Source organism: Streptomyces sp. NPDC046831 (assembly GCF_040645305.1).
In the GTDB taxonomy this organism is placed as follows: domain Bacteria; phylum Actinomycetota; class Actinomycetes; order Streptomycetales; family Streptomycetaceae; genus Streptomyces.
On record NZ_JBEYXZ010000005.1, the window covers coordinates 261,995 to 309,511 of the forward strand.

Sequence of the window (47,517 nt, forward strand, 5' to 3'; positions counted from 1 at the left end):
GACGGCGGCGCGCCTGCGGGAAGCGGGCCTGCCGTTCGCCCGGCAGGCGGCCATGGCCAAGCTGTTCTGCACCGACACGGCCATGAAGGTGACCACGGACGCCGTCCAGGTGCTCGGCGGATACGGCTACACGGCGGACTTCCCGGCCGAGCGCTACTTCCGGGAGGCCAAGGTCCTGCAGATCGTCGAGGGCACCAACCAGATCCAGCGGATGGTCATCGCCCGTCACGTCGCGGGTCCCGAGACCCGCTGACCTGCCCGAGGCCGGCCGGAGGCGCCGCCAGCCGGACCCACTCCGGATCGTGGCGCCCCGGCAGGGTGCGGCCCCGGTCGGCCCACGTGCGCAGCAGGTCGCGGTAGATCGGCGGGTCCTGGCGCTGCGGCGGCCCCGGGGCAGCCGGTTCCGCGGGCGCCGTCACCAGGGTGCGGCGCCGGTGTCCCGTGGCCGTGGGTCGGGAGCTCATGTCCGGGCAACGGCGCGTGGGGCGGACAGGTCACCGCCGCGGGCAGTCGCGCGTGCGTTCACGGTCGTCCATGCCGCCCGGCGGAACGCACGTCACGCGTCAACCGCCTTGTCCCTTTTGTCATGTGACGACTCGTCACGAGGTGGCTCGTTTCCGTCGCTCCTGCCGCGAGGTGAACTCCGGGCCGGCGACGCGACGGCCGGACGTGGCGGGTCGGGCACACCGGTGCTGCACCACGGCACCCGGGCGCCATGGTGCAGGGAATCACGGGAGGCGGGCGGAAACCGCTCAGGCGGCGTGGCGGCGCATCGCCGGCACCCGCATCGGGCGCGAGCCCGGTCCGCCGACGTGCGAGAAGGGCTGCATCCGCCAGTCGAGCCCCTGGGGGAGCGTCAGCAGCAGGGCGGTGTCCCGCTCCTGGGGCCGGTGGGACTCGTCCGCGGGACGGGCGTCGGACGCCCGGCGGCCGGTGCCGGCACAGACCGTGAGGCCGAACGGGTTCCACGGCGAGGCGCACAGCGCGTGCTCCGGCAGGACCTCCTCGTCCGCCAGCAGTGCGATGGGCTGCGCGCACTCCGGGCAGATCACCCGGAACATCTCGAAGGTGTCGTAGGCGTCGGCCTCGTCGAACGCGTCGGTGGCGTCGGGTTCGACGCCCTCCGGCTCGGGCTCGACGACGACCGGCTGCTGCCGCTTGGACGCGGAACGACCTGGGCGCTTAAGACTCTGCATGGGATTCTCCCCCTCGGGCTGGGCCGTGAAGGCGCTGCGGCCTCGACCACAGCAAGCACTTCCCTCCAGGCCCGGGGCGTAATCGCGAGGACATCACGGAGTCGTGCGGCGAGGTCTGTGGCGTTCGTCACACGGCATCCCCGGCCCGTCCGCTGCGCCGTGCCGCGGCCCGCGAACGGCTCCCGCGCCGCCGCCCGGCACATCACGAACCGGGCATGGCCTGCGCCGCCGAGTACCCGACGGGATCGGGCGCCCTGTAGGTTCTAGCGCCATGGAGGAGCTGGACCGACAGATCGTGCAGCTGCTCGTCAAGGACGGGCGGATGAGCTACACCGACCTGGGCAAGGCGACGGGACTGTCCACGTCGGCCGTGCACCAGCGGGTGCGGCGGCTGGAGCAGCGCGGCGTCATCCGCGGCTACGCGGCGGTCGTCGACCCCGAGGCCGTGGGGCTCCCGATGACCGCTTTCATCTCGGTGAAGCCGTTCGACCCCAGCGCCCCCGACGACATCGCGGAGCGCCTCGCCGGGGTGCCCGAGATCGAGGCCTGCCACAGCGTCGCGGGCGACGAGAACTACATCCTGAAGGTGCGGGTGTCCACCCCGCACGAACTGGAGGAACTGCTCGCCCGGGTGCGCTCGCTGGCGGGCGTGTCGACGCGCACCACGGTGGTGCTGTCGACGCCGTACGAGGCCCGGCCTCCGCGCGTCTGACCCTCCGGAGCACCGGCCTCCGCGCACCTGATCCGCCCGTCCACCGGCCTGCGCGCACCTGATCCGCCCGTCCACCGGCCTGCGCGCACTCGGCCGGCCCGCGCAGCGGACTCCGCGCAGGTGACCCGCCTCCGCACGGGGCGGCGCGCGTGACCCGCGTACGCACCGGGCGGCGTGCGTGACGCGCCCGCGGGCCGGCGGCGGGGATCCTTCGGCGTCCGTAGGGGGCGGAGGGGATCCGTTCGGCGTTCGTGTCGGGCGGCGAGTACGGCCCACGCGCGTTCACCGACCCGACCGGGAGGCGCGGATCCGGTCGGCGTCCTTCACCGGGAGGCGCCGTCCCGGCCCACGTGCGAGCCCGGCGGCGGGGACCCGGCCCGCCCGCGACCGGGCGGCGCGCGCCTGTGGGCGACCTGCCCGCCCGGCGGCGCGCGGCAGGGGAGAGACTGTCCCCATGAGTGAGCGCACCACCTCGACGAAGACCGTCCTGCTCCGCCGCGGAGAGGTCCACAGTCCCGCCGACCCGTTCGCCACGGCGATGGTCGTGGAGGCCGGGCAGATCGCCTGGGTCGGTTCCGAGGGCGCGGCCGACGCCTTCGCGGACGGCGTCGACGAGGTGGTCGACCTCGACGGCGCCCTGGTCACCCCGGCGTTCACCGACGCCCACGTGCACACCACCGCCACCGGGCTTGCGCTCACCGGTCTGGACCTGTCCTCGGCCCCGTCCCTGGAGGCCGCCCTCGCGCTGGTGCGGGACTTCGCCGCCGCCCGCCCCGACGACCTCGTTCTGCTCGGCCACGGCTGGGACGCGGCCCGCTGGCCCGGCGGCCGGCCCCCGACGCGCGCCGAGCTCGACGAGGCGACCGGCGGGCGCCCGCTCTACCTGAGCCGGATCGACGTGCACTCGGCCGTCGTCACCACGGCGCTGCTCGACCTCGTCCCCGCACTCGGCGCCGTCGCCGACGGCCCGCTCACCGCCGACGCCCACCACGCCGTGCGCACGGCCGCGTTCGGCGCCGTCACGCCCGTCCAGCGCGCCGCGGCCCAGCGTGCCGCCCTCGCCCACGCCGCCTCCGTCGGCATCGGCTCCGTCCACGAGTGCGCCGGCCCGCAGATCTCCTCCGATGACGACCTGAAGGACCTGCTGCGGATCGCCGCCGAGGAGCCGGGCCCGCGCGTCGTCGGCTACTGGGCCGAAGCGGGCGACGAGGGCGTCGCCCGGGCGCGCGAGCTGGGCGCGGCGGGAGCGGCCGGCGACCTCTTCGTCGACGGCGCCCTCGGCTCGCACACCGCCTGCCTGCACCAGCCGTACGCCGACGCCGGGCACGCCGGCACCGCCTACCTCGACGCGGCGGCCGTCGCCGCCCATGTCGCCGCCTGCACCGAGGCGGGGCTCCAGGCGGGCTTCCACGCCATCGGGGACGCCGCCGTCACCGCCGTGGTCGAGGGCACGCGCGCCGCCGCCGACAAGGTGGGCCTGGCCCGGGTCCGTGCCGCCCGGCACCGCGTGGAGCACGCCGAGATGCTCACGCCGGAGACCGTCGCGGCCTTCGCCGAACTGGGCCTGACCGCGTCCGTGCAGCCCGCCTTCGACGCGCTGTGGGGCGGCGAGGAGGGCATGTACGCGCAGCGGCTCGGCGTCGAGCGGGCCAGGACGCTGAACCCCTTCGCCGCCCTCCTGCGCGTCGGCGTCCCGCTCGCGTTCGGCTCCGACAGCCCCGTGACGCCGCTGGACCCCTGGGGGACCGTCCGGGCGGCGGCCTTCCACCACACGCCCGAGCACCGCGTCTCCGTACGCGCGGCCTTCACCGCGCACACGCGCGGCGGCTGGCGGGCGATCGGACGGGACGACGCGGGCGTCCTGGTGCCGGGCGCACCCGCCGACTACGCCGTGTGGCGCACCGGTGAGCTCGTGGTCCAGGCGCCCGACGACCGGGTGGCCCGCTGGTCGACCGACCCGCGGTCCGGCACGCCGGGGCTGCCCGACCTGACCCCGGGCCGCGACCTGCCCGTCTGCCTGCGCACCGTCGTGGGCGGACGGACGGTGTTCGTACGGCCGGGCGAGTGATCTGCCGGGGCGGTGGAGCGGCCCCGAACGCCCGCCGCTCCGTCACGCGACCTGCGCATCCTCCGCCCTGTCCGCGCTCCGGCGGGTGTCCGCGCAGCTCAAGCGTCTGTTGACAGGCCGCCGCGGAGGGCCGGTAGGTTCTGCCGGGTCCACCACCGGACGCCCGACCGGGGGACTTCCGCGCAGGCGTCGCAGCGCCGCTGGGTCAGGGACGGTGTGCCGCACCAGGTCACCGTCACTGGGAGCCAGGCCCAGCGCCCGCGCCGACGGGGAGCGTTCCGGACGGTCGGCAGGGTGGGTGACCCGGGTGGGGCCCGGGCGCTCAGTAGACAACGGCTCTCGGTCGATCCGCAGCCAGCGGGTCCCAGGTCGGCCCGAAGGGCGCCGGGCCCCCTCCGCAGGGCACACGGAGGCAAAAGGGAAGTTCCTGCCCCGCTCCGGCCGGACCGACGCCGCCCGACGCCCGTGCCGTCGCGTCCTCGCAGGCCGCGGCCACTATGGTGGTGCCCTGCGTACGTACATGAAGGGGCAGCAGTGAACGACGGCGACGGGAACCTCGTGGCACCGGCCCAGCAGAGGCAGTTCGGCCCGCTCGGCACGGCCTTGGTGATCATCCCGACCTACAACGAGGCGGAGAACATCAAGGCCGTCGTGGGCCGGGTGCGCAAGGCGGTTCCCGAGGCGCACGTGCTCGTGGCCGACGACAACAGCCCCGACGGCACCGGCAAGCTCGCCGACGAACTGGCCGTCGGTGACGACCAGGTCCACGTGCTGCACCGCAAGGGCAAGGAGGGCCTGGGCGCCGCCTACCTCGCGGGCTTCCGCTGGGGCCTCGAGCACGACTACGGCGTGCTGGTCGAGATGGACGCCGACGGATCCCACCAGCCGGAGGAACTGCCCCGGCTGCTGACCGCCCTGAAGGGAGCGGACCTGGTGCTCGGCTCCCGGTGGGTGCCGGGCGGCCGGGTGGTGAACTGGCCCAAGAGCCGCGAGTTCATCTCCCGCGGCGGCAGCCTCTACTCCCGTATGGCCCTGGACCTGCCGCTGCGCGACGTCACCGGCGGCTACCGCGCCTTCCGGCGCGAGACCCTCGAAGGTCTCGGCCTGGAGGAGGTCGCGTCGCAGGGCTACTGCTTCCAGGTGGACCTGGCCCGCCGCGCGGTGAAGGCCGGCTACCACGTGGTGGAGGTGCCCATCACGTTCGTCGAGCGGGAGCTGGGCGACTCCAAGATGAGCCGCGACATCCTCATCGAGGCGCTGTGGCGGGTCACGTCGTGGGGCGTGGGGGAGCGGGTGGCCAGGATCGCGGGCCGCGACACCCGCGCCCAGGGCTAGCTAGGGCCTGTCGTTCGGCTCAGCCCGGCGTCGCGGGCCCGGCCTGGACAGCCGCCGCGTGGCCGCCGGTTGCCGGCGCTGGGTGTCGGCGTCCTCCTCCGCCTCGCCGCTGTCGACGGGACCTGGCGGCACCGCTTGACCGGCGGGCCGGCCGCCGCTCGGTCCCCCTCGTCCCGGGCCGAGCCGGGGCCAGGCACACTTGACGCATGACGACTGGCCTTCCGACCTCCTCCTCCGCCGCCCGGCCCCGCCGCTCCCGGCTCCGCTCGTGGCTGCCGGTGGGTGTCGCCGTGTGGCTGGTGCTGGAGATCTGGCTGCTGACGCTGGTCGCGGACGCGGCGGGCGGATTCACGGTGTTCCTGCTGCTGGCCGCCGGTTTCCTGCTCGGCGCGGTGGTGATCAAGCGCGCGGGCCGGCGTGCCTTCCGGAACCTGAGCGAGGCGCTGCGGGCCGACGGCGCCCCGGCGCGCGGCGGCGGCAACGGCTGGATGATGCTCGGCGGTCTGCTGCTGATGATCCCCGGCCTGATCTCGGACGTGCTGGGCCTGCTGCTGCTCGTCCCGCAGGTCCAGAAGGCCGTCGGCCGCCGCACCGAGCGCACGCTCGGCCGCCGGCTGCGTGCGTCCGCCCCCGGCGGTTTCGGCGACGCCTTCCAGCAGGCCCGCATCCACCGCCCCGACGGCAAGGTCGTCCAGGGCGAGGTGATCCGCGAGGAGCCCGGCGACACCCCGCGTGAGCAGTACCCACCGCTGGACCGCTGACGGTGGCGGCGGGGAGCGCTCTCCGGCCTGACCGCTGGGCCCGGTGCCGGTCTCGTCGGCAACCGCCGGGCTCGGGTCTCGTCGCAACCGCCGGGCTCGGGCCCGCCCGACCAGCCGGATCCCCGGTCCGGCCTCCCTCGGGCGCGGTCCCGTCGTCCCTAAGGCGCGGCCGGGTCGTCGTTCGGGTGCAGTCCCGGTCGTCTCCCGGGTGCGGCCCGGTCGTCGTTCGGGTGCAGTCCCGGTCGTCTCCCGGGTCCCGGTAGTCCCCCGGGTGCGGCCCGTTTGCGCCTCGGGCGGCGGCCCGGTTGTCCCTTGGATGCGGCCCGTCGCCACTCGCGCGCTGTCCTGGTCGTAATCCGGGCGCCGACCGGCGGGCGGCCGCGCCGACCCCGGCGTGGGCGCGGCCCCGCGGCTGCGCCCCCGGCGCCGAAGCCGCCCGCCGCAGGCGCCCACCGCCAAGGCACCGCAGCCGCCCCCCGCGAAGACGCCGCAGCGTGCCGACAGCAAAGACCGCGGGCGCCGTACATGAGGTACGGCGCCCGCGGTCATGGCGTGCGCTGCGTCAGGCCGAGCGCTTCCGGGACCTCAAGCCGACTTGCGGCTGTCCCGGGGATGAACAGCGATGTTCATCGCACCGGAACGCAGGACGGCGAGACGCTCCTCGAGGACCTCTTCGAGCTCCTCACGGGTGCGCCGCTCCATCAGCATGTCCCAGTGCGTACGCGCCGGCTTGGCCTTCTTCTCCTCAGGGCCGTCGCCGTCCACCAGGAGTGCCGGGGCCCCGCAGACCTTGCACTCCCACTCCGGCGGAATCTCCGCCTCGACCGAGAAGGGCATCTCGAAGCGGTGCCCCTTCTCGCATGCGTACTCCACGGCCTGGCGCGGAGCCAGGTCGATGCCGCGGTCCGTCTCGTAGCTGGTCACCACGAGGCGCGTGCCGCGAAGAGCTCGCTCACTCATGAATCGTGCCTCCCGGGCTTGTCGCCCACAGGACAGGTGTCGCTGTCGTCGTCATCCGGTCAACGTCCGGTCGGCGGTAAAGATTCCCGTCCCGAGTCCCGTTTCGGGCCATGCGTCGCCGTCGTAGCCGCAGCCTTTGTCAACCAGTGCAGTACCCACCGGCGCCCGGTTTGTCACCTCTGCAAGGAGATGTCACCCAGCGTTTCGGGAACTTCGACGCGCAGTAACGGTACGCCTGGCAGGCCAAACGCGTACACTACAGCCCTTTCACGCCGAGCGCTAAATCCGCTCGGGGACCGGATTCCCCGCATCGCTGATCGCCCGCCGCACCGGAACCCGGACGAGCAGGGCGAAGCCGATCACGAAGAACGCCACCAGCGACACGATCGCGTCCCGGTAGCTCCCGGTCAGCTGGTAGGTGATCCCGAACAGCAGCGGCCCCAGCCAGCTCATGCCGCGGTCGCTCATCTCGTACGCCGAGAAGTACTCGGCCTCCTTGCCCGGCGGCACGAGGTGCGAGAACAGCGACCGGGACAGTGCCTGGCTGCCGCCGAGGACCAGCCCGATGCCGGCGGCCAGCACGAAGAACCACACGGGGGCGCCGACGGGCAGGAAGTACCCCGCGCCCAGAGTGGCCGTCCAGGCGACGAGGGAGCCGAGGATCGTCCGCTTCGTCCCGTAGGCGCGGGCCAGCCGCCCCATGCCCAGCGCCCCCGCCACCGCGAGCACCTGGACCATCAGCACCGCGGTGATGAGCGTCGACTGGCTCAGGCCCAGCTCTTTCGAGCCGTACACCGACGCCTGCGAGATCACCGTCTGGATGCCGTCGTTGTAGATCAGGTAGGCGATCAGGAAGGCCAGGGTGAAGGGTTTGCCCTTCATGTCCCGGACCGTGGCCGCCAGTTGGCGCCAGCCGTGCACCGGCGCGGCCGCGGGCCCGGCCCGGCGGTCGCGCAGCCGCTTCAGCGGGACCAGGGTGAAGGCGCCCCACCACACCCCCGCCGAGGCCAGGCAGATCCGCACCGCCATGGACTCGGAGACGCCGAAGGAGTCGTGTGCGGTGAACAGCACCAGGTTCGCGAGCAGCACCAGGGAGCCGGCCGCGTAGCCGAGGGCCCACCCCCGGGACGAGACCGCGTCGCGTTCCTCGGGCTCCGCGATCTGCGGCAGGTAGGAGTTGTACAGGACCATCGAGACGGCCAGCGACGCGTTCGCGAGGACGAGCAGGACGCCGCCCAGCAGGTACCGGTCGCCGTCCAGGAGGAACAGCCCCGCGGTGGCCGCGGCGCCCGTGTAGGCGGCCGCCGCGAGCAGCGGCTTCTTGCGCCCCGTGCGGTCGGCCGCCGCGCCCGCGAACGGCATGACCACGATGGCGAGCACCACGGAGGCCGACACGCAGTAGGCGAAGAACGACCCCGCCCGGACCGGAACGCCCAGGGGGTGCACGAACCCTTCCGGGTCCGCCGCCGACTCGGCGACCGCCGTCAGGTAGGGGCCGAGGAACACGGTGAGCACGCTCGTCGAATAGACGGAGCACGCCCAGTCGTAGACGTACCAGCCCCGCTGCTCACGGCGCCGTCCGGCGACCGCGCCGGCCGCCGGTTCCCGCACGGTGTCGGTGCCCACCCGTGCCCTCGCTTCCCCGCTGCTGGTGCCGCGCCGGCCCCCGGGGACCAGGTTGCCGCGGGCCCTCAGGCCCAGACGCCCCGCTCCTCCATGACCTGGCGCAACGTGTCGATGTGGTCGGTCATGATGCCATCGACGCCGAGGTCCAGCAGCCGGTGCATCAGCGCGGGCTCGTTCACCGTCCAGACGTGCACCTGCAGCCCGCGCGCGTGCGCGGCGCGCAGGAACCGTGCGTCCACCACCGGCACGCCCGACCGGGAGACCGGGACCTGCGCGGCGACCGCGGACCGGCGGAGCGCGGCCGGCAGCCCCCAGGACCGCAGGCGAAGCCCCAGCACCCCGCGCGTGCCGTACGAGGTCGCCAGGCGGGGCCCGGCCAGCCGCTGGGCCCGGACCACGCGCCCCTCGGAGAACGAGCCGACGCACACCCGGTCCCAGGCGCCGGCCCGCTCGATCAGCTCCAGCAGCGGAAGCAGCGCGGCCTCCGCCTTCACGTCGACGTTCCAGCGCACCCCGGGGAAGGTCTCCAGCAGTTCCTCGAACAGCGGCACCGGCTCGCGGCCCGCCACCCGCGCCTGCCGTACCTCCGCCCACGGCAGGTCCGCGATGCGCCCCGCGCCGTCGGTCACCCGGTCCAGCGTGGCGTCGTGCAGGGCGGCCAGTCTGCCGTCCGCCGTGGCGTGGACGTCCGTCTCCAGGTAGCGGTAGCCGAGCTCCACCGCCCGCCGGAACTGCGCCACGGTGTTCTCCAGGCCGTCGGCGGCCCCGCCGCGGTGCGCGAAGGGGAGGGGGCCCGGGTGGTCGAGATACGGGTGGCGTACGAGGGGGCTCACGGACGCAGTATCGCCCGTTCGGGTGCCACCGGGGCAACGGCCGTGCTGCCGCCGGACGGCGCGGGGACGGCGGGCGCGGGGACGGCGAACACGCGCAGGAAGAGCTGGGCCAGCGGGCCGATGGCCACGGCGTACAGGAGCGTCCCCACGCCGATCGTGCCGCCGAGGACGAAGCCGGTGACGACGACCGCGACCTCGACGCCCGTCCGCATCAGGCGGATCGAGCGGCCCGTGCGCCGGTGCAGTCCGGTCATCAGCCCGTCGCGGGGACCGGGCCCGAGGCGGGCGGCGATGTAGAGACCGGTGGCCACGCCGTTGAGCAGGACGCCCGCCAGCAGCAGGGGAACCCGCAGGGCCAGGGCGTGCGCGTCCGGCACCAGGGCGAGCGTGCCGTCCATGGCGAGACCGACGACGAAGACGTTGGGGACCGTGCCGAGGCCCGGGCGCTGGCGCAGCGGGATCCACAGCAGCAGCACCGCCGCGCCGACGGCGATCGACACCACGCCGATCGTCAGGCCGGTCAGCTCGGCCAGTCCCTGGTGCAGCACGTTCCACGGCTCCAGGCCGAGGCCCGCCTCGACGAGCAGCGCGGAACTCGCGCCGTACAGCACGAGCCCGGCGTAGAGCTGGACCAGACGTCTTGCGAAGCGTTCCCGTGCGGACATGACATCCCCCTGGGTGGTGTGAGTGGCCTGACGCATGACACTCTGTGGCGTGGAAAGACACGCCATCCATGGCCAATTCCGGGAAGGTGGACTGGTAGTCATGGCCCAGTGGACCTCGGCGGTGGGCGCCGCGCAGCTCGCCCGGCTGCTGAACTCCCAGCAGGACCGGCCGGCGGGTCCCCGCACGCGCCGCCCGCCCGCCTACCGCGCGCTCGCCGACGGCATCCGGCTGCTGGTCCTGGAGGGCCGCGTGCCGGTGGCCGCCCGGCTGCCCGCCGAGCGGGAACTGGCCCTGGCCCTGTCCGTCAGCCGGACCACGGTCGCCGCCGCCTACGAGGCGCTGCGCACCGAGGGCTTCCTGGAGTCACGCCGCGGTGCGGGCAGCTGGACCGCCGTGCCGGCGGGCAACCCGATCCCGACGCGCGGTCTGGAGCCGCTGCCGCCCGAGTCGCTCGGCTCGATGATCGACCTGGGCTGCGCCGCGCTGCCGGCGCCCGAGCCCTGGCTCACCCGGGCGGTGCAGGGCGCGCTGGAGGAACTGCCGCCCTACGCCCACACGCACGGCGACTACCCGGCCGGGCTGCCGGCGCTGCGCTCGATGATCGCCGAGCGGTACACCGCGCGCGGCATCCCGACGATGCCCGAGCAGATCATGGTGACGACGGGCGCCATGGGCGCCATGGACGCCATCTGCCACCTGTTCGGGGGCCGTGGCGAACGCATCGCCGTCGAGTCGCCGAGCTACGCGAACATCCTGCAGCTGATGCGGGAGGCGGGTGCCCGCCTGGTCCCCGTCGCGATGGCCGAGGGACTCGCCGGCTGGGACCTGGACCGCTGGCGCCAGGTGCTGCGGGAGGCCGCGCCGCGCATCGCCTACGTCGTCGCCGACTTCCACAACCCGACCGGTGCCCTCGCCGACGAGGACCAGCGGCGGCGGCTGGTGGAGGCGGCCCGCTCGGCGGGGACGGTGCTCGTCGTCGACGAGACGATGAGCGCGCTGCACCTCGATCCCGGTCTGGAGATGCCCCGGCCGGTGTGCGGCTTCGATCCGGCCGGGTCGACGGTGATCACGGTGGGCTCGGCCAGCAAGGCCTTCTGGGCCGGGATGCGCATCGGCTGGGTCCGGGCGGCTCCCGACGTGATCCGCAGCCTGGTCGCCGCGCGCGCCTACGCCGACCTGGGCACGCCGGTGCTGGAACAGCTGGCGGTGAACTGGCTCTTCAGCACCGGTGGTTGGGAACAGGCCGTGGAGGTGCGGCGCGGGCAGGCCCGGGAGAACCGGGACGCGCTGGTCGCGGCGGTGCGGCGGAAGCTGCCCGGCTGGGAGTTCGAGGTGCCGCAGGGCGGGCTCACGCTGTGGGTGCGCACCGGGGGGCTGTCGGGGTCCCGGCTCGCCGAGGCGGGGGAGCGGGTGGGCGTACGCGTCCCGTCGGGTCCGCGCTTCGGGGTCGACGGCGCGTTCGAGGGGTACGTGCGGCTGCCGTTCACCGTCGGGGGAGCGGTGGCCGAGGAGGCCGCGGCGCGGCTGGCGGCGGCGGCGCGGCTGGTGGAGTCGGGCGGGAGCACGGGAGGCGAGGCACCGCGGACGTTCGTGGCGTGACGCCCGTACCCGTGGGCGCCGGCGGCGGCCACGGGCGCGCACAGAGGTAGCTGCCGTGCGGGCCGGGCAGCGGTGGACGGCTGCCGTGCGGTGCGGTGCGGACGCGGTCCCGGGCGTTCCGGCCCGGCCCGGCACGGCTCCCGGGCCTTTGCCAGGACCTGTGACCAGCCCGCTCAGGACGGTTCGGACACGGCCGCCTCCGGTGCCGCCGCCTTGGTCAGCCCGGGCTCCGGCACGGGATCCGGGACCGTCTCCCCGTCCGCCGGTGTGGTCTTCGGCGGCAGCAGGTCGAGCACCGCCTGACGGTGCGCGTCGCGCGCGTCGTCGTCGTACGGGTCGGGCGTCGCCGGGACCTGGAGCCGGTGGACGGCGCCCGTGCCCAGCCGCGCGTACCCGCGCCCGGCCGGCACCGCCGGGAGCGGCGTGGTGTGCGGCGGCGCCCCGAGGACCGCCTTGAGCTGCTCGGCCGTCGCGGGGCCGAGGACGGCCCGGGCGCGCGTGTACTGCCGCACGGCGTCGCTGAGGGCGTCGGCGCTGTCGAACTGGTCGGCCACGACGACGGTCACGTTCACCGCGCGGCCGTGCCGCAGCGGCACCTGGAGCAGGGCCTGCGGGTCCTTGCGGCCGTCCGCGGCGGCCAGGTGCGTGAACGCGGTCGGCCGGTCGAGCAGGAGCCACAGGGGCCGCTTGGTGTCGTCCGGCGGCGGATGGCCCGCCTGCCGGGCGCGGTTGACGGCGATCAGCCGGCGTTCGGTCTCGGTGGCCGCCCACTCCAGGCTCGCCAGCACCCCGGTCAGCCCGCACTCGACCGCCAGGACGCCGTCCCGGCCCGTCAGGCACGCGTACTCGCCGGTGCCGCCGCCGTCGACGATCACCACGTCGCCGTGCTGGAGGACCTGGAGCGCGATGGAGCGCAGGAGGGTGGAGGTGCCGCTGCCCGGCTGGCCCACGGCCAGCAGGTGCGGCTCGGTCGACCGCGGGCCGGTGCGCCAGACCACCGGCGGCGCGTCCCGGTGCTCCTCGCCGTGGGTGAGCGGGAGCGTCCGCTGGACCTCCGAGGGGTCGGTGAAGCCGAGGACCGTCTCGCCCGGAGCGGTGACGAAGCGCTGGGCGGCGATGTCGGTGGGCAGCGGGGCCAGCGCGGTGACGGTGAGCTGATTGCCCTCCTCGTCCCAGTCGAAGAGGTACTCGCGCCCCCGGCCGGCCTTGGCGGCGAGCAGGTGCTCGATGCGGGCGCGGGCCTCGGGCTCGCCGTCGGTGAAGTAGGCCGGGTAGCGGATCAGCAGATGGCGGACGCGCCCCGAGTCGTCGAACTCGTAGGACGTCAGGGCCTGCGCCCAGTCGCCGCCGTGCGCGTACAGCGGGGCGGGGTCGCCGGCGGCCGAGAAGTACGGGACCAGGGCGTCGTACAGCGACTGCAGGCGCTGGACGCGCGCCTCGTCGGCCGCCCCGGGCGCCGACGGGGAGCGGTCCCGGCCCTGCCAGGCCGCCACCGCCATCAGCGCGACGGCGGCCAGCAGGGGGCCGTAGGGCACCAGTGCCACCAGCAGCACCAGCGAGGCCACCAGGAACAGCAGCGGCCCGCGCCGGTCCTTCGGGGTGTCCACCCACCTGCGCCGCCCGGCCGAGGCCAGGCGGCGCAGCCCGCGGGTGATCGTGATCAGCGGATGGAGAACGTCCGTGGCGTTGTCGGCCGCCGTCCGGGCCAGCTCCCGGCTCCGCGTGAGCTGCGCGGAGCCTGTGCTCAGGATGCGGGGGAGGGGGCGCCGGGCCACTGCTGCCTCCTGGAGGTCCGTACGGGATGGGGTGCCCCCGGGGACGGCGTGCCGGGGTCCTCGAGGGAGGGCGGCGTCAGAACTTCATGCCGCCGAGGAGACTCGCCAGGCTCTCGCCGCCGGCCTTGATGCTCGGGGCGAGCGCCGTGCTCGCGAGATAGAAGCCGAACAGGGCCGAGATACAGGCGTGCGATGCCTTCAGTCCGTCCTTCCGGAAGAACACGAAGACGATGATGCCGAGCAGGACGACGCCTGAGATGGAGAGGATCATTGCGATCTCCTGGTGTCGAGGGGGACCAGTCACCCTGAGTCCTTCCAGGTTCACAGCTTGTATCCATATGACAAAAGGTGCAACTGAGTGAATTGAGATCGATTTCGGTCCACTGGTGCAGCCCGCTGGGCCGACAGGGCGGCGCGGGTGCGTGCGGCCGCGTCCGTGGCGATCCTGGACCGCCGGCACGGCGGGCCGTGCGCCGCCCCGGCCAGTACGCTGGCGATTCACCCGTACGGCCGCACCGCTCGCCGCCGTACCCTTGCCCCCCGCAGTCCCCTTCGTTCGCAGTGAGAGGTGGTCCGGCCGATGAGTGAAGCCCCCGACCCCGAGGTCGTGGAGCTGGCGACCAAGATCTTCGACCTGGCCCGGCGGGGCCGGACCGAGGAGCTCGTGGCATACGTCGACGCCGGCGTTCCGGCCAACCTCACCAACGACCGCGGCGACTCCCTGGTGATGCTCGCCGCCTACCACGGGCACGCCGACGCGGTGCGCGCGCTGCTCGCCCGCGGCGCCGACGCCGACCGCGTCAACGACCGGGGCCAGACCCCCCTCGCGGGGGCGGTCTTCAAGGGCGAGCGGGAGGTGATCGAAGCCCTGCTGGCGGGCGGCGCGAACCCGGAGGCGGGGACGCCCTCGGCCGTCGACACGGCCCGGATGTTCGCCCGGGCCGAACTGCTGGAGCTGTTCGGCGAGGCCTGATCCCGGGGCCGACGGACGCGCCGGCCGGGCGGCGGGCGGCCGACGGGCGGCCGGGGCGGGGCCGCCGGAAATTTCGGTCGCGGCGCCGCAGACGCCGGGTCATCATGACGTCGTGCTTCACGGACGCGACGGCTGGGCAGGTGTTGCCGCACCGCGCGGGCCGTGACCGGTCCGCACGGGCCACCGACGAGAGGCAGAGGAAGATGGTTCACAACAGGCGGAAGACGGCGGGTGCCCCGACGTGTCGTTACGCGGCCAGGTAGTGCGAGTCCCGGTTGCGTCGACGCTTGATGTGAGGCTGTATCCCATGTTCGATCCGGTCATAGCGCCCAGCGGCACGCTGCTCGGCCTGCTCCAGCGGGGCCGCGGCGACGGTACGCTCCACGCGCTCACCGCTCCGCGTGCCGAGGCGCTCGCGGCACTGGACCACTGCGTCCTGCGCGATCCCCGCCACGACTGGCAGGTGGAGAACCGCTCCCTGTACTACGCCCGGCTCTTCCTCGACCTCGGCGGCGGCCTGGAGGCGATCGAGGCCCACCTCTTCGATCCCGAGGACTTCCTCGACCCCGACGAGTCACGCACCGGCCTCGCCCTCGCGGTCCTCGGGCACCTCGCCTCCTACGGCAGGCGGGACGCGCTCGCACTGCTGCGCCGGTACGCCGCCTCCGGCACCAACTGGGCCTGGGCCCTCGACGAACTGGCGCTCCGGGACGACGACGCGGGCCTGCGCTCCCTCGCCGTGCCCGTCCTGGCCCGCTTCCCCGCCGACGCGGAGGGGGAGGCGGAACTGGCCGCCGCCGTCCGCGACGCCTTCGAGCCCCGGCCCTGGCGGCTGTGGGCCGAGGACCCGCGCCCGGCGGTCGCCGCACGCGTCCGCACCGCTCAGGAGGCCGGCTGCTTCGACCGCTGGCAGCGGCAGATGCGGCCCTCCGGACCCCGGCCGGGCTGGAGCGTGCAGGCCGTGTTCGAGTGGGCCCAGCAGGGCTTCGAGCGCGGCGCCGCCCTCCACGTCCCGGCCGCCCGCTGTCTCACCGCCGTCGCGGGCCCCGAGGACCGGCCGGAGATCCTCCAAGCCGCCCGGGAGGGCACCGACGGAGCCCGCTGCACCGCCCTGCGCTACCTCGCCGACGGCAACGACACCGACGCCCTCGACCTGATCGAGGCAGCGGCCGGGGACGGCTCGGCCGTGGTCGCGGAGGCCGCCGTCGACGCCTTCGAACGCATGCGCAGCTTCGCCGCGGTCGACCGGGCGCGCCGCTGGGCCCGCCGGCCCGACGCGCTCGGCACCGCCGCCGGACGGGTGCTCGCCTGCCGCGGCGGGACGAAGGACCGGGACCTGGTCCTCGCCGCGCTCCGCGAGGCCGTACGCGGCGAGGGCCCCGACGCGGAGACCCTGTGGACCCTCGTCGACGGCGCCGGACGCCTCGGCATCACCTGCGCCGCCCCCGTCCTGAGGCACGTCTACCGGGAGACCGCCTCCTCCCATCTGCGCGGCCGCGCCGCCCGCGCCCTGGCCGCCACCGACCCCTCCTTCGCCACCGGGTTCGCCGTCGAATGCCTGTGGGACTGCGAGGAGACCACCCGGGAACTGGCCGCCCGGCACGCCGAGACGGGCGACACCCGCGTCGTCGAGCGGCTGCGCCGGCTCGCCGCCGACCCGGCCGAGGAGGCCGAGGTCCAGACCGCCGTCCGCAGCCGCATCGGTCCCGACCTGCCGGCCGTGTGACGTCCGGTCGGCCGGCGCCCCGAGCGCCGGCGCCCCGAGCGCCGGCGCCCCGAGCGCCGGCGCCCCGAGCGCCGGCGGCCGGGAGTCGCCGGTGCGGCGGAGGCCGCCCGTGTGCCCGGCCGCAGCATGGTCCCGCCGGGGTCTGCGGCCGGACGCCCGGGCCAGGCCGCCCGTGTCGCCGTGCCCGCACAGGGAACAGGCCCGTACCGGGACGCGCGCCCCGGTACGGGAGGTGACCGTGCCGGACGGGCCAGTCAGGCCACGCGGTACTGCTCGTCGCGGGCGTCGGTCAGGAACATGTGGCCGGGCGCGTGGGTGATCGCGAACGGCGGCCGGGAGGCCATGACCGCCGCCTGCGGGGTCACCCCGCAGGCCCAGAACACCGGGATGTCGTCGGGCTCGGCGTCCACCGCGTCGCCGAAGTCCGGCCGGCCGAGGTCCGCGATGCCCAGCCCCGAGGGGTCGCCGCAGTGGACGGGGCTGCCGTGCACGGCCGGGAGCAGACCGCTCTCCCGGATCGCGGCCGCCAGATGCCGCGGCGGCACCGGGCGCATGGACACCACCAGGGGACCGCGCAGCCGCCCGGCCGGCCGGCACGGGCGGTTGGTGACGTACATGGGCACGTTGCGGCCCTGCTCGATGTGGCGCACCGGCACGCCCGCCCCGGTCAGCGCCCACTCGAAGGTGAAGCTGCAGCCGATCAGGAACGCCACCAGGTCCTCGCGCCAGTGGGCGCGCACGTCGGTCGGCTCCTCCACCAGCTCGCCGTCCCGCCACACCCGGTAGCGCGGCAGGTCGGTGCGCAGGTCCGCGCCGTCGGCGAGGACGGTGGTCCACGATCCGGCGTCCGTCACGTCGAGGACCGGGCAGGGCTTGGGGTTGCGCTGGCAGAACAGCAGCATGTCGTACGCCCAGTCCGCCGGGACCGCGATCAGGTTGGCCTGGGTGTGGCCGGCGGCGACCCCGGCCGTCGGCCCGGCCAGCCCGTCCCGGAAGCGGGCCCGGGCCCCGCGCGGGCTCCACGCCCGCGCGTGCTCGTCGGCGAGGACCACGGGGCGGTCCTCCGCCGCGGCCGTGAGGCGCTCGTCCGCCGGTGCCGCGCTCCCCTTCCCGGCCGCGGCCGGGGTGCGTTCGTCGGTGCGGTTCACACCAGCTCCCTTCCGCGCGTCTCCGGCAGCCCCAGCAGCGCGAGCGCCGCCAGACCGTAGCCGACCGCGCCGAACACCAGGGCGCCGCCGACGCCCCAGCCGTCCGCCAGGAAGCCGACCAGGGTCGGGAAGACGGCGCCCACCGCGCGTCCGGTGTTGTACGTGAAGCCCTGGCCGGTGCCGCGGACCGCGGTCGGGTACAGCTCGCTCAGGTAGGACCCGAAACCGCTGAAGATCGCCGACATGCAGAACCCGAGCGGGAAACCGAGCACCAGGAGCAGGGTGTCGGCGCCGTCCGGGATGTCGGCGTACGCCAGGATGCAGATCGCCGACAGCAGCGCGAAGAGCCAGATGTTGCGCCGCCGGCCCAGCCGGTCGGTGAGGTGGCCGCCCGTCAGGTAGCCGATGAACGCCCCGGAGATCAGGAACGCCAGGTACGAGCCGGTCCCGACCACCGACAGGCCCCGCTCCGTCTTCAGGTACGTGGGCACCCAGGTCGCCAGCGTGTAGTAGCCGCCCTGCACGCCCGTGGACAGCAGCCCCGCGAAGACCGTGGTGCGCAGCAGCCCCGGCTCCCCGCCGGTGCCCGGCTTGAAGATGGCGGCGAACGAGCCCCTGCCCGCGCTCCGTTCACGGGCCGCGGCCGCCTCCGGCGCGTCGTGCACCCGGCGCCGCATCCAGACCATCAGCAGCGCGGGCAGCGCGCCGGTCCAGAACATCACCCGCCAGGCCAGGTCGTCGCCGACGAAGGAGAAGACCAGCGTGTACACGATCGCGGCCAGCGCCCAGCCGACCGCCCACGAGCTCTGGACGGCCCCGAGCGTGCGGCCCCGGTGCCGGGCGCCCGCGTACTCCGCGACGAGGATCGCGCCGACCGCCCACTCGCCGCCGAACCCGAGGCCCTGCAGGGCGCGGAAGACGAGCAGCGTCTCGTAGGTGGGGGCGAAGCCGCAGGCCACCGTGAACACCGCGTAGGTGAGGACGGTGATCATCAGGGCCCTGACGCGGCCGACGCGGTCCGCGACCACCCCGGCCACGGCCCCGCCGACGGCGGAGACGGCCAGGGTGACGGTGGTGAACAGGCCCGTCTGGCCGCTGTCCAGGCCGAAGTACGCCGCCAGCGCGACCATGCTCAGCGGCAGGGTGAAGTAGTCGTAGGAGTCCAGGGCGTAGCCGCCGAAGGCGCCCGCGAAGGCGCGCCGGCCGCGCGGGTCCAGGGCCCGCAGCCAGCCCAACGGGCCGTCGTGGCCGGGGCGCCGGTCCGCGGCGGACGGGGGGTCGGAGGTCGGGGCGTGGGACGGAGGGGGCGTGCTCATGGGCACCTCGCAGATGAGGGACGGAGCGTGCTCGAGGACTGGTCCGTGCCGTGCGGAGCCACGGCGCCGCGGTGCGCGGAGCGGATGGCGCCGTGCGTTGCAAGGTAGGGGATCGTTGAACGATCCTTCAATACCCCCGTTGTCTCGTCCTCGTGTCTGCGATTGAATTCCGGGCATGGCAGAGCAGCTGACAGGACTGGCCGGCGACCGGGCCCTGCTGGGCCGCACCAGCACCGCCGAGCGCGTGTCGGACATCCTCAGGAGCCGCATCGCCGAGGGCTACTTCCCGCCCGGCACACGGCTGTCCGAGGACAGCATCGGCGGGGCGCTCGGCGTCTCCCGCAACACGCTGCGCGAGGCGTTCCGGCTGCTCACACACGAGAGGCTGCTCGTCCACGAGTTGAACCGCGGCGTGTTCGTGCGGGTCCTGACCGTGGAGGACGTCGAGGACATCTACCGCACCCGCCGCCTCGTCGAGTGCGCCGTCGTCCGGGGGCTGGGCGAACCGCCGTACCGGCTGGGCCCACTCGCCGAAGCCGTCGCCGAGGGCCGGCGGGCGGCGGGCGAAGGTGACTGGAAAACGCTGGGCACGGCCAATATCCACTTCCACCGCGAGCTCGTGGCGCTCGCGGGCAGCGACCGCACCGACGAACTGATGCGCAGCGTCTTCGCCGAACTGCGCCTGGCCTTCCACGTCGTGGACGACCCGCGGCGGCTGCACGAGCCGTACCTCGCCCGCAACCGCCGGATCCTTCAGGCCCTCCAGGCCGGCGACCGGCGCCAGGCCGAGGACCTGCTCTCCGTCTACCTCGACGACTCGCTCGAAGGGATCGTGGAGGTCTACCGGCGGCGGGTGGGGGAGGACGGGTGACGCCGTAGGGCGGCGGCACGGTGAGGGCGGGCGCGGTCCGGTCCACCGCACCGGCAGGCCGGAATGCGGAGGGGCGGGTGCCGTCCGTCTCCTGACGGCGGGACGGGGAGCCGCACCGCGTCCCCGGGCGCCGGACCGAGGGCGGTTCCTCACGCCGCGCCGGTGGCCCGGCGCGGCCGGTACTCACCCGCCGGCAATGGACCGGGTCGGCCCTCGGGAAGGGCCCGCACCGCCTCCCGGCGGCCGTCGTGACAACGGCGGCGCCAGGGGGCGTCTGTGCCGTTTGGGCCGATGTCACACCGAGGACCTAGTCTGTGCACCGTGACTTCGCCTGCACCGACGGAGAGTGTTCCGTCCCAGCTCAGCGCGGGGCCGCGCCCTGCCCCGGGCCCGGCCGCCGACGAGGGACTGGCGCGGCGCCTGCGCGCGCTGGCGTGCACCGCGCCGCTGCACGACCTCGACGTCCGCAAGGCCAACCTGGCGGGCGAGTACTCGGTGTACGGCATGGCGGAGGTCGCGCTGGCCGCCATCGACCTCGTCACGCTCACCATGGACTTCGACACCGGCGCCGACCACGACCAGGTGGTGGCCCGGCTGGTCCCGCGCGTCGCCGCCCAGGCGCCGCACCGGCCCGCCGCCGAGCACGAGCGCGTGGCCCGCTGGGTGCTGGAGAACCTGATCAACGTCGGCAGCGTCGACCGGGGCTTCCGCGCCGTGTACGGCACGTTCGCCCCCGACGGCACGTACGTCCGCCGCGACTACGACTTCAAGCTGATCGAGGAGGTCCCCGGCCCCGGCGGCGGCGTCTACCTGCGCACCACCGACGAGGCCGTCAACGTCCTCGTGGGCGCCCTGGACACCGACGTCACCAGCGCGCAGATCGCGGCCGAGGTCAAGCTCGAGATCCTCATCAGCCGCGGCCGCCTCGCCGACGCGCAGCTCGCCGCCGAACAGGCCCGCTACCGCACCGTGCAGTACGCCGAGACCCTGCGCAGGGCCCTGGAGGCGACCCGGCGCAACGTCCGGGCGGTGGACTGGCTCAACGCCGTGCCGGACATGATCGCTGAGGCGCTGGACCACGTCGCCGACCGCTACCGCCACGAGAACGCGATCCTCACCAACATCCGCAAGGCGCGCGACGAGTCCGAGGACCCCGGGCACAAGCGCCGGGCCGCCGAACTGGTCGACATCGTCAAGGACTGCATCCGGCGCCACACCCAGCTGCAGTCCCGGCTGCTGGAGGCGGGCCCCCTCTTCCGCGCCGAGCAGGACCGGCAGGCCTTCGCCACGCCCACGGGCACGTCGGGCACGGACCTGTACGGCCACCTCCTCGCCCCGGCCCTGCCGCTGCCCCTGGAGCAGGCGATCGGGGTCACCGACGCGTTCTTCGCGCACGGGACGGGGCTGCGCACACCGGTGTCCGTCCGGGTCGGCGACCTCGTGGACATCCTGCTGACGCCGCCCGTGGAACGGGAGCACCTCGGCGCGGAGATGCCCGAGCCGGACCTGATCGCCACCCCGGACGACAGCCGTTTCAGCGAGGAACAACTGGCGGCCGCGACGGAGCTGCTCGACCTGCCGGCGGACGCGCCCCGGCGGCTGTCGGGACTGCTCGCCGAGGCCCGGCGCAAGGACCCCGACCTGCCATACCTCGTGGCCCTGCTGGCCGTCCACGCGGCCAGCCCGCCGGTGGGCACCGCCTACCGTCAGGGCGAGGAGAAGCTCCTGTTCGCCGTGGACGACGGCACCGAGCTGGACGACCCCGAGTTCGGCGGGGCCGACCTGATCGTGGGCACGGCACTGCTGGACGCGGCGGGCATGGCCGCCGACAGAACGGAAGCGGCGTGACGGTCCGCTCCCCGCGGTCCGCCGGATGCGGGCCCGAGGCGGCCCGCCCCGCCCCCGTGGCTCCACCGCCGCCGCCCCACGCCCCCCACCGAACCGCCCCGACCCCCCACCGCACGACCCCCGAGGAGCCCCGACCGTGACCGAGCACGTCGACTGGAGCGAGTCCGAGCCCGCCGCCGCGCCGGCGAGCTCCGCCGTCACGCCCGCCGACGCCGCCGACGCCGCGCGGCTCGTCGCCTTCGGCCTGCAGCCGAGGCTGCAGCCCGCGCGCGACCAGGAGTACGCCGAGCTGCTGCGCCGCCACCGCGAGGACCCGGCGTTCGCGCGGCTCGCCGACGCCGTGGCGGCCGGGCTCGGACTCGTCGTGCTGGAGGTCTCCCCGCGCGCCGGCATGGCGGTCACCGCGGCCGAGGACTCGGTGTTCGCCGTGCGCATGGGCGACTACGCCCGCCGTACGTCCGCGGACGCGGGCGACCGGTTCCTGCACGGTCTCGCCCATCTCGCGGTGGCCGCCATGGCCTTCCCGCGCCCCGAGGACCTCGCCGACGACGGCTACATCGGCCGCGTCACGGTCAACGGCGTGGACTCCTTCGTCCGCCAGGCCTGCCGCCGCCTGGAGGAGCGGGCGGAGGAACAGGGCGAGAACACCGACCCGGCCACCGATGCCCCCGGACTCGAGGCCGCGTGGCGCATCTGGGCCCGGCGCAGCGCGACCGGGGCCACCAAGGACGCGCGCCGGCCGGCCGCCTCCACCACCGGCATCGTGGCCAAGGCCATGGCGTTCCTCACCGACTCCGGCTTCCTGCAGCGCACCGGCGACGAGCACGGCGGCACCTACCGCACGACCGCCCGCTACCAGCTCCAGGTGCGCGACATGGCCGCCGGCGCCGCCATGGCCGAGCTGCTGGAGCTGGGCGTCGTGCCCGTCACCGACGGCACACCCACCCTGCTGCCCGCCGAGGACACCGACGACCTGGAGCTGGTGGCCGAGGCCGGGCTGCCGTTCCACTCCTGAGCCCCGAACCGACCGAACTGCCGAAGACTGACGAGAGTCCGCCATGTACGAGCTGTCCCGGGTCCGCCTCTACTCCATCGGGCCGGCCGGTGCGCGCTACGCCGACACCGTGCTCGACCTGCGGGGCGTGGGCCAACCCGTACCCGACCCCGCGCCCAGCCAGGCGGAGTTCTTCGAGGACGAGCCGGTGGGCCCGCCGCGCCGGCCGGCGCCCGCCGGCGTGCTCTTCCTGGAGAACGGCGGCGGCAAGTCCGTCCTGCTCAAGCTGATCTTCTCCGTGATGCTGCCCGGTCACCGCAACACCCTCGGCGGCGCCAGCTCCGGCGTGCTGCGCAAGTTCCTGCTCGCCGACGACTGCGGGCACGTGGCACTGGAGTGGCAGCACGTGCAGACCGGCGAGTGCGTGGTCGTCGGCAAGGTGAGCGAGTGGCGCGGACGCCAGGTCTCCAACGACCCGCGCAAGTTCGCCGAGGCCTGGTACTCCTTCCGGCCCGGCCCCGGACTGGCCCTGGACAACCTGCCCGTCGCCGAGTCCACCGCCGTACGGCCGTCCGCCGAGGGCCAGTCCGGGGCGCGGGGCCGGCGCCGCACCATGAAGGGCTTCAGGGACGCGCTCACCGAGGCCGGCAAGGTGTACCCGCACCTCGAGGTGCACTGGGAGGAGACCCACGAACGCTGGACCGAGCACCTCGGCGACCTCGGGCTCGACCCCGAACTCTTCCGCTACCAGCGGGAGATGAACGCGGACGAGGGCGAGGCGGCCGGCCTCTTCGCCGTGAAGAAGGACTCCGACTTCACCGACCTGCTGCTGCGCGCCGTGACGGACACCCGGGACACCGACGGCCTCGCCGACCTGGTCAGCGGTTTCGGCAACAAGCTGGGCCGGCGCGCGGAACTCATCGCCGAACGCGACTTCACCGCCGGGTCGGTGGATCTGCTCGGCCGGATCGTCGAGGCCTCCGGCGCACGCACGCGCGCCCGGGAGATCCACGCGGGCGCCGAGCGGCGGACGCGGTCGCTGGCGCGGCGGCTGTCCGCGCGCGCCGTGCGGGAGCGCGTGCGGGCCGCCGACCTCGCCCAGCAGGTCACGGCCGCCGCCCACGCCGTCACCCGCTGCGAGGGCGCGCGGCAGCGCAGCGCCCTGATCGCCGCCGAACTCGCCTACCGGCACGCCTCCCTGGCGCTCACCGCCGCGGAGAAGGCCGCCGCGGCACAGAAGCGCGAGCTCGCCGACGCCCGGACCCTGCACTCCGCCTGGCAGGCCGCCGAGGCCGTGCTGCGCCACCGGGCCGCCGCCGACCGGGCCGCCCGGGTGTCCGCGGCGATCCAGGAGGCCGAACGGGACGCCGCACCGGCCCTCGCGGCACGCGCCAGGGCCGCCGTGGACCTCGTCCGGGCGCTGCACGCGGCTGCGGAGAGCGCCGAGACCCTCGCCAACGAGGAGGAGGAGCGGTCCGCCCGGCTCCAGGACGCCGGCGACTCGGCGTACCGCGACTCGACGACCGCGGCCACCGAGGCGCAGCGCGCCCGCAGCGAGGCCGGTCACCTGCGGCAGCGGCTGGTCGAAGTCGAGCAGGAGACCGCCGAGGCGGTGCGCGCGGGCTGGCTCGACGACAGCGCGCCGGACGCCGACCCGGCCCGGGCGGCGCTCGCGGCGAGCGACGCCGAGAAGACCGCGGTCGCCGCCTGGGACGCGGCCCGTGAGGCCTCCCGCAGGGCGGCGGAGCAGGCGCGCGAGGCGGCCACGGCCGAGTCCCGCGCCGAGCTCACGGCCGCCCGCGCGGCGGACGCGGCGACGGCGGCGGAGCGCGCCTACGACGCGGAGCGCCGCACCGCCGCCTCGCTGGCGGCGGAGGAGCGGCTCGCGGAGCTGCTGAGCCTGCCGGGAGCGGCGGGGACGGCGCGGCCCGGCGTGCCCGGGCAGAGGTCGGAGTCCGGCGGCACGTCCGCCGCACGAAGCGGTGCGGCGGCGGGCCAGGACACCGCGGCGGGCGGGACCGGCGGCGGGACCGCGGGGGACGGCCGCCCGTCCGGCGGCGCCGACCCGCACGGGCGGACCGCGCACCGTGCCGCCACCGCCACGCTGCGGCAGAGCGGTGCGCGGACCGACGGCCCCCTCACCACCGAGGAACTCGACCGCTTCGCCGACGAGTTGCGGACCCTGCTGGACGACGCCGTCTCCTCCGCCGAGCGGCACCTGTTCGAGCTGCGCACCGCCGCCGCCGACGACGCCCGCATCCTCGGCGCGCTCGGTGACGGCGGGCTGCTGCCGCCCGGACCCGACGTGCTGGCCACGGTGGAGTTCCTCGGCGAGCACGGCATCCCCGCCCTGCCCGGCTGGCGCTACCTCGCCCAGGCCGTCGACCCCGCCGACCACGCGCGGGTGCTGGCCGCCCGGCCGGAGCTGGTCGACGGCGTGATCATCACCGACCCGGACACGCACGCGCGGGCCCGCGAGGCGCTCTCCGACGCCGCGCTGCTGCCCCGCTCCGCGGTGGCCGTGGGCACCGCGGCCGCCCTGCTCGCCCCCACCCCGGCGGCCGGCGCGGCCACCGGCGCCGCCGCCGACGTGTTCCTGGTGCCGCCGAACCCGGCCATGCACGACGAGCACGCCGCCGACGAGGAACGCCAGGCGCTGCGCGCCCGGGCCACCGAGCGCGACGAGGAGATCCGCGCGCTCGCCGCCCGGCTCGGGAAGGACCGCGAACTCGCGGCGCGGCTCGCCTCCTGGCGCGCCGGCTGCCCGGCGGGCCGGCTCACCGAGCTGGCGCAGGCGGCCCGGGAAGCGCGCGTGTTCGCCGAGGAGGCGGAGGCGGAACTGGCGGAGGCACGTGCCGTCCGGGCCGAGGCCGAGGAGGCCGCTGCCGAGGCCGCGCAGGTGCGCGACGAGAAGCAGGAGGCCGCACAGCGGGCCCGGCGCGCCGCCGACGCCCTGGCCGGACTCGCCTTCCGGCTGCGGGAGCGCGCCGGCTGGCAGGCCAAGCTACGGGAACTGGCCGACGAGGCCGCCGAGTCGGAGGCCCGCGCCCAGGCCTGCCTGGAGCGGGCCCGCGCCGCCGACGAGGACCGGCGCGCCGCCCAGCGCGCCGCCGACGACGCCCGCCGCACCGCCCGGGCGCTGCGCGCCGAACGCTCCGAGGTCGCCGGCGCCCCGGACGAGGTGCCGGACACCGGCGCCGGCACCCCGAAGGCGTCGCTGCCCGCCCTCCGCGAGGCCTACCGCGCCGCCTCCCAGGTCTACGAGCAGGTCGGCGTGGGCGCCGACCTGCGCGCCGAGCAGGCCCGCGCGGAGAGCGACGAGAGCGCGGCCCGCGCCGAACTGGACCGGCTGAGCAACAAGGTCCGCACCCGCGCGGAGCAGCTGCTGGAGTCGCCCGACGGCTCCGACGGCCCGTCCCGGCAGGCCGCCGCCGCCCGCGCCGAGGAACTGGTGCAGCTCCTGGAGACCCGGATGTCGAGCGCGAGCGAGCAGCTCGGGCGCCTGCGCGGCGAGGCCGAGCGCCTCGCCCCCGAGGACGGCGAGGCCCACACCGAGCTGCCCGGGGAGCTCGACCCGCGCGACGCCGAGCACGCCCAGGCCCTGCTGCGCACCGCGACGGCGGAACTCGCCTCACGCACCGAGGCGCTGGCGCAGGCCCGCGACGCGCACGCCGAACTGCTCGACGCCCACCGCGCGGCCGAGGACGCGGCCGGCGGCTTCGACGAGATCGCCGCCATGCTCCGCGACCTGCTGCGCGAGCAGCCGGGCGAGGAGGAACAGGAGGAGCCCGAGCCGTACCCGGGCAGCCCGGACGGCGCCCGGCAGGCGGCCGCCGAGGCCCGCCGCTCGCTGCGCGGCTGCGCCGCCGACCTGTCCGCGGCGGAGGCCGCCGTACGCGAGGCGAGCGACGTCCTCGTCCGGCACGCCAACTCCACCCGCTACGAGCAGGTCCGCACGCCGGCCCGGCAGCAGATCCGGGAACTGCCCGCCTCCGCGCTGCCCGAGCACGCCGAGCGGTGGGCCGAGGCCTTCGCCCCCCGGCTGCGCGTCCTGACGGACGAGCTGGAGCAGCTGGAGCGCAACCGGGACTCGATCGTGGACCGGCTGCGCGGGCTCGTGGAGTCGTCGCTGGCCACCCTGCGCTCCGCCCAGCGGCTGTCCCGTCTCCCCGAGGGACTCGGCGAGTGGTCGGGCCAGGAGTTCCTGCGCATCCGCTTCGAGGAGCCCGACCAGGCCACGCTCAGCGAGCGGCTGGGCGAGGTCATCGACGAGGCCACCCGGGCCGCCGTCAGGAAGAACTCCGACCTGCGCCGCGACGGCATGTCCCTGCTGCTGCGCGGCGTCGCCGCCGCGCTCCAGCCCAAGGGCGTCGCCGTGGAGATCCTCAAGCCGGACGCCGTACTGCGCGCCGAGCGTGTCCCCGTCGGGCAGATGGGCGACGTGTTCTCCGGCGGTCAGCTGCTCACCGCCGCGATCGCTCTGTACTGCACGATGGCCGCCCTGCGGTCGAACGACCGCGGCCACGACAGGCACCGGCACGCGGGCACGCTCTTCCTGGACAACCCGATCGGCCGCGCCAACGCCACCTATCTGCTGGAGCTGCAGCGGGCCGTCTCCGACGCGCTCGGTGTCCAGCTCCTGTACACCACCGGCCTGTTCGACACCACGGCGCTGGCGGAGTTCCCACTGGTCATCCGGCTGCGCAACGACGCCGACCTCAGGGCGGGGCTGAAGTACATCAGCGTGGAGGAGCACTTGCGGCCCGGTCTGCCGCAACCGGCCTCCGAGGGGGAGGCGGTGCGCAGCGAGATCACGGCGACCCGGATGTTCAAGCGGCCCGCCCCGGCGGCCGGTTGACCCGGCGGCCTTCCCGGCCCGCCGCCCACCGGGCGGGCCGGGAAGGGCCGGGCGCATCACGGCCTTGCGACCGGGAAGGGCGCCGCCACCGCAGCCTGACCGGCCACCGGCCAGTCCCGTAGCGGCCGTTCGCCGGGACTCAGGAGTGAGACAGCTGCCTCGCGCCGCCCCGCCGGCGTATCCGCCCCTGCGCCCGCTCGGCCGCCCGCTCCTCGCGCCGGACGCGGCGGCGCTCGCGCCGCAGCGCCCGGGCCGTGCTGCTCGGCACCGACACCACGCCGTGCCGCTGGTTCCACACCTGGCGGTTCACCCACACGTCGAGCACGGCCCACGTGGCCACCACGGTGCTCGCCACGCTGCTGAGGACCATGGGCAGCCCCAGCCAGGACCCGGCCATGGTGCACAGGAACGCCACCACCGCCTGTATCAGCGTCACGGAGATGATCAGCACCGCCCGGACGGCCGCCTCCCGGACCGGGTCCGGCATCCGTCGCCGGCGTGCCGGTTCCTCGACCCACAGGGGCTTGCGGGCCCGCTGTTCCGCGTGTGCCGGTCCCCGCTCACCGGCGGCCGTCACATCGCCGTACAAGGCGGCGGGCCCGTCCTTTCCCGCCGTGCTGCCGCGGCCGGATGTCCCGGACGCCCGCCGCGCCGTGCCGAGTCGTCCCGCCGTGCCGTCACCGGCCGTCTCGCGCCGCTCCGCCGTGCCCATCAACGTGTCACTCCCCACCGCCAGCAGACCGCTCGCCCAGGTGTCCGAAGACCCCGCTCCCCAGTGGCTGCCCGGCTTGGGCCGTTCTACGCCGCCCCAGGTGCGGGATGCGGCTCCTGTGACCGGTTCCGCCCCCGTTCCTCACAGACAAGGACGAACGAGGGCGTCAGGAAGATTCCCCGGTGGCGAAAAGAACCGGCCAACCCGTCAACCGACCACGCCGGCCGGTCGGTTCCGGCCATCCGCTCCAGGGCGCCTTCCCGGGGTGTCATCTCCCGTCATGGCAGGACAACTCCCTCTCTTCCGCCGCCGGTGCGGAAGTTCGGGCTCCGGACAGTTCTTCGAGTTATCCGTGCGTCGGTAGTAGGCTCGCGCCGTTTGTTGACGCACATGCGTACCCCCTGCCCACGGGGGTCGAGCTGGGGGAGGCCATGCGCTTTCGCGGGAAGTCCATCCGCAGGAAGATCGTGGCGCTGCTGCTGGTGCCGCTGGTGTCCCTCACCGCGATCTGGGGACTCGGGAGCGTGATCACCGGACGCGAGGCGACCCGGCTGTTCCACGTGACGGCCATCGTGGAGAGGATCGGCTACCCCACCGAGGACACCGTCCGCGCGCTGCAGCAGGAACGCCGCCAGACGCTCGTGTACCTCGCCGACCCGCGCGCCTCCGACGCGCTCTCGGCACTCCGCAGCACCCGCACCGCCACCGACGCCACCCTCGCCGCTCTCCGCCGCAACGCCAGGGACTCCGGCGTCCGGGACGGCATGGACGAGGACGACGCGCAGCACCTCACCACCGCCCTGGACGCCCTCGACGACCTCGGCTCGCTGCGCGACAGCGTCGAGGGCGGCACCGTCTCCCGGTTCCAGGCCCTCGACCTCTACAACCGGCTGGTCGACCCCTGCTTCGCGCTGCTGACCGCCCTGGACGGCATCGACGACGTGGAACTGGACAAGCAGGCGCGCGCCCTGGTCGGCATCACCCGCGCCCGCGAACTGCTCTCCCGCGAGGACGCCCTGCTCGGCTCGGCCCTGGTCGTGGGGAAGCTCTCCGGCGCCGAGGCGCGTGCCGTCTCCGGCCTCATCGCGCAGCGCACTCTGCTGTACGACGTCAACCTGCCGCTGCTGCCCTCCTCGGAGCGGGAACGGTACGAGGCCCTGTGGAAGGACGCCGGCACCGCTCCGCTGACCGCCGCCGAGCGCGCCGTCCTCTCCTCGGGGGCGGGCACGCCCCGCGGCGTCACCGCCAAGAGCTGGGACACCGCCGCCGCCACCGTGCTCGACGACCTCCGCGTCCTGGGCGACCAGGCGGCCGACCGCTACCAGGACCGGGTCCGCCCCGTGGCCGTCGGCGTCGTCGTGGAGGCGGCCGTCGTCGGCGTCCTCGGCCTGGTCGCGCTGCTGGTCTCCCTCGTCGTGTCCGTGCGCATCGGCCGCAGCCTCATCCGTGACCTGCGCCGGCTGCGCCTGGAGGCCCACGAGGCGTCCGGCGTCCGGCTGCCCAGCGTGATGCGCCGGCTGTCGGCCGGAGAGCACGTCGACGTGGAGACCGAGGTCCCGCATCTGCGGTACGACAAGAATGAGATCGGCGAGGTCGGCCAAGCCCTCAACACCCTGCAGCGGGCCGCCGTCGAGGCCGCCGTCAGGCAGGCCGAACTCCGGGCCGGGGTCTCCGAGGTCTTCGTCAACCTCGCCCGCCGCAGCCAGGTCCTGCTGCACAAGCAGCTCACCCTCCTCGACGCCATGGAACGCCGTACCGAGGACACCGACGAGCTCGCCGACCTGTTCCGGCTCGACCACCTGACCACCCGCATGCGACGGCACGCCGAGGGCCTGGTGATCCTCTCCGGCGCCGCTCCCTCCCGGCAGTGGCGCAAACCGGTGCGGCTGATGGACGTGGTGCGCGCCGCCGTCGCCGAGGTGGAGGACTACGAACGCATCGAGGTCCGCCGGCTGCCGCGTGTCGCGGTCACCGGTCCGGCGGTCGCCGACATCACCCACCTCTTGGCCGAGCTGCTGGAGAACGCCACCGTGTTCTCCCCTCCGCACACGGCCGTGCAGGTCGTCGGGGAACGCGTCGCCAACGGCTTCACCCTGGAGATCCACGACCGTGGCCTGGGCATGGCCGCCGAAGCCCTGCTCGACGCCAACCTCCGGCTCGCCGAGACACCGGAGTTCGAGCTGTCGGACACCGACCGGCTCGGCCTGTTCGTGGTCAGCCGGCTCGCCCAGCGGCAGAACGTCCGGGTCTCGCTGCAGCCGTCCCCGTACGGCGGCACCACCGCCGTCGTCTTCATCCCGGACGTGCTGCTGACGGACGACGTCCCCGACACCAACGGACTCGGCTTCCGCATCGACCGGCAGCGGCCCGCCGAGGACGCCGACCTGGCGGAGAGCCGCAGGACGGCCCTGCCCCAGGCGCCCGCGCGGCTCCCGGGCCTGCCGGCGTCGCTGCTGGACGGGCCGGTGGAGCTGGAGGCCCCCGTCGACCTCGACGCCCTCGGCGGCTTCCCGGACGCCCTCGGGGACGGGGACGGCGAGCACGAGGCACTGTTCGGCCCGCGCCGCCTGCTCGGCGGCCCGGACGCGGGCGCCGCAGCGGCCCGCCCCGGCACGGACCACCGGCAGGCGACCGGTCTGCGCGGCGGGCAGGACCGCACCGGCGGCAAGGAGCCTTCCGGCCCGGTCCCGCTGCCCCGGCGCCGCACGCCCAAGCTGGTCAGCTCGCACGGACGTCCGGTCGGCGAGCACCGGTCCCGCCGCGAGGAGGCGGACGGCGCGTCTTCGCCCAGCCCGGACCGGCCGCAGCCGGTAGGACCCGCCCCGCTGCCGTCCCGCCGGCGCGGAGGGACGCCCGCCGGGGGCACCGGGGCGGGAACGGGCCGCGGCGGTGGTCGGCACGCCTCCCCGGATGCCCCGGCTCCCGCCGGGCGGGCGGAGGAGCCCCCGGTCCTTCCCCGGCGCACCCGCACCACCGGGCGCCCCGCGGAGGAGCCCGAGGAGGACGGCCGGCGCGGTGCCACCGCACCGGGCGAGCCGGGATCCGGCCCCGGGCCGCTGCCCCGGCGCGTGCGGCAGGCGAGTCTCGCCCCGCAACTGAGGAACAGCTCCGAGCGGCGCACCGAGGACCGGTCCGACCCGGTCGACCGCGACGCCGAGGAGGTGCGCAGCCGGATGGCCTCGCTCCAGCGCGGCTGGCAGCGCGGCCGTGAGGAGAACGCCGCGGGCGAACACGCCCGGGGCGGCACAGCACAGGGAACGACAAAGGGGGACGGTCGATGACCGCACCGAAGGCGACCGGCCACACCGCGAGCGGCAGGAAGGAGCTCGACTGGCTCCTCGACGAGCTCGTGGAGCGCGTGGCCAGCATCCGCAAGGCACTCGTGCTCTCCGGGGACGGTCTGCCGACGGGAGCGTCCAAGGACCTGACCCGGGAGGACAGCGAGCACCTGGCCGCCGTGGCCTCCGGGTTCCACAGTCTCGCCAAGGGCGTCGGACGCCACTTCGAGGCGGGCAGCGTCCGGCAGACGGTGGTCGAACTCGACGACGCCTTCCTGTTCGTCACCGCCGCGGGCGACGGCAGCTGCCTCGCCGTCCTGTCCGACGCCGACTCGGACGTGGGCCAGGTGGCGTACGAGATGACCCTCCTCGTCAAGCGGGTCGGGGTGCATCTCGGCGCCGCACCGCGCACCGATGTGTCCACCGGCGGGTAGTGGGATGACATGAGCGCAGACGGTCAGGGAAGCAGCCACTGGTTCGACGACGAGGCCGGGCCGGTGGTACGTCCCTACGCCATGACGCGGGGCCGCACCAGCCATGCGGCCCAGCACCGCCTCGACCTGATCGCGGTGGTCGTCACCGAGCCCGACGTGGACGACCCGGAGGCGGACCCGACCCTGTCCCCGGAACACGTGGACATCGTCGAACTGTGTCGCGACACCCCGCAGTCGGTCGCCGAACTCGCCGCGGAGCTCGACCTTCCCATCGGCGTCGTCCGGGTGCTCGTGGGCGACCTCGTGGACGAGGATTACGTCCACGTGACACGTCCGGTGCCCCCGGCCGAGCTGCCGGACGAGAGCATCCTGCGCGACGTGATCAACGGCCTGCGTGCGCTGTGAACAGCGCGGAAGCGGGGTCATGACGTGACAGGCCGGCAGTTCCGCGTGGACCGCGGCGGCATCTTCACCCGCATCGTCGCGGCGCCCGGGCGGCAGCCCGCCGACGCGCGAGCCGGACGGCGAGACCTGCGGCAAGGCGCGCGCCCCCGGGCACGCTCACGGACCAGCGCCTGGTCGAGCGGAGAGCGCGCGGACGGCACGGTCGTCGCGCTCGGCGCGAGCGACGCGACGGACGCCGGGCCGGGCGGCGTACTCGTCATCGAAAAGCCCGGTGGCCGGAGCTGCGGCCCACCGCCACCCGCATCCCATCGAGCAGGAGAAGTGAACGATGATCTTCGGGCGTTCTGAGCGCGGCAAGTCCCCGGTCGAGCCCGTCACGCTCAAGATCCTCGTGGCCGGCGGTTTCGGCGTGGGCAAGACGACCCTCGTCGGCTCGGTCAGCGAGATCAGACCGCTGCGCACCGAGGAACTGCTCACCGAGGCCGGGCGCCCGGTCGACGACGTCAGCGGTGTGGAGGGCAAGCGCACCACCACCGTGGCCATGGACTTCGGGCGCATCACCCTGCGCGAGGACCTGGTGCTCTACCTGTTCGGAACGCCGGGGCAGGAGCGGTTCTGGTTCATGTGGGACGAGCTGTCCGAGGGCGCGCTGGGCGCGGTCGTCCTGGCCGACACCCGCCGGCTGGAGGACTGCTTCGCCGCCGTCGACTACTTCGAGCGGCGCTCCATCCCGTTCGTCGTGGGCGTGAACTGCTTCGAGGGCGCCCCGCGCTACCCGGCGGACGCCGTCCGCCAGGCCCTCGACCTCGACGACGACGTCCCGCTCGTGCTGTGCGACGCCCGCGACCGCGAGTCGGTCAAGGAGGTCCTGGTCGGGGTCGTCCGGCACGCGATGGCGTACAGCGCGCACCGCCGCCGGGCCGTCACCACCTGACGCACCGGCACCTGCCCGTGCCCCCGCCCGGGTGCGGGCAGCGCCGCGCCACCCCTCGTGCCGCCCGCGCCGGGACGGGGCGCCCACGGCCGCCTATTCGCCGTCCTCCAGCCAGCCGAAGCTCTTCTCCACCGCCTTGCGCCAGTTGCGGTACTGGCGGTCGCGGACCGAGGCGTCCATGGACGGAGTCCACTCGGCGTCCTTCTTCCAGTGCGACTTCAGCTCGTCGAGGTCGTCCCACACCCCGGTGGCGAGCCCGGCCGCGTACGCGGCGCCGAGGCAGGTCGTCTCGGAGACCTTCGGGCGGATCACCGGCACGTCCAGGACGTCCGCCTGGTGTTGCATGAGCAGGTTGTTCTTCGTCATGCCGCCGTCCACCTTCAGGGCGGTGATCCGCACCCCGGAGTCCTGGTACATGGCGTCGACGACCTCACGCGTCTGCCAGCTGGTGGCCTCCAGCACCGCCCGTGCCAGGTGCGCCTTGGTGACGTACCGCGTCAGGCCGGTGATCACACCGCGCGCGTCCGAGCGCCAGTACGGCGCGAACAGGCCCGAGAAGGCGGGCACGATGTAGGCGCCGCCGTTGTCCTCGACGCTCGCCGCCAGCGGTTCGATCTCGTCCGCCGTGCGGATGATCCCGAGCTGGTCGCGGAACCACTGGACCAGCGCGCCCGTGATGGCGATGGAACCCTCCAGGCAGTACACCGGCGCCTCGCCGCCGATCTTGTAGCCCATGGTGGTGAGCAGGCCGCTCTTCGACGGCACCGGCCGGCTGCCGGTGTTCAGCAGCAGGAAGCTGCCGGTGCCGTAGGTGTTCTTGGCGTCTCCCACGTCGTAGCAGGCCTGCCCGAACACGGCCGCCTGCTGGTCGCCGAGGGCGGAGGCCACGGGCACCCCGGCGAGCTGGCCGACGGCGGTGCCGTAGACCTCGGAGGAGGACCTGATCTCGGGCAGCATCGCCTCGGGGACGTTCATCACGGACAGGATCGAACGGTCCCACTGGAGGTCCTCCAGGTTCATCAGCAGGGTGCGTCCGGCGTTGGTGACGTCGGTGACGTGCTGCCCGCCGTCGGTGCCGCCGGTGAGGTTCCAGATGAGCCAGGAGTCGATCGTGCCGAAGGCGATCTCACCGCGCTCGGCCCGTTCGCGCAGGCCCGGCACGTTGTCCAGCAGCCACACGGCCTTGGGTCCCGAGAAGTAGCTGGCCAGCGGGAGGCCCGTCTGCTCGCGGAAACGGTCCTGCCCCTCAAAGCCGCCGAGTTCGTGGCACAGCGCCGCGGTGCGGGTGTCCTGCCAGACGATCGCGTTGTGCACGGGCCTGCCCGTGGCGCGGTCCCACAGCACGGTCGTCTCGCGCTGGTTGGTGATGCCGAGCGCGCTCACCTGATCGGCGCGCAGTCCGGCCTTGGCGATGGCGCCGGCCACGACCGCCTGCACCTTGGACCAGATCTCGGTGGCGTCGTGCTCCACCCAGCCCGGCCTGGGGAACATCTGGCGGTGTTCGCGCTGGTCGACGGCGACGACGGCGCCGCTGTGGTCGAAGATGATGCAGCGGCTGGAGGTCGTGCCCTGGTCGATGGCCGCCACGTACTTCTCGGCGTTGTCCGTCATGGCTGCACCCCTTGGTGGCGAGGGTCAGAGGACTGCGGTGTGGAGGACGCCCGCGAGGACCGGCAGGACGAGCGCGACCGTGCTGGTGGTCCTTCGTCGGCGGATGGGCGGTCGAGGGGTTCGGTCGGGTCCCGGGGATGGCTGGGGGCGGGGGAGACGTGCCGGCGCTGTGGACGGGGTACGCCGGCGCTGCCGGCGCTGGGTACCGGTCCGGCCATCATTGTCCCGGAACCGCTCGGGATGGGCGAGGCGGACGAGGTGGCGTGCGACGGTGCGGGACGGACCGGTCCCGGGGACGGCCAGGGCCCTCCCCGGGGCGGGTCGCGGCCCCTGCCCGGGGCCGGATCGCCGTCCGGGGGAGGTAGCGGGTGAGCGCCGGGACCGCGCGCCCGCCGTGCCCCGCCGGGCCGGTGGAAAACGGGGCGCCCCACCGGCACGGGAAGTGTTCACCCGGCCGCGGGAGGCGTCAAGGCCGTCGGCGGCGGCGCGGACGGCGGCCCGGACGCGCCCCTTCGGCGAGGCTCTCCGACGCCCGTCCCCGCGGCTGATCGGCGCGATCGGGTTCCCCGAACGGACCTGTTCCTGATAGATGCAGGGGACATGACACGACTGACCCGTGCCGTCCGCGGCCTGATCACCGGCGTCGCCGCCCTGCTGACCGTGACCGCCGCCCCGGCCACCGCGCAGGCCACGCCCGACCCCAGGGCGCCGCAGGACTTCGTCGCCCTCAGCACCGTCGACCCGACGATCATCCAGGAGATCCGCTACTTCACCCCGCACAACTTCGTCGGCGAGCGCGTCGACGGCTACCGGCAGCCCGTCTGCATCCTCACCCGGCCCGCCGCCGAGGCCCTCCACCAGGCCCAGCGGCAGCTGCTGCGCCGGGGCTACACGCTCAAGGTGTACGACTGCTACCGGCCCCAGCGCGCCGTGGACCACTTCGTGCGCTGGGCGCAGGACCTCGACGACCAGCGGATGAAGGGCGAGTTCTACCCGGACGTCGACAAGACCCGGCTGTTCCAGGACGGGTACATCGCGGAGAAGTCCGGCCACAGCCGCGGCTCGACCATGGACCTCACCCTCGTGAGGCTCCCCGCCAAACCCACCCGTCCCTACACCCCGGGCCGGCCCCTGGTGCCCTGCTACGCCCCCCAGGCCGAACGCTTCCCGGACAACTCGGTGGACATGGGCACCGGTTACGACTGCTTCGACACCCTCGCCCACACCCTCGACCCCCGGGTCCAGGGCCGGCAGCTGGCCAACCGGCTGCTGCTCAAGAGCACCCTGGAGGCGCTCGGCTTCGTCAACCTCGCCGAGGAGTGGTGGCACTACACCTACAAGCCCGAGCCCTACCCGGACACGTACTTCGACTTCCCCGTGAGCCGCGCCTCCCTGGCCGGGCACCGAGACGCCACCTGACCGAAGACGCCCTCCCCGCGATCGGATACAGTCCGCGCGTGTCCGAGAACCAGCACGCAACCGTCAACTCCGCGCCGCATTCCCAGTGTTCCCACTGTTCCAGCTGCGGAGCGCCCTACGGGGAGGGCGTCACGGGCTGGCCCCGCACCTGTCCGGCCTGCGGAGCCGTGGCCTACCGCAACCCGCTGCCGGTCGCGGTGGCCCTCCAGCCCGTGTACGACAGGCAGGGCACCGCCCTGGTCGTCATCACCCGCACCATCGCCCCCGCGCGCGGGGGCACGGCACTGCCGGGCGGCTTCATCGACGACCGGGAGGACTGGCGGCAGGCCGTCGTCCGCGAACTGCGGGAGGAGACGGGCATCGAGGCGGCGAGCCGCGACGTGCGGCTCGCCGACGCGATGAGCTCGCCCGACGGGCACCTGCTGCTCTTCGGGCTCCTGCCCGAACGCCCCGCCGAGGGCCTCCCGCGGTCCGCGCCGACGGACGAGACGGAGGGCTGGCACCTGCTGCGCCGGCCCGAGGAGCTCGCCTTCCCGCTCCACACGCTGGCCGTCCGGGCCTTCTTCGAGGGCCGCTACGTCTGAGCCCCGGGCCCGCCGCACCCACGTACGCGCACCGGGCAGGGCGGCGCGCCGGCGCCGTCCTCCCCTTCCCACTCGACGACCGGGCGGCCCTCCCGCCAGTGGACGGCGCAGCGCTCGACAACCGGCTCGTCCCAGCCGTCCCCCGCGTCCCGCACCACCACCCCGCCGCCGGTACGGCCCCGCGCCGGCGCCCACACCTCCAGCTCCAGCCCCCCGTCCGCACCCCGCACCGGAAGCACCGCACCCGCCCGCGCGAGCACCGGGATCCGCGACAGCGGGGCGTCGATCAGCACCCGCGCCGGCCCCTCGTAGGCCCGCTCCGTCACCGTGTCGTACCAGCGGCCCCGCGGCAGCCGCACCGCGCGCGGCCCGGCCCCGGGAGCGAGCACCGGTGCCACCAGCAGGCAGTCCCCGAGCAGGAAGGCGTCCTCACACTCCCGCAGCACGCGGTCCTCGGGGGCACCCCACCACAGCGGCCGCACCATCGGCGCCCCCGTGCGCCGCGCCAGATGGGCCAGCGTCACGAAGTACGGCAGAAGGCGCCGGCGCTCCAGCAGCGCCCCGCGCACGGCCTGAAGCACCTCCGGCCCGAACTCCCACGGCTCCCGGCACCCCGCCCGCGCACCCGCGCGGGTGCGGAACAGCGGCAGATACGCCCCCAGTTGCCACCAGCGCAGGTACAGCTCCGGCGAGCCGGTCCCGTCCGGCCCGCCGACGTCGGCTCCCGCGAACGGCACTCCGCACAGCCCCAGCCCCACGACCGACGACAGTGACGCCCGCAGCGCCGGCCAGCCCGCGGTGACGTCCCCCGACCACGCTGCCGCGTACCGCTGCACCCCGGCCCACCCCGAGCGCGAGAACACGAACGGCCGCTCCTGCGGCAGCAGCGCCCGCAGCCCCTCGTGGGCCGCCCCGGCCATGCACAGCGCGTACACGTTGTGGGCCTCGCGGTGGTCGCCGCCCCGGCCCTCCAGGGAGTGCCGGGCGGAGCGGGGCAGCGTCGGCTCGCCGAAGGCGGCGAAGGACGTCGGCTCGTCCAGGTCGTGCCAGAAGCCCGAGAAGCCCTGCGCCAGCCGCTCCGCGTACAGGCCGCCCCACCACGCCCGCACGCCCGCGTCCGTGAAGTCCGGGAAGACCGCCTCGCCCGGCCGTGCGGCCCCGCGGACGAGCCGTCCGGAGGCCTCCCGCACGAAGACGTCCCCGGCTGTCCCGCCGTCGTACACGGCATGGCCCGGGGCGGCACACACCGCCGGGTCCACCACCGACACCAGCCGGACGCCGTTCCGGCGCAGCTCGTCGGCGAGCACCGGCAGCTTGGGAAAGCCCTCCTGGTCGACCGTGAACGCCCGGCACCCGTCCTGGTGACCGGCGCCCAGGTGGACGGCGTCCAGCGGAAGGCGGTGCTCCTGATGCCCCGCGACGATCCGGCGCACCTCCTCCTCGCCGCCCGAACCGGACCACAGGTGGTGGTGGCCCAGCGCCCACACGGGCGGCAGCGCCGCCGGACCGGTCAGCGCGGACCAGGCCGTCAGCACCCGCGCGGGCGTACCGGCCATCACCCAGCAGCGCAGCGGCCCGCCGTCCATCCGCAGCTCGCACGAGCCCGCCCGGTCGTGCCCCGAGCCCGCGCCCTCCCGGCCCTCCCGCAGGGTCAGCGTGCCGTCCCAGGAGCTGTCGTGGAACACCAGGTGCGTGCCCGCGTCGGCCACGACGAGCTGGACCGGCATGGTGAGGTGGCACTGGTCGCCGCCGGGCCCGGCGGCGCGCCCGGCACCGGTGTTCCACAGCCGGTAGGTCCCGTCGCGCAGCCGGGACCCCGACGCCCGTGCGCCCAGACCGAAGAACCGGGCGTCGGCCGCCACCTGCGACCGCTGCATCCACCGCGCCGGACCCCCGCCCGCCGGTTCCCACCACCGGGGCGGCAGGTCGCGCCGCAGTGTCACCCCGCCCGGCGTGCACACCTCGACCGCGCCGTGCCGGGACACCGCCACCGTGACCCGCTCGGCCACGACCCGCCAGCCGCCGTCCTTGTCCGGTTCCAGCACCGCCCGCGGGTCCGGCTCGGGGCCGGGGCCCGCGAGCGCGTACGACGGCCCGGGCCCGGCCCCGTCCCACGCCCAGAAGACCGCCCCGTTCACCGCGACGGCTATCCGCAGCTCCGAGCGGGCGAAGCGCACCGTACCGCCGCCCGGCCCGGGCTCCGCGCCCCGCACCTGGCCGGGCACGCGGGCCCGTTCGGCCCCGCGCGGAGCGAGGCCCGCGGCGTCGGCGCGCCGCCTGCGCCACGCCGCCCGCAGGGTGCGCACTCCCCGGGCGGCCCCCGCCGAACCGACCGCCTTCACCGAACGCACCAGGTCACGACCGTCCATGCCGCTCACCCTGCCATCGCGGGTGCGCCCGAGGTGCGCCGTTCAACTGCCGTTCACCCGTGGCCGGGCCACATCTTCACGTCAGGGACTATGTGCGGTGGGCCCTGGTGCCGAAGTCGATCACGTGGCATCGTCCCTGTCAGCCGCGTCACGCGCACACCCCGCACGTGCGCGACCGACGCACACGACGCGTACAGTCCGGGAGCCGCCCCATGTCGACCGCGAAGTCCCTGCCCCTGTGGCAGCCCGATCCGGCACGCATCGCCCAGGCACAGATCACCAGGTTCCAGGCCTGGGCCGCCGAGCACCACGGAGCCCCGGCCGAGGGCGGCTACGCGGCCCTGCACCGCTGGTCGGTCGACGAGCTGGACACCTTCTGGCAGGCCGTGGCGGAGTGGTTCGACGTCCGGTTCTCGACGCCGTACGAGCGTGTGCTGGGCGACCGCGCCATGCCCGGCGCCCGGTGGTTCCCCGGCGCGACCCTCAACTACGCCGAGCACGCCCTGCGCGCGGCCGCCACCCGCCCGGACGAACCCGCCCTGCTGTACGTCGACGAGACGCACGAGCCGCGCCCGGTGACCTGGTCGCAGCTGCGCCGCCAGGTGGGCTCCCTCGCCGCCGAACTGCGGGCGCTCGGCGTACGCCCGGGCGACCGCGTCAGCGGCTACCTGCCGAACGTCCCGCAGGCCGTCGTCGCCCTCCTGGCCACGGCCGCCGTCGGCGCCGTCTGGACCTCCTGCGCCCCCGACTTCGGCGCCCGCAGCGTCCTCGACCGCTTCCAGCAGGTCGAGCCGGTCGTCCTGTTCACCGTCGACGGCTACCGCTACGGCGGCAAGGAACACGACCGCCGCGAGGTCGTCGCCGAACTGCGCCGCGAGCTGCCCACCCTGCGCGCCGTCGTCCACATCCCCCTGCTCGGCACCGACGCCCCCGACGGCGCCCTGGACTGGTCGGCCCTGACCTCCGCCGAAGCGGAGCCCGACTTCGAGCAGGTCCCCTTCGACCACCCCCTGTGGGTGCTGTACTCCTCCGGGACGACGGGCCTGCCCAAGGCCATCGTCCAGTCCCAGGGCGGCATCCTGCTGGAGCACCTCAAGCAGCTGGGGCTGCACTGCGACCTCGGGGCCGAGGACCGGTTCTTCTGGTACACCTCGACCGGCTGGATGATGTGGAACTTCCTCGTCTCCGGCCTGCTGACCGGCACGACGATCGTTCTGTACGACGGCAGCCCCGGCTACCCCGACACCGGCGCCCAGTGGCGGGTCGCCGAGCGCACCGGCACCACCCTGTACGGCACCTCGGCCGCGTACGTCATGGCCTGCCGCAAGGCGGGCGTGCACCCGTCGCGCGACTTCGACCTGTCCCGGGTGCAGTGCGTCGCCACCACCGGGTCGCCCCTGCCGCCCGACGGGTTCCAGTGGCTGCACGACGAGGTCCGCGAGGACCTGTGGATCGCCTCCGTCAGCGGTGGCACGGACGTGTGCTCCTGCTTCGCCGGGGCCGTGCCGACCCTGCCGGTCCACATCGGCGAGCTCCAGGCCCCCTGCCTGGGCACCGACCTGCGGTCCTGGGACCCCGGCGGCGCGCCCCTGGTGGACGAGGTCGGGGAGCTCGTCGTCACCAACCCCATGCCCTCGATGCCGATCCACTTCTGGAACGACCCCGACGGCAGCCGCTACCACGACAGCTACTTCGCCATGTACCCGGGCGTGTGGCGCCACGGCGACTGGATCACCCTCACCTCCCGCGGCTCCGTGATCATCCACGGGCGGTCCGACTCCACGCTCAACCGCCAGGGCGTCCGGATGGGTTCGGCCGACATCTACGAAGCCGTCGAGCGCCTGCCCGAGATCAAGGAATCCCTCGTCGTCGGCATCGAACAGCCCGACGGCGGCTACTGGATGCCGCTCTTCGTGCACCTGGTCCCCGGCGCCGTCCTCGACGACGCCCTGCTGCAGCGCATCAGGCGGACCCTGCGCGAACAGCTCTCGCCGCGGCACGTCCCCGACGAGGTCATCGAGGTGCCCGGCGTGCCGCACACCCTCACCGGCAAGCGCATCGAGGTCCCGGTCAAGCGCCTCCTCCAGGGCACTCCGCTGGAGAAGGCGGTCAACCCCGGCTCGATCGACGACCTCGACCTGCTGCGCTTCTACGAGGACCTGGCCCGCAAGCGCGCCTGAGCGGGGCGCTCACCCGCCGTAGGTGGCCTCGGACTCGCCGAGCACGGTGGCGAGGTCCGAGGCCAGCCGCGCCGCGTCGGCCGGTTCCAGGCCGGCGACGGAGATCCGCACGCCCGGCGCCGACGACAGCCGGAACCGGGCGCCGGCGGCCACCCACCAGCCGTACGACCGCAGGCCGTTGACCACGGCCGACTCGTCCACCACCGGCACCCACACGTTCATCCCGCTCGCCGCGTGCGCCGCGAAGCCCCGCGCGCCGAGTTCCGCCACCAGGGCGGCGCGCCGCAGGGCGTACGTCTCCCGCGCACGCGCCACCAGCGCGCGCGTGCCCTCGTCCGTCAGCAGCCCGTGCACGGTCTCCTGCAGCAGATGGCTGACCCAGCCGGACGTCAGCAGCAGCCGCCCGTCGTGCCGGGCCAGCGTGACCGCGTCGCAGGCCGCCGCGGCCCAGCGCAGGTCGGCCCCCAGGAACTTGTTCACCGTCCGCACGTGCGCCCAGCGGGCGAGAGCACCGGCGGTCAGCGTCCGCAGCGGCACGTCCGACACGGCGGAGGCATGGTCGTTCTCCACGACCAGCACGTCGGGCCGCGCCTCCAGCACGCCGAGCAGCGCGTCGCGCCGCTCCGCCGAGAAGCACCCGCCGTAGGGGTTCTGCGCCCGCGGACTGCACACCACGGCCCGCACGCCCTCCCGCAGCGCCCGGCGCAGGGCGTCGGGACGCATTCCCTCGTCGTCCACGGCCACGGGGACGCTGCGCAGCCCCAGAGCGGTGACCAGGTCCAGCAGGTGGTGGTAGCCGGGATCCTCCATCGCGACGGCGTCACCGGGCCGCAGCTCCACGGACAGCAGCCGCCCGATCAGGTCCAGCGCGCCGTGCGCGAACGTCACGTGCTCCACCGGCACGCCGTCGGGCCGCAGCCAGTCCCGCACCGCCTCCTCCAGCCGGGCCAGCCGCGGCGTGGAGCGGTGGGACCAGGCACCCGGCAGGTGGGACGGCGGCACCAGGACGGGGAGCAGCGCCGGGTCCGGATGCCCGCCGGCCAGGTCCCGCAGCCCGGCCGGGACCTTCGGCGGCCGGCGTGATGCCACCGCCGGGGCGGGTGCCACGACCGTCCCGCCGCGGCCGCGGGTGACGACGATGCCCCGGCCGCGCAGCTCCTTGTAGGCGGTGGCGACGGTCCCCGGACTCACCCCCAGTGCCTCCGCGAGCCGCCGCACCGGCGGCAGCGCGGCACCCGGGCCCAACGCGCCCTCGGACACGCCCCGTTCGACGGACGCGGCAATCTCCCTGGCCGTCGCCCCGTTGATCGCATATTGTGTTGCCACGTTGATCACTATGTATCAATACAACAGAATCGGCAAGGGGGAGCAGTGGGCATCAGGAGCCGCGCAGCCGCGGGGAGGACCCGCATACCCGGAGGCCGCGACGGCCGCAGCATGCTCGTGATCGCCCTCGTGGACCGCACCGGCAGCGGCCTGTGGGCCTCCGTCTCCGTCCTGTACTTCACCTACGTCTCCGGCCTGTCCGTCGCCCAGGTCGGCACCCTCGCCGCCCTCGCCGGAGCCGTCGGCATCGCCGGCGCCCCCATCGGCGGCCGCATCGCCGACCGCCTCCCCCTCACCCGCGTCCTCATCGCCCTGCAACTTCTGCGCGCGCTCTCCTCCCTCGCCCTGCTGACCACCGACAACTACGCCCTGCTGCTCACCTTCTCCGCCGCCGGCAGCCTCGGTGACCGCGCCGCGAGCGTGCTCACCAAGCTCTACGCCACCCGCGTCTCCGGCCCGGACCGCGTCCGCTACCAGGCCGTCAACCGGACCGTCGCCAACGTTGGATGGGCCCTCGGCGGCCTCGGCGCCGCCGCGGCCCTCGCCCTGGGCACCGACGCGGCCTACCGCTGGCTGCTGCTGGGCGACGCCCTCTCCTTCGCCCTCGCCGCACTGCTCACCCTGCGCTGCGGCGAGCCCCCGTCGCCGTCCCGCCCCGTCACCGGCCCGGCGGCGGCGCCCACCGCCAAGCCCGCCAACCCCTGGCGCGACCGCACCTACCTCGCCTACGTCGCCACCGAGACCGTCCTCTTCCTCGACGACGCCGTCTTCAAGGTCGGCCTGCCCCTGTGGATCGCCCACGCGAGCAGCGCTCCCCACGGCCTCGCCCCCCTGCTGATGGTGCTGAACAACGTCATGGTGGTCGTCCTCCAAGTCCCGCTCGCCCGGTTCGGCAGCACCACCACCGCCGCGCACGCACTGCTGATCCCGCTCTCCGCCGCCTTCGCCCTCGGCGGTGCCGCCATGGCGCTCTCGGCGACCGGCGGCACGGTCGGCGCCACGCTGCTCCTCACCGCGTCGGCCGTCGCCTTCACCGTGGCGGAGATGCTCCACGCCACCGTCTCCTGGGAACTCTCCGTCGCCCTGGCCCCCGGCACCGCCCAGGGCGCCTACCTCGGCGTGCACGGACTCGCGCAGTCCGCACAGCGCAGCATCGGCCCCCTCGCCGCCACCGCCGCCATCGCCGCCGGCCCGGCCGGCTGGGCGGGCTTCGGCACTCTCATCGCGGCCACCTGCCTCCTCCAGCACCGCATGGTCCGCGCCCGCCTCACCCGCACACCGCTGTCAGTGCCGCCGGTTACGGTGAGTGAGCACTGATCGACTGCGCACACAGGGGGAAACATGGCGCACACCGACCACCGGACGATGCGGCGCGTCCTGCGCCGCGAGATCGCGGGCACCATCGGCCTGCTGACCGACGAGCAGGACTTCCGCGCCATGCGGCGCTACCGCAGCTTCGCCTTCGACGACCACACCGCCTACCTCCGGCAGGTGGAAGCCGAACTCAAAAGCCGCGCCGCCCGGGGCGGCCACACCACGGTCGCCCTCTTCGACCCCCGCGAATACGCGGAGTTCTGCACGGACACTGGCCTCGACCCCGACGCCCCGGCCAGCCGCACCCGCTACACCGCCCACCTCGCCACCACGGGCCCCAGCCTCCCCTACGACGGCCGTCCCCTCACCGCCCTCGTCCCCGAGCTCGTCGACGCGGCGATCCGCCAGGCCACCTGGGAGTACGCCGCCACCCTCCTGGCCCGGCTCGGCCCCTGCGCGTCCTGCGGCGAGGACATCGGCCGCGCGGCGTTCACCCGCGCCGCCGGCCTCCTCAGCCGCATCCTCGACACGGCCCCGCCGGGCAACCGGCACCTGGTCTGCAGCGTCTCGGGCAGCTCAGAGACCCTCCTCGCCGTCCTCCACGCCGATGACGACGACAGTGGCGTCGCACAGCCGGACGAGGCCGAGGCCCTCGAGTTGACCGCGGTCCTCGCGCTCGGCATCGCCACGGCGAGCCCCGGCGGACTCGTCATGCGCACCAGCGCCCCCGGCACCGCGGACCGTGTCTACGGCTGGCGCCTGCGCGGCGACGGCCTGGAACCCCTCACCGCGGGCGAGGTCTTCGACGCCTACTGCACCGACGCGGAGTCCGGCGACCTGATCCCGCCGGAATCAGGCGTCGACTACGGCGAGCCGCCGGACCTCGGACCGGAGGAAGGCACCGCCGGCCACCGGCACTGATCCCGCACGGTGCACGCAGGGGCCTTCTCACGGGGGCGTAGAAGGGGGTGAAAAAGGGGCGCCCCGCCCGCAGGCGGAGCGCCCCCCGGCAGCAGCAGGCGGCCGTACCTCTCCGGCTACTCGCCGGACAGCACCGCCTGCGCCGCGCTGCGCGCCTCGTCCGCGCTGTCCGCGGCCCGCGCCGCGGCCGCCGCACGCTCGCACTGCGCCAGTGAGTACTTCGCCAGCGTCGCCCGGACATAAGGCAGCGACGCCGCACCCATGGACAGGGAGGTGACACCCAGACCGGTCAGCACACACGCCAGCAGCGGGTCCGACGCGGCCTCACCGCACACACCGCAGCTTCGGCCCTCCGCCTTCGCCGCCTCGGCCGACAGCGCCACCAGGTCGAGCAGCGCGGGCTGCCACGGATCCTGCAGCCGCGACACCGCGCCGACCTGACGGTCCGCGGCGAAGGTGTACTGCGCCAGGTCATTCGTCCCGAGCGACAGGAACTCGACCTCCCGCAGGATCGACCGCGCGCGCAGCGCGGCGGACGGGATCTCCACCATGGCGCCGAACTTCGCCCGCAGCCCCGCCGCACGGCAGGCGTCGGCGAACGCCTTCGCGTCGGCCCGGTCGGCGACCATGGGGGCCATCACCTCCAGGTGCACCGGCAGGCCCTCCGCCGCCCTGGCGAGCGCCGACAGCTGCGTGCGCAGGACCTCGGGGTGGTCGAGCAGCGTCCGCAGACCCCGCACGCCCAGAGCCGGGTTCGGCTCGTCGGCCGGCGTCAGGAAATCCAGCGGCTTGTCCGCGCCCGCGTCCAGCACGCGCACGACGACCCGGCTCCCGGGGAAGGCCTCCAGCACCTGCCGGTAGGCCGCGACCTGCTTCTCCTCGGACGGCGCCCTCTTGTCGTCGTCCAGGAACAGGAACTCGGTGCGGAACAGACCCACACCCTCGGCACCCGCCTCGACCGCCGCGGCCACGTCCGCGGGGCCGCCGATGTTGGCCAGCAGCGGCACCCTGTGGCCGTCCGAGGTGACACCCGGCCCGGTCGCCTCCGCCAGCGCGGCCCGGCGCTGCGCCGCCTCGGCCTCCAGCCTGGCCTTCCGCTCCTCGCCGGGGTCCACGAAGACCTCACCGGTGCTGCCGTCCACGGCGATCACCGTTCCCTCGGCCAGCTCGACGGCCCCCGGCAGGGCCACCACGGCCGGCACGCCGAGCGCTCGCGCCAGGATCGCGCTGTGGCTCGTCGGGCCGCCCTCCTCGGTGACGAAGCCGAGCACGAGCGCCGGGTCGAGCAGCGCGGTGTCCGCCGGAGCGAGGTCGCGCGCCACCAGGACGTAGGGCTCGTCACTGTCCGGAACACCGGGCATCGGCACACCGAGAAGCCGCGCGACGATGCGGTTCCGCACGTCGTCGAGGTCGGCCACCCGGCCGGCGAGGTACTCGCCGGCACCGGCCAGCAGATCCCGGTACGCGGCGAACGCGTCGTACACCGCGCGCTCGGCCGTGCTGCCGACGGCGATGCGCCGGTCGACGTCCGCGGCCAGTTCGGGGTCCTGCGCCATCATGGCCTGCGCCTCGAGCACGGCCTGGGCCTCGCCGCCCGCCAGGTTGCCGCGCGCCATGAGGTCGGCCGCCACGGCCTCCACGGCCTGCCGGGCGCGCCCCTGCTCACGCTCCGCCTCGTCCGCCGGGATCTGCTTGGCGGGCGGCTCCAGCACCGCCGTTCCCATGTGCCGAACCTCGCCGATGGCCACTCCGTGGCTCACACCGACGCCTCGCAGCGTTGTCTCCATCTCACCCGTCTCCGGTAGTGCGGCGGTAGGCGTCGCCGCGATGGTTGTTCTGGGTGCCGTCGCCCGACGGCGGTGGGTCACTTCCAGGAGAAGAGACTGTCGCCGGCCTTCACATCGCCGTCGGCACGGAGGTCGGAGAGGGAGCCGGCCGTGGCCTCCAGGGCCACGACCGGGCACACGGGGGACTTGCCCGCGGCCTCGACGGCGGCGGGGTTCCAGCGCACGACGGCCTGGCCGCGCTGCACGGTGTCACCCTTGGCCACCAGCAGCTCGAAGCCCTCGCCGTTGAGCTGGACGGTGTCGATGCCGAGGTGGGTGAGCACCCCGTGCCCCTCTTCGTCCACCACGACGAAGGCGTGCGGGTGCAGCGAGACGACGACTCCGCCGACGGGTGCCACGGCCGCGGAGGGCTCACGGACCGGATCGATCGCCGTACCGGGGCCGACCATGGCTCCGGAGAAGACGGGGTCCGGCACGGCGGCCAGTCCGATGGCACGTCCTGCCAGCGGGGACGTCACGGTGGTCATGGGACCTCCCAGGGGTGGAGATACATATGGGCCGCCGCTGCCTGTCCCGGACGGCCCGCTGCCGAGCAGGGTATGCCACCACCGACTAGTGGTCTAGACCACCCGGCTGCCGCATGTCGATTTGCACCCATGCCGTGCCGCGTGTACAGTCACTAGTCCTGTCGGAGGTTGGGGAGCGTCAGTGGGCGCTTCCACCCGACAGGCATCCAACTTTGTCAGAATCCTATCTCGGGATCCCTTCTGCGTGCCCGCAGGACGGTGGTCAGAAGCAGGGAAAACTCCTGATAAAGTCGGATCCGCTGGAAAGGGAAACGCGGAAGCGGGAACCTGGAATGCGCCGAGGAAATCGGATCGGAAAGATCTGATAGAGTCGGAAACACCGAAGGGAAGCGCCCGGAGGAAAGCCCGAGAGGGTGAGTACGAAGGAAGCGTCCGTTCCTTGAGAACTCAA

At 74.7% G+C, this 47,517-nt stretch carries 37 protein-coding genes (1 of these 37 running past the window's edge); 21 read left to right on the plus strand and 16 right to left on the minus strand.

The features are described from left to right. Nucleotides 1–253, plus strand: partial view of an acyl-CoA dehydrogenase family protein gene (locus ABZ920_RS07635; RefSeq protein ID WP_361499831.1) — the final stretch only. It extends 920 nt beyond the left edge of the window; only the last 253 of its 1,173 coding nucleotides appear in the window; its start codon lies off the left edge, out of view; the stop codon is at nt 251–253. Here the strand turns inward: ABZ920_RS07635 and ABZ920_RS07640 are convergent. Beyond that, a complete protein-coding gene (locus tag ABZ920_RS07640) occupies nt 216–464 on the minus strand; it encodes a hypothetical protein (RefSeq protein ID WP_361499833.1) in 249 nt (82 codons plus the stop codon). The two genes, ABZ920_RS07635 and ABZ920_RS07640, sit on opposite strands and share 38 nt — an antisense overlap. 288 nt (nt 465–752) lie before the next feature. After that, a complete protein-coding gene (locus tag ABZ920_RS07645; protein ID WP_361499835.1) occupies nt 753–1,196 on the minus strand; it encodes a hypothetical protein in 444 nt (147 codons plus the stop codon). A 271-nt stretch (nt 1,197–1,467) separates the two neighbouring features. On the opposite strand from ABZ920_RS07645, the gene ABZ920_RS07650 reads away from it, so the two are divergent. The 4 genes from ABZ920_RS07650 (at nt 1,468) to fxsA (ending at nt 6,072) form a co-directional block, all read left to right on the plus strand. Continuing rightward, on the plus strand, nt 1,468–1,908 hold the full coding sequence (locus ABZ920_RS07650) for an Lrp/AsnC family transcriptional regulator (RefSeq protein ID WP_361499837.1): 441 nt from the start codon (nt 1,468–1,470) through the stop codon (nt 1,906–1,908). A 454-nt stretch (nt 1,909–2,362) separates the two neighbouring features. Continuing rightward, entirely contained in the window at nt 2,363–3,976 is a 1,614-nt protein-coding gene (locus tag ABZ920_RS07655) for an amidohydrolase (protein WP_361499839.1), read from the plus strand. 534 nt (nt 3,977–4,510) lie between these two features. Next, nucleotides 4,511–5,311: a polyprenol monophosphomannose synthase gene (locus ABZ920_RS07660; protein ID WP_361499841.1), complete on the plus strand. Its 801-nt coding sequence runs from the start codon at nt 4,511–4,513 to the stop codon at nt 5,309–5,311. 206 nt (nt 5,312–5,517) lie between these two features. Next, nucleotides 5,518–6,072, plus strand: a complete 555-nt coding sequence (fxsA, locus tag ABZ920_RS07665) for an FxsA family membrane protein (RefSeq protein ID WP_361499843.1) — start codon at nt 5,518–5,520, stop codon at nt 6,070–6,072. 585 nt (nt 6,073–6,657) lie between these two features. On the opposite strand, the gene ABZ920_RS07670 is transcribed toward fxsA, so the two are convergent. The 4 genes from ABZ920_RS07670 to ABZ920_RS07685 form a co-directional block, all read right to left on the minus strand. Next, nucleotides 6,658–7,032: an RNA polymerase-binding protein RbpA gene (locus tag ABZ920_RS07670; protein ID WP_009187548.1), complete on the minus strand. Its 375-nt coding sequence runs from the start codon at nt 7,030–7,032 to the stop codon at nt 6,658–6,660. Nucleotides 7,033–7,311: 279 nt separating this feature from the next. Then, entirely contained in the window at nt 7,312–8,658 is a 1,347-nt protein-coding gene (locus ABZ920_RS07675) for an MFS transporter (RefSeq protein WP_361499845.1), read from the minus strand. A gap of 65 nt (nt 8,659–8,723) precedes the next feature. Beyond that, nucleotides 8,724–9,491: a glycerophosphodiester phosphodiesterase gene (locus tag ABZ920_RS07680; RefSeq protein ID WP_361499846.1), complete on the minus strand. Its 768-nt coding sequence runs from the start codon at nt 9,489–9,491 to the stop codon at nt 8,724–8,726. Then, nucleotides 9,488–10,156: a hypothetical protein gene (locus ABZ920_RS07685; protein ID WP_361499848.1), complete on the minus strand. Its 669-nt coding sequence runs from the start codon at nt 10,154–10,156 to the stop codon at nt 9,488–9,490. Before ABZ920_RS07685 ends, ABZ920_RS07680 begins: the two co-directional genes overlap by 4 nt. A 100-nt stretch (nt 10,157–10,256) precedes the next feature. On the opposite strand from ABZ920_RS07685, the gene ABZ920_RS07690 reads away from it, so the two are divergent. Next, on the plus strand, nt 10,257–11,756 hold the full coding sequence (locus ABZ920_RS07690) for a PLP-dependent aminotransferase family protein (RefSeq protein WP_361499850.1): 1,500 nt from the start codon (nt 10,257–10,259) through the stop codon (nt 11,754–11,756). Nucleotides 11,757–11,929: 173 nt separating this feature from the next. Here the strand turns inward: ABZ920_RS07690 and ABZ920_RS07695 are convergent, their stop codons facing one another. Then, nucleotides 11,930–13,531: a hypothetical protein gene (locus ABZ920_RS07695; RefSeq protein WP_361499852.1), complete on the minus strand. Its 1,602-nt coding sequence runs from the start codon at nt 13,529–13,531 to the stop codon at nt 11,930–11,932. Nucleotides 13,532–13,607: 76 nt separating this feature from the next. Next, the gene (locus ABZ920_RS07700; RefSeq protein ID WP_361499854.1) at nt 13,608–13,802 is read right to left on the minus strand and encodes a hypothetical protein; all 195 of its coding nucleotides are present in this window, start codon (nt 13,800–13,802) and stop codon (nt 13,608–13,610) included. A 309-nt stretch (nt 13,803–14,111) separates the two neighbouring features. Between ABZ920_RS07700 and ABZ920_RS07705 the strand changes: the two genes are divergently transcribed. Then, a complete protein-coding gene (locus ABZ920_RS07705) occupies nt 14,112–14,504 on the plus strand; it encodes an ankyrin repeat domain-containing protein (protein WP_361499856.1) in 393 nt (130 codons plus the stop codon). Nucleotides 14,505–14,811: 307 nt separating this feature from the next. Continuing rightward, nucleotides 14,812–16,230: a HEAT repeat domain-containing protein gene (locus ABZ920_RS07710; RefSeq protein ID WP_361499858.1), complete on the plus strand. Its 1,419-nt coding sequence runs from the start codon at nt 14,812–14,814 to the stop codon at nt 16,228–16,230. A gap of 254 nt (nt 16,231–16,484) precedes the next feature. On the opposite strand, the gene ABZ920_RS07715 is transcribed toward ABZ920_RS07710, so the two are convergent. Continuing rightward, complete coding sequence (locus ABZ920_RS07715; RefSeq protein WP_361499924.1) at nt 16,485–17,282, minus strand: putative hydro-lyase; 798 nt, start codon at nt 17,280–17,282, stop codon at nt 16,485–16,487. A 92-nt stretch (nt 17,283–17,374) separates the two neighbouring features. Then, nucleotides 17,375–18,694: an MFS transporter gene (locus tag ABZ920_RS07720; RefSeq protein ID WP_361499860.1), complete on the minus strand. Its 1,320-nt coding sequence runs from the start codon at nt 18,692–18,694 to the stop codon at nt 17,375–17,377. 175 nt (nt 18,695–18,869) lie between these two features. Here ABZ920_RS07720 and ABZ920_RS07725 point away from each other — a divergent pair, with 175 nt between their 5' ends. The 4 genes from ABZ920_RS07725 to ABZ920_RS07740 all read left to right on the plus strand — a co-directional run bounded on the left by ABZ920_RS07725 (nt 18,870) and on the right by ABZ920_RS07740 (nt 27,265). Continuing rightward, complete coding sequence (locus ABZ920_RS07725; RefSeq protein ID WP_361499862.1) at nt 18,870–19,565, plus strand: GntR family transcriptional regulator; 696 nt, start codon at nt 18,870–18,872, stop codon at nt 19,563–19,565. Between the two features lie 321 nt (nt 19,566–19,886). Then, the gene (locus tag ABZ920_RS07730) at nt 19,887–21,413 is read left to right on the plus strand and encodes a hypothetical protein (RefSeq protein WP_361499864.1); all 1,527 of its coding nucleotides are present in this window, start codon (nt 19,887–19,889) and stop codon (nt 21,411–21,413) included. A gap of 136 nt (nt 21,414–21,549) precedes the next feature. Then, complete coding sequence (locus ABZ920_RS07735) at nt 21,550–22,428, plus strand: hypothetical protein (protein WP_361499866.1); 879 nt, start codon at nt 21,550–21,552, stop codon at nt 22,426–22,428. A gap of 43 nt (nt 22,429–22,471) precedes the next feature. Continuing rightward, on the plus strand, nt 22,472–27,265 hold the full coding sequence (locus ABZ920_RS07740; RefSeq protein ID WP_361499868.1) for a hypothetical protein: 4,794 nt from the start codon (nt 22,472–22,474) through the stop codon (nt 27,263–27,265). Between the two features lie 139 nt (nt 27,266–27,404). Here ABZ920_RS07740 and ABZ920_RS07745 read toward each other — a convergent pair whose 3' ends face one another. Further along, nucleotides 27,405–27,977, minus strand: a complete 573-nt coding sequence (locus ABZ920_RS07745; RefSeq protein ID WP_361499870.1) for a hypothetical protein — start codon at nt 27,975–27,977, stop codon at nt 27,405–27,407. 431 nt (nt 27,978–28,408) lie between these two features. Here ABZ920_RS07745 and ABZ920_RS07750 point away from each other — a divergent pair, with 431 nt between their 5' ends. The 4 genes from ABZ920_RS07750 to ABZ920_RS07765 all read left to right on the plus strand — a co-directional run bounded on the left by ABZ920_RS07750 (nt 28,409) and on the right by ABZ920_RS07765 (nt 33,028). Continuing rightward, nucleotides 28,409–31,258 (plus strand): nitrate- and nitrite sensing domain-containing protein, encoded by a 2,850-nt coding sequence (locus tag ABZ920_RS07750; protein ID WP_361499872.1) that lies wholly within the window; start codon nt 28,409–28,411, stop codon nt 31,256–31,258. Further along, entirely contained in the window at nt 31,255–31,689 is a 435-nt protein-coding gene (locus ABZ920_RS07755) for a roadblock/LC7 domain-containing protein (RefSeq protein ID WP_361499874.1), read from the plus strand. The genes ABZ920_RS07750 and ABZ920_RS07755 overlap by 4 nt, the downstream gene beginning before the upstream one ends. Nucleotides 31,690–31,698: 9 nt before the next feature. Further along, on the plus strand, nt 31,699–32,094 hold the full coding sequence (locus tag ABZ920_RS07760; protein ID WP_361499876.1) for a DUF742 domain-containing protein: 396 nt from the start codon (nt 31,699–31,701) through the stop codon (nt 32,092–32,094). 328 nt (nt 32,095–32,422) lie between these two features. Further along, on the plus strand, nt 32,423–33,028 hold the full coding sequence (locus ABZ920_RS07765; protein ID WP_361499878.1) for an ATP/GTP-binding protein: 606 nt from the start codon (nt 32,423–32,425) through the stop codon (nt 33,026–33,028). A gap of 93 nt (nt 33,029–33,121) precedes the next feature. Here the strand turns inward: ABZ920_RS07765 and glpK are convergent, their stop codons facing one another. Then, nucleotides 33,122–34,639 (minus strand): glycerol kinase GlpK, encoded by a 1,518-nt coding sequence (gene glpK, locus ABZ920_RS07770; RefSeq protein WP_361499879.1) that lies wholly within the window; start codon nt 34,637–34,639, stop codon nt 33,122–33,124. Nucleotides 34,640–35,239: 600 nt separating this feature from the next. On the opposite strand from glpK, the gene ABZ920_RS07775 reads away from it, so the two are divergent. Both ABZ920_RS07775 and ABZ920_RS07780 read left to right on the plus strand, forming a co-directional pair. Next, entirely contained in the window at nt 35,240–36,058 is an 819-nt protein-coding gene (locus ABZ920_RS07775) for a M15 family metallopeptidase (RefSeq protein WP_361499881.1), read from the plus strand. 38 nt (nt 36,059–36,096) lie between these two features. Next, nucleotides 36,097–36,642 carry an NUDIX domain-containing protein gene (locus ABZ920_RS07780; RefSeq protein WP_361499883.1) on the plus strand — a complete coding sequence of 182 codons (546 nt, stop codon included), beginning with the start codon at nt 36,097–36,099 and terminating at the stop codon, nt 36,640–36,642. Here the strand turns inward: ABZ920_RS07780 and ABZ920_RS07785 are convergent. Next, nucleotides 36,633–39,011 (minus strand): glycoside hydrolase family 31 protein, encoded by a 2,379-nt coding sequence (locus ABZ920_RS07785; RefSeq protein WP_361499885.1) that lies wholly within the window; start codon nt 39,009–39,011, stop codon nt 36,633–36,635. The two genes, ABZ920_RS07780 and ABZ920_RS07785, sit on opposite strands and share 10 nt — an antisense overlap. Before the next feature lie 212 nt (nt 39,012–39,223). On the opposite strand from ABZ920_RS07785, the gene ABZ920_RS07790 reads away from it, so the two are divergent. After that, nucleotides 39,224–41,191, plus strand: coding sequence for an acetoacetate--CoA ligase (locus tag ABZ920_RS07790; protein ID WP_361499887.1), 1,968 nt, complete (start codon nt 39,224–39,226; stop codon nt 41,189–41,191). Nucleotides 41,192–41,200: 9 nt separating this feature from the next. Here ABZ920_RS07790 and ABZ920_RS07795 read toward each other — a convergent pair whose 3' ends face one another. Further along, complete coding sequence (locus ABZ920_RS07795; protein WP_361499889.1) at nt 41,201–42,517, minus strand: aminotransferase class I/II-fold pyridoxal phosphate-dependent enzyme; 1,317 nt, start codon at nt 42,515–42,517, stop codon at nt 41,201–41,203. A 111-nt stretch (nt 42,518–42,628) separates the two neighbouring features. Here ABZ920_RS07795 and ABZ920_RS07800 point away from each other — a divergent pair, with 111 nt between their 5' ends. Next, nucleotides 42,629–43,834 carry an MFS transporter gene (locus tag ABZ920_RS07800; RefSeq protein ID WP_361499890.1) on the plus strand — a complete coding sequence of 402 codons (1,206 nt, stop codon included), beginning with the start codon at nt 42,629–42,631 and terminating at the stop codon, nt 43,832–43,834. Nucleotides 43,835–43,858: 24 nt separating this feature from the next. After that, complete coding sequence (locus ABZ920_RS07805) at nt 43,859–44,752, plus strand: hypothetical protein (protein WP_361499892.1); 894 nt, start codon at nt 43,859–43,861, stop codon at nt 44,750–44,752. A gap of 116 nt (nt 44,753–44,868) precedes the next feature. Here ABZ920_RS07805 and ptsP read toward each other — a convergent pair whose 3' ends face one another. Both ptsP and ABZ920_RS07815 read right to left on the minus strand, forming a co-directional pair. Beyond that, nucleotides 44,869–46,539 carry a phosphoenolpyruvate--protein phosphotransferase gene (gene ptsP / locus ABZ920_RS07810; RefSeq protein WP_361499894.1) on the minus strand — a complete coding sequence of 557 codons (1,671 nt, stop codon included), beginning with the start codon at nt 46,537–46,539 and terminating at the stop codon, nt 44,869–44,871. A 77-nt stretch (nt 46,540–46,616) separates the two neighbouring features. After that, on the minus strand, nt 46,617–47,066 hold the full coding sequence (locus tag ABZ920_RS07815; RefSeq protein ID WP_361499896.1) for a PTS glucose transporter subunit IIA: 450 nt from the start codon (nt 47,064–47,066) through the stop codon (nt 46,617–46,619). Between the last annotated feature and the right edge of the window lie 451 nt (nt 47,067–47,517).

Bases quoted from the DNA above. Each gene is read 5' to 3' on its own strand.
- ABZ920_RS07650 (WP_361499837.1), top strand. From the start codon at position 1,468: ATGGAGGAGCTGGACCGACAGATCGTGCAGCTGCTCGTCAAGGACGGG.
- ABZ920_RS07765 (WP_361499878.1), top strand. From the start codon at position 32,423: ATGATCTTCGGGCGTTCTGAGCGCGGCAAGTCCCCGGTCGAGCCCGTC.
- ABZ920_RS07670 (WP_009187548.1), bottom strand. From the start codon at position 7,032: ATGAGTGAGCGAGCTCTTCGCGGCACGCGCCTCGTGGTGACCAGCTAC.
- ABZ920_RS07750 (WP_361499872.1), top strand. From the start codon at position 28,409: ATGCGCTTTCGCGGGAAGTCCATCCGCAGGAAGATCGTGGCGCTGCTG.
- ABZ920_RS07800 (WP_361499890.1), top strand. From the start codon at position 42,629: ATGCTCGTGATCGCCCTCGTGGACCGCACCGGCAGCGGCCTGTGGGCC.
- ABZ920_RS07690 (WP_361499850.1), top strand. From the start codon at position 10,257: ATGGCCCAGTGGACCTCGGCGGTGGGCGCCGCGCAGCTCGCCCGGCTG.
- fxsA (WP_361499843.1), top strand. From the start codon at position 5,518: ATGACGACTGGCCTTCCGACCTCCTCCTCCGCCGCCCGGCCCCGCCGC.
- ABZ920_RS07705 (WP_361499856.1), top strand. From the start codon at position 14,112: ATGAGTGAAGCCCCCGACCCCGAGGTCGTGGAGCTGGCGACCAAGATC.
- ABZ920_RS07740 (WP_361499868.1), top strand. From the start codon at position 22,472: ATGTACGAGCTGTCCCGGGTCCGCCTCTACTCCATCGGGCCGGCCGGT.
- ABZ920_RS07805 (WP_361499892.1), top strand. From the start codon at position 43,859: ATGGCGCACACCGACCACCGGACGATGCGGCGCGTCCTGCGCCGCGAG.
- ABZ920_RS07785 (WP_361499885.1), bottom strand. From the start codon at position 39,011: ATGGACGGTCGTGACCTGGTGCGTTCGGTGAAGGCGGTCGGTTCGGCG.
- ABZ920_RS07790 (WP_361499887.1), top strand. From the start codon at position 39,224: ATGTCGACCGCGAAGTCCCTGCCCCTGTGGCAGCCCGATCCGGCACGC.
- ABZ920_RS07760 (WP_361499876.1), top strand. From the start codon at position 31,699: ATGAGCGCAGACGGTCAGGGAAGCAGCCACTGGTTCGACGACGAGGCC.
- ABZ920_RS07755 (WP_361499874.1), top strand. From the start codon at position 31,255: ATGACCGCACCGAAGGCGACCGGCCACACCGCGAGCGGCAGGAAGGAG.
- ABZ920_RS07745 (WP_361499870.1), bottom strand. From the start codon at position 27,977: ATGGGCACGGCGGAGCGGCGCGAGACGGCCGGTGACGGCACGGCGGGA.
- ABZ920_RS07815 (WP_361499896.1), bottom strand. From the start codon at position 47,066: ATGACCACCGTGACGTCCCCGCTGGCAGGACGTGCCATCGGACTGGCC.
- ABZ920_RS07700 (WP_361499854.1), bottom strand. From the start codon at position 13,802: ATGATCCTCTCCATCTCAGGCGTCGTCCTGCTCGGCATCATCGTCTTC.
- ABZ920_RS07720 (WP_361499860.1), bottom strand. From the start codon at position 18,694: ATGAGCACGCCCCCTCCGTCCCACGCCCCGACCTCCGACCCCCCGTCC.
- ABZ920_RS07725 (WP_361499862.1), top strand. From the start codon at position 18,870: ATGGCAGAGCAGCTGACAGGACTGGCCGGCGACCGGGCCCTGCTGGGC.
- ABZ920_RS07655 (WP_361499839.1), top strand. From the start codon at position 2,363: ATGAGTGAGCGCACCACCTCGACGAAGACCGTCCTGCTCCGCCGCGGA.
- glpK (WP_361499879.1), bottom strand. From the start codon at position 34,639: ATGACGGACAACGCCGAGAAGTACGTGGCGGCCATCGACCAGGGCACG.
- ABZ920_RS07685 (WP_361499848.1), bottom strand. From the start codon at position 10,156: ATGTCCGCACGGGAACGCTTCGCAAGACGTCTGGTCCAGCTCTACGCC.
- ptsP (WP_361499894.1), bottom strand. From the start codon at position 46,539: ATGGAGACAACGCTGCGAGGCGTCGGTGTGAGCCACGGAGTGGCCATC.
- ABZ920_RS07775 (WP_361499881.1), top strand. From the start codon at position 35,240: ATGACACGACTGACCCGTGCCGTCCGCGGCCTGATCACCGGCGTCGCC.
- ABZ920_RS07710 (WP_361499858.1), top strand. From the start codon at position 14,812: ATGTTCGATCCGGTCATAGCGCCCAGCGGCACGCTGCTCGGCCTGCTC.
- ABZ920_RS07645 (WP_361499835.1), bottom strand. From the start codon at position 1,196: ATGCAGAGTCTTAAGCGCCCAGGTCGTTCCGCGTCCAAGCGGCAGCAG.
- ABZ920_RS07640 (WP_361499833.1), bottom strand. From the start codon at position 464: ATGAGCTCCCGACCCACGGCCACGGGACACCGGCGCCGCACCCTGGTG.